Below are 57,671 nucleotides of genomic sequence, written 5' to 3'. Positions count from 1 at the left end.
GAAAAAGAAAACAGCCATTAATCCGTCGTTTATCCAGAGGATTAATGGTTTTTTAAATTCAAAACTATCGGTAACCATTCCTATTTCATATTGCCAAAGTTTTGTATAATATTCTCCGAAAGATGAATTTGCCCAAACCAAGGCTAAAATTGTTGTTAGCAGTAATAAAATACCACTAAAACTTTCAATTTTTACGAATTTTTGAAATGGTGTGAGGAAGACTCTTTTTATCATCTATTTTATTTGTTTATTTCTGTTTAAATTAAAAATTTAAATATAACCTATATTTAAAGAAAAGGCGATAATAACCTCACCAACTTTTCCCATAAATGGATATATTTTGGTCTATTTAACCAAGTTTCTGCATCGATTAATGTAGAGACTTTTAGATCGTTTTTAAAAGCTTCAGTTAATTGTGCTGCAATGTTTTTGCTATATACCATAGCATTGACTTCAAAATTAAGGTCAAAACTTCTGTAATCCATATTTGCAGAGCCTACTATCGCCAAATCATTGTCAATAACCATTGTTTTTGCGTGAACAAATCCTTTGTTATACTTATAGATTTTTGCGCCAACTTGAAGCAACTCTGTATAATAGGCACTTGCTGCTGCATTTACTATTTTAGAATCGGATTCGCCTGGAATAATAATTTTAACATCCAATCCGCCTTGTATAGCTATTAATAAGGCGTCCATTAAACTTTCGTCTGGTATAAAATACGGACTTGTAATGTATATTCTCTCTTTTGCAGAACTTATAGCTTCTAAAAGTGAGTAAAAAATAACAGGTTGCTTACTATCTGGTCCTGAAGCTGCTATTTGTACTATTTCATTTTCTATGCTTTCTTTTTCTGTATTATCTATAAAATAAGTTTCGGAATATTGAAATGGTACTTTACTACAAAAATTCCAATCTCCCATAAATAGATATTGTAAATAGGCTGTGGCTTGACCTTTAATCATTATATGCGTGTCTCGCCAATATAAATGATTGTCCTTTTTTAAATCGTTTCGGTATTTATCACTCATATTTATGCCACCAACAAAACCAACAATACCATCTATAACTATTATTTTTCTATGGTTTCTGTAATTCAATCGGTTTGCAAGAGCATACCATTTTATTTTATAAAAAGGTGCGGTTTGGATGCCAGCATCATTTAATTTTTTAATAAACGTCTTTCCAAGGCTATGGCTTCCAAAATCGTCGTACATAAAACGTACCTCAACACCTTGCTTTGCTTTTTTAATGAGTAGGTCTGCAACTTGGTTACCAGTAATATCATCTTCATAAATATAATATTCTATATGAATATGAGATTTTGCGTTTTCTAAAGCTTTTAATAATTCTGGGAATTTTTCTTCGCCATTAATTAAGAGTTTTACTTCATTATTTCCTGTTAAAGGACTGTAACCAGCACGACGAATAAACTCTATTAAAGTTTTACTTTTTTGTGGAATTAAACCTGAATTGCTTACTGTTTCAGAATAGGTATTTAGTTTGTTTCTGATGCTAGCGCGAAGCGATTCGTCTTCAACAATTTTTTTAGAGTATAATTTTCGTTTTCTATAATTTACACCTACGGAAAAATAGAAAATCATTCCCAAAATAGGTACAAACACAATAAATAATATGTAGGATAGAGTTTTGGTTGTACTCCGAGTATCATAAAGTACTCTAGCAACTATTATAATAACAATGAGTATGTATATGATTTCTCCTAGTAAAATCCAATTCATTAATAATTCTATTTATGGTATTGGTGAAATTTTAAAAACAGTAAACTGAAACGGTTTTACTTTTTGTTAAACGTTGGATAAGGTATGTATTCTTTGTCGTCGCCTTCAATTTTATCAAATTCCTGATCTTTCCATTTTTGTTTTGCTTCGGCAATTAATTCCTTATCTGAAGACACAAAGTTCCAATCAATAAAACGTTCTTCAGGAAAAGGTTCGCCTCCAAAAATATAAATCGTACTATTTTCTTGAATGGTAAATTCGCAAAGCGTACTGTCTTTGGCTACTAACAATTGCTTTGGTTCATAAATATGACCTTCACTCTCAATAGCACCTTTAAGTATATATAAACCAGCTTCTCCATAAAGCGCATTACCAATATTGACAACTTGTTTAGTTTTGCTTTTTATTTCAATCATAAATAACTTACTAAACACTGGTACTGGCGATTTTTTACCAAAAGCTTCACCTGCCACTAATTTGAACTCTAAATCTCCATCAGTCCAACTAGGAATATCTTTTTCTTCAATATGAGAAAATTTTGGATCCATCTGCTCCAAACCCTTTGGTAATGCTACCCAAATTTGTAAACCATGCATAAATAATGGTGAATCTCTAAGATATTCTGGTGTACGCTCAGAATGTACAATGCCTTTTCCTGCAGTCATCCAATTGACTGCTCCTGGCTTTATTTCTACTTTATTACCCAAAGTATCGCGATGCATGATACTACCCTCGAATAAAAAGGTAAGGGTTGAAAGTCCAATATGTGGATGAGGCAACACATCAAAATTTTCGCGTTCATTCATTTTAACTGGTCCCATGTGATCGATGTAAATAAAAGGACCAACCATTCGTTTTTGACGAAAAGGTAATAAACGACCAACCATAAAACTTCCAATGTTGGTAGCTCTTTCTTCTATAATTAATTTAATATTTGACATAATTATTTTCTTTCTGGTCTGTTGAGTTTTTGTACTAATTTAAACGATGCATAATCTGCATAGATTCCGTAGGCGTTTACCAAAAGTCCTTTTATTTTACCATCTTTTGAAGAAATAGCGTATAAAACGCTTTCGTTATCTACATCAGACATTTCTTCGAAACGGTATTTTTCATCTATATTAAATTCGTCTGGTTGTAATTGGCATTGAATTTCTGCACACTCTATGAACTCTTCTTTCATATTAAAATTATAGGTGTAACCTTTTTCTGTAAGGTCATTGATAGCTACAGATAAACTTGAATATTTCCCCATTTTTATAAAAGTATTAATTGTTTTTTATTTAATAGTCCAAATAGAACCATTTTTTGTGTTTAGTTTTTGCAATTTCCCTTTTTCTGAAAGTTCATTCAATAGTGTTTCACTTTCATTTCTTGGTGTTCCTGAAAGTTCAGAATATTCTTTTGCAGTAAGTGAATGGTATTTTGAAAACAATGCTTCCCAATTTTTACTGTATTCACTTTTTGTAGCATTAGGATTTAGTTTTAGAATTGCCATTTCGTAAAACGCATAAGGTCTGGTGCCATAAACGGTTTCTGTATTTCCTGCATCATCTACAAAGAATATGGTAGGAAATCCTCGTACTCCAAGTTCTCTTCCTAATTTTAAATCTTCCGCAAATAACTCTTTTGCTTTGCCTTCAAAATCGGTTTTTAATTGTTCTACATGTAGTCCAACAGTTTTTGCTGCAGTTGCTAAATGTTCCCACTTTGCAATATTTTTCTTTTTCAAGAATACCATTTCTCTAATTTCGCGCATAAACAAATGTGCTTTGTCTTGGTCTTGAATCTGTGCAGCTTTAAACGCTATTGAAGGAGGATAGGACGAATCTAAAGGGTCTTCTAACCAAAGGTCTCCATCAATTGGCATATCGTAATGCACACTGACTTCGTCCCAATGCGAAGCCACATCAGATGGTTTTCCAATACCACCACTGTTGTAACTCCAATCTGGTAATAACCCTCCCATTCTATAGTCTATGTCAATGGCATTGCCATATTCTAGTTTGAGTTTTCGTAATTGTGGTTCAATTCCCCAACACGACGAGCAAATAGGATCTGTATAATAAGTGAGTTTTAGAGATTTCTCTGTGGATTGCACGTTACTTTTAGATGACGTATTTATGGTTTCATCTGTAGTTTCACACATTCCTGTTTCTATATCGCATAACAACGGATTGTTATTTAATTTTTCATTCTCCATAGTTCTATCTTTTTAATTTTTAACAAACTGTATTTTTAGTGTTTCACTTCTTCCGATGAAGCAAATTCTTCCATTTTGGTAATCAAATTATTTTCAACTGTATAAATCTGAACCCAATTTTGTTTTAGTTCTCTTCCTGATCGTTTTACTTTTTGATGCTCGCGTCCTAAAACTACAACTGTATTGCCTTCTGATATATACTGAAGCGGCTCAAAGTTAATAATCTCAGTCCTTTCCATAATATTAGTATAAAAAGCTCTAACACCTGCTTTCTTTTCAAACCGTCCTTTTGGGATAATTTGTGTGCCATGATAAATCCAAACAGTATCGTCTGAAACGGTTGCAACAAATTTATCTGCATCGCCACTGCTAAATGCAGCGAACATATTTTCTACTACTTTTTTTGCTGGATTTTTCATGTATTATTCAATTAAATGTTACTATCTCTTTTGTTTATATTAAAAAGAATGATTGGTCAGTATCTGGTAGTAAATTTTACACTATACACTTGTAATTTGTAAGCAGTAATGGGTCTTAAACAATACAGTTTTGCCACAACCCAAGCAGCTTGTAGTTGGTAGTGTTTTCAGTTTGCCCAGAAAACTACCACAAAAAAGGGCTGATACTCGCTCCAATCATTCCGCCTTTCGGCTTTTTTTTAATTATTTTAATTCTGTAAGCCAATTTAATTCTTGAATCTTACTATCAATTTCTCTAAATTTTCTTCCTGTTTGATCCATTTCAATTTGTAACTTTTTAATATCGATGGTTGTTTTAAGGTTAGATTCGCCACTATTATTTACTTGAGCAGCGAACCTAATGTTTCTTAATTTTTCTGAAAGCATTTTTAAAGTATCTCGTTTTGCAAGAGCTTCCATAAGTGAACCTTCGCCTTTAATAATTGTTTCATTATTGGTTTTATTAATTCTAACAACCAAGACTTCTAAATCTTGAATTGCTATTCTTAATTGCGCCAATATTTTATCTGGATCTTCTTGTGGTTTTTTATTGTCAGATACAATTAAAACTGGTCTTATTCTATTTTGAAGATGTTCTATTTTCTTCATTAAATCTGAACGCAACAAAAGTGCTTCAGCAAGTTTCATTTTTTTATTTTCTTCTAACATTATATTCGCTTGAAAAAGTTATTAAATTAATGTCTTGGACACTTAGATATTGGATTATTATCTGCTTTTGGTGCCCATTTATTATAAGGCGACATATCAAAACTATTAACCTCATCCATTGTTAAGCCTAATGCTTTTGCAACGCCTTGTCCATATTCAGGATCAGCTTTATAACAGTTTCTAATATGACGGATTTGAATAAATTTTTCTGCTCCACCTACTTGTGCTGCAGTATTATCAAACAATAACTGATCTTTTCCATCGGCTTTGATTATACGGAATAAATCACCTGGTTGTGTGTAGTAATCTTCATCATCATCCCTAAAATTATGAGCATAAGCGTCTCCATTTAACTCCAAAGGAGGGTCTTTAAACTCTGGTTGTTCTTGCCATTCGCCATAACTATTTGGCTCGTAATGTAAAGTGCCTCCATGATTTCCATCTACACGCATCGTTCCATCTCTATGGTTAGAATGATAAGGACATGTTGGTTTGTTTACAGGAATCTGATAGTGGTTTACACCCAATCTATAACGTTGCGCATCTCCATAAGAAAACAAACGTCCTTGTAACATTTTATCTGGTGAAAACCCAATTCCTGGAACCACATTTAATGGATTAAAAGCGGCTTGCTCTACATCTTGAAAATAATTTTCCGGATTTCTGTTTAATTCGAATTCGCCAACAGGAATAAGCGGAAAATCTTTTTTAGACCATACTTTGGTTAAATCAAAAGGATGAAAACGGTATGATTTTGCTTCTTCCTCTGTCATTACCTGAACAAATAGTTTCCATTTCGGGAAATCTTTTGCTTCAATAGCATCAAAAAGGTCTCTTTGAGACGATTCTCTATCCACTCCTACAAGCTTTGCAGCTTCTTCATCAGATAAGTTTTCAATGCCTTGTTGCGATACAAAATGAAACTTTACCCAATGTCTAATATTGTCTTTATTAATAAAACTAAAAGTATGACTTCCGAAACCATGCATGTGTCTATAACCTCTTGGAATACCACGATCACTCATAGTTATGGTGACTTGGTGTAAAGATTCTGGAAGTAGCGTCCAGAAATCCCAGTTATTATTGGCACTTCTTAAATTGGTTTTAGGATCGCGTTTTACGGCACGATTTAAGTCGGGAAACTTCATTGGATCGCGAAAGAAAAATACAGGTGTATTGTTTCCTACTAAATCCCAAATCCCTTCTTCTGTATAAAATTTAAGTGCAAAACCTCTAATATCTCTTTCTGCATCTGCAGCACCTCTTTCTCCAGCAACGGTAGAAAAGCGACTAAACATTTCGGTCTTTTTACCAATTTCACTAAAAATTTTAGCTTTTGTGTATTTAGTTATATCGTGTGTTACTGTAAACGTACCAAAAGCACCAGATCCTTTTGCGTGCATGCGTCGCTCTGGAATAACTTCGCGATCAAAATTTGCCATTTTTTCAAGAAACCAAGCATCTTGCATTAGCATTGGTCCTCGTGGTCCTGCAGTTTGTACATTTTGATTATCTCCAACTGGTGCTCCAGTTTGTCTTGTGAGTTTTGATTTGTTATTTTTCATTTTAGTTGGTTTTAAAAGTTTTTTTTAAATAAATAGTGCAGCAAAATTCTACAATCAGCTATTAATTAAGACTTTTTAATTTTACTTTAAAATACTAATATTTAACCATGAATACAAGTTAAAAAATTCATTAATTGGTTAATGTTTGTTAAAACTAAATATCTTCAAATTCGTGATTTAAACACGAGGTACTAGTTTAGGATTTACTTTCTTTTCTCTAATTAAATAAATACCTAATAAAATTAACAAGCCACCAAAAACATACCAAATGGTAAATTTTTCGCCGTCTATTATTCCCCAAATAACAGCAACAATTGGTAATAAATAACTGGCAGTACTTGCAAAAACAGCTGATGTTTTTTGAATTAGCTTATAATATAGTAACATGGCAATTGCAGTTCCAAATAGGGTTAAAAACGATAAATAGCCTAGTGGTTTAATAACTTCTGGCGTTAATTTAAAATTTTGAATAAAACCAGTAAAATATAATATTACAAGTGCTGGTATTGCCCAAATAGTATAAACAGCAGCAGTTAGTTCAACAGCTTTTACCTTTGATGTTCGCTCTGCAATTACAACCGCATTAATTCCATAAGAAGCTCCTGCTAAAACAATGAGCATGGCATAACCAAATTGTGAGCCTTCTGTGTTGGCATCAGAAAAATAGATTAAGCTTGCTGCTCCTACAAAACCAATAAGTGCTCCTACAATTTGTGATAATTTACTCTTAATCCCGAAGAGTAAAAATCCAAATACTAACACAAAAACTGGCACTAAAGAATCTAATATTCCTGCTAACGAGCTACTCACTTGTGTTTGCGCAATAGGAAACAAAAACATAGGTAAAAAATTACCAAAAAAACCAACAACAGTTACCCAAAGTAAAGTTTTTTTAGTCATTTTTTTAATGGCTGGAATCCCAATAAAGGCTAATAATAGTCCAGAACCAATTATTCGTATTGCTCCAATTTCAAAAGGAGAAAAAGCGACTAGCGATTTTTTTATTAACATAAAAGAACTTCCCCAAGTGAGTGTAATTATTAATAATAACATCCAACGATTATTAAGAATTTTGCTCATAATACAAATTATTTTAGTTTATAGTCTTTGACATTACTATTCGTTGTCCATTATCAAAAAAATAATTATCTAAAATGCTATCTCCTTTAAATCCTAAATTTCTATAAATGGTTATTGCAGGTTTATTATCAGGATATACAGTTAACGCAACTTCATTAATATTATAAGGTTTTAAAACTTTAATTAATTGTTCTGTAAGTTTTTTTCCTAAACCTTTACCTCTTGCTTTTTCATGTACTCCAAGCGATAATATCCACCCTCGTTTTTCGTAAGTATTTAAACCTCCAATAATATAGCCTATTATTTCATTTTTGTGTTTTGCAACTAAAAAATAATTGCCAGAGATATCAAACAATTGTCTAACAACAAAAGCTGGATAAGAATCTGTTTTAAATAGTTGCTTTTCAATAACTATAATAGTTTCTAAGTCTGTTAGCTTAGCTTTATTTATTTTTATCATAATTTATTGATTATCCCATTCTCCTTGGATTTCTTCTAAAATATTTTCATAACGCTTTAACAATTCTGCAGAAATGTGTTTAGAAGATTTATGTAAGCTTTTAAGCTGCATTGCCAAGAAAATATTAAACAATCCTGCAAACAAAAAGCTTAAAGCCACTAAAATTATAATACTAAGTCCTGCAAAAAGTGGGTTCCAAATAAGAATAAATGATGCGATAGCACCAATTACTCCAAAAATTAATAGTCCAGTCCAATTTTTACTTCCGTATTTTTTAACATCTAACGCGAATCCTATAGTTGAAATAGAACGAAATAAAATCACAAAACCAATATAAAATGCTAAAGCGGTAATTGATAGCGTTGGTTTTAGCAACAATAAAACACCAACGAATAGTGTAATTATTGCAAATGCTAAGGTCCAAGCATAATTGTCTAATCGGTCTTTGTTAAGTATTGAAAAAATACTTTCTGATAATCCGCTAAACAAAAAAGACAAAGCAAACAATATTGACAACGCTTTTAATGATCCTTCTGGCGAGGATATTACCACTATACCTACAACAACAAAGAAGATACCAACCATTAATGGAATGTACCAATGTTTTATTGTATTTTTAACTGTTTTTAATAACGAAGCTTCCATTATATTATAATTTAAAAAACTCATTTAAACCGCAATTCATTGTTTAAAAGTTTAAATGAGTTTTTGGTTAAAATTATTATTTTAAATATGCAGTGTACATCCAAACAAGTTTTTCTTGTTCACTTATATAATCACTCATTAAAGCATTAGTCCCTTCATCATCTGCATCTGCAGATAAATCGAGAATTTCACGTTGTAGTATGATTATAATTTTTAACGATTCTAGTATGTCTTTAACATCTTTTATTCCGTCTGACACCTCACTACTTTCTTTAATTTTTGCTTCTTTTTGATATACTGAAAATTGGTGATTTGGTGTGTGACCTAATGTTCTAATACGCTCTGCTACATCATCAATTTTAACAAATAGGTTTTCATAAAGTTCTTGGAATTTACCGTGTAGTTCGAAGAATTTCTCTCCTTTAATATTCCAGTGATAGCCTCTTACATTTTGATAAAATATAGAATAATCTGCTAAAAGTTCATTAAGTTTTTCTGCTAGGACTTCTGATTTTTTTATGTTAAGTCCGATTGAATTTAATTGTGTCATTTTTATATTGTTTTAAAAGTTTATTATTTTTAGCTTAAAACCTTGTTTGTTTATTATTTAAGTGCAATTATCCCATTTTTTTGATATTGTGGACTACTCCACCATCTACCAAAATGTCAGTACTATTTATAAAGCGTGAAGCATCTGTTGTTAAAAAACGAATCACTTCTGCTACATCTTCTGGTTGACCATTTCGTTTTAATGGTGTTGCTTGCTTTATCATTTCCATACGCTCTGGATGTTCTTGAGCAGCTTTTAATGCCATTGGTGTTTCAATAACTCCTGGTGAAACAGATACAATTCTTGCTCCTTTTTCTCCCCATTTATTGGCATTTTTAATGGTAAGTAATTGCACACCTCGCTTTGCAAAGTTGTACATCAAATCCGAATTGTTATCTACAAATTTGCTCACAATTTTAAACGAACCTGAATCTTGTGGATTTGCAAGTGCATCATCATACTCTTTATTTGCAGGAACAGTATGTGCCATCATAGACGATAATAAAATGGCTACTGAATCTTTTTCTGCTAATTTGTAAAATGCATCGACCAACAATTCTGTTGCCACTAAATCTATGGTATAAACCTTTTGTAAGTCTTTTACAGTACCACTAACTCCAGCAGTGTGAATAAAGGCTTTTAATGAGCCTTTTTCTGCTACAAATTGTGTTAGTTTATCAATATCACTTTTTGATGTAATGTCACAAGCGATTCCTGACACATCAAATCCTTCTTTTGATAATTTCTGTACAGTATCATCCACTTTTTGTTGCGAATAATCTGTTAATAGTATTGGTTGATTTTTAAAAACTCTTGCACAAGCCTGACCAATGCCTCCTGCTCCACCTGTAATTACTATTAATTTTTTTTGTGCTGTCATTTTATTTCTATTTTACATTTATTAATATCTAGTTATAGCTCCAAAGCCATTAAATTTTGTTAGTTCTCCTTTAGGAAGAAACACAACTTCTCCACCAAAATCCATGTTTAGCTCAATAAGTTCGTCATATATATCATCTATAACCTCTTTATCACTTTTTTGAAAATCTGATACATAAATAATTTCATCATCTTCTATAACAGCTGGTTGAAACAAGTCCTTTTCTATAAAAAGTGTTTGTATTCTTCCTTCTTTTATAGCTTTATAAATATCATTAGTATCACTTAAAAATTTGTTTTGTGTTACTGCTTTAAGTAATTCTGCTTTTCTTTCAGTGTTAATTGTTTTGTAATATGCTTCTATAAGTTTCCATGCTTCGGTTACAATAGCGTGGTCTTTTTCAGCTATTCTGTTATCATTTAAATACATAGGATAAATACTATGTTTTTGATCTGCTACCTTTAAATATTCTGGATAGTTTTCTTCGACTGTAGAAATTAAAACTGGTAATGGATTTTGGTTTCTAATTGTATTAACTTCTTTATCGACTTGATTAAAAAACTCTGCTATTAAATTTCTTTGCCTTGAAGACACCACAGGTTCCATGGTATTTATATTATCAAACTGTGTGTTTTTTATTGGGAATGGCGCTTTAAATTCTTTAACCACCTTATCGTTAAGTGCCTCTATTAAGCGTGCTTCGCTTTGACTTAAAACTAAAATATAATAATTAGATTCAGTATGCATAGCTCTAACCAAATCTCTAGTAGAGAAGGTATTGTCTATAATAACACGATCTGTTACAGGAATTGATAATTTGGTAAATTCTGCAATATCTTTATTTACAAAAAGCACTAAACTGTCTAAATTATGAGCATGATTAATCTTAGTAGCAAGTGTCTTTAACTTTTCAATTAGCACTAGTGCTTCTTTTTTATTTAAACTTGCTAAAAGTCTATTTTCAGTCTCTTTAATTAAATTTTTAAGTACTAATTCGTCTTTTAAAGAATCTGGCTTTGTTCTGTGTGTATTCATTATTATTGTTACACAATTTTCTGAACTTAAGTTTTTAATATTTTTTAATATTGTATTCATTTTTTAAGTTTTTAATTGATTAATAATTTTTTAACTGAACAGTAGAATTTAATTTCTATTTAGATAAGAGTTTTTAAATCCTTTTAATAATGTAGTTGCTAAAGGCATGCCTAATTAATTAACAAAATCAAATAAAAACATAAGTTGCTGGCTAACAATAACTTATATGTATTTACTAAAATAGATAGAAAATCGTGTTGGGTAATTAATACTCTTGACGAGGAGAAAATACCCGATTTTTGTTAGAGTACATCTAATTTTATTAGATGTTTATGCATATATTTATTTTAAAAATAGATAGTATATAAGCTGTAATTTATTTATACTTTAATTGAAAATTGCTAAAAATAGATTCCTTAAATATTTGTGAAATTATAAACAGCATCATTATATTTTATAAATTTGCTGTAATTAAGAAAATGCTTTGAATTATTTAATTTTCTTAAAAAAACTAATGTGATATAGATATGAAAGTTCGCGAATATTTTATTATTATTTCAGTTGTAATTACCGTTTCAATTATTTTACTAGCTCAATTTTGGACTCCAATACTTTGGTTGTTTCTTTTAGTAGGTCCTTTAATTATTTTAGGAATAGTAGATATTTCTCAAACAAAGCATACAATACGTCGCAATTTCCCAGTAATTGGTAGGTTAAGATATGTTTTAGAATCTATTAGACCAGAAATAATGCAGTATTTTGTTGAAACAGATACAGAGGGCAGACCTATAAATAGAATTCTAAGATCTTTAGTATATAGACGAGCAAAAGGACAAAACGATACAGAGCCTTTTGGGACACAGTTAAACATTTATCATTCTGGTTATGAGTGGTTAGAACACTCTATGTATGCTAAAAAAAACCCGCAAAATATAGGCGAGTTCCCTCGTTTACATATTGGTGGTAAAGACTGTAAACAACCTTATTCTTCTAGCTTTTTAAATATTTCGGCAATGAGTTTTGGCTCGCTAAGCGACAATGCAATAATGGCTTTAAATAAAGGAGCAAAAATGGGAAATTTTGCTCATAATACTGGAGAAGGTGGAATAAGTGACTACCATTTAAAACATGGAGGTGATTTAATATGGCAAATAGGAACGGGATATTTTGGTTGCAGAAAAGATGATGGGACATTTAACGAAGTAACCTATAGGGAAAACGCAATAAGGCCAGAAGTTAAAATGATTGAGATTAAATTATCTCAAGGCGCAAAACCAGGTCATGGAGGAATGTTACCAGCAATAAAAAACACAGAAGAAATTGCAAAAATAAGGCATATAAAACCTCACGTAGCTGTGCATTCTCCTCCATCACACTCTGCTTTCGAAGATCCTATACAATTAATGTATTTTATTAAAAAATTACGTGATTTATCCGAAGGTAAACCTGTAGGATTTAAATTATGTTTAGGACGTAAACAAGAGTTTATGGATTTTTGTGAGGCAATGATTGCTACAGATATTCGTCCAGATTTTATTACTGTAGATGGTGGCGAAGGTGGTACAGGTGCAGCTCCTGTAGAATTCTCAAACTCAATGGGAATGCCTCTACGAGAAGGACTTGTTTTTGTACACGATACTTTAGTTGGTTTTGGTTTACGAAAAGATATTAAAGTAATTGTGGCAGGTAAAATCATAACAGGATTCCATATGGCTAGAGCTATTGCCTTAGGAGCAGATGGTTGCAATAGTGCGCGAGCAATCATGTTATCTATTGGTTGCATACAAGCTTTACAGTGTAATAGTAACACATGTCCTGTAGGTGTAGCTACACAAAATAAATCGCTTGTAAAAGGCTTAGTGGTAGATGACAAAGCACCTCGTGCAAAAAGATATCATGATGCCACTATACAAAGTTTCTTAGAGCTTATTGCTGCAGCAGGACTTAATGGACCCAATGAATTAGACCGAAGCCATATAAGTAAACGTGTTGGTAGTTTTGACATAAAAACTTACGATGAAATATATCCTTATGTAGAAGAAGGCTCTTTACTAAACATACATTCTATTCCGGAGGAGTATAAAAAATTCTTTCATTTAACTCGTATAATGAAGTAAAAATATGATTTCTGATTTTTATTTATAAAATCTATTTAGTAGGTCATATAAAATAAATTAAATAACCCACTAAATCTCAATTCATATTTTAAACTATATATCCAATACTATTAATGAGCTAATAGAGTTTTTAAAAAGCACAAGCTTTTCAAAAGCTATTTTAATTGGTGTGTCAATTACTGTGCCTGTAATTTTAGGGATAGCTACAAACCATTTAGATATTGGACTTGCTATTTGTTTTGGTGCGTTTTGGTGCTCGCCAAGCGATGTTAGTGGCAGTTTAAAACATAAACAAATAGGAATACTTTTATCATCACTTCTAGTTGTAATTATAAGTTTTATTGGAGGCTATTTTCATATTTCCAAAGTATTTCTTTTTCCTTTATTAGGTTTTCTTACATTTTGTATTGCATTTATTTCTATTTATGGATTTAGAGCTTCGTTAATAAGTTTTTCTGGATTATTGGCACTAGTATTAAGTTTTGCGCATACTTCAGAAACTTTAGATGTTTATCAATATGCATTACTCATTGGTGCTGGAGGTTTATGGTATTTGCTATTATCTACAATTTGGTTTTATATAAATCCTAAAGCTGAAACCGAGGAAACCCTTAATGAAATAATTTTACTAACAGCAAAATTTTTAGACACAAGAAAAAAACTTATTGGAGAACAACCCAATAGAGCTGGATTGCAAACAGAGCTTATGTCTTTACAAATAGAGCTTACCGAACATCATGAAACGCTACGCGAAATACTACTTTCTTACAGAAAAAGCTCTGGAAAATCAAATTACCAAAGCAGGCGTTTATTGCTTTTTGTTCAACTCGTAGAAATTTTAGAAACTGCAATTGCTAACCCAGTTAATTATGATAAGATGGATGCTTTGTTTGAAATGCATCCTGAATTTAAACAAGATTTTCAGGATTTAATTACTGAGTTATCCAACCAGCTACGCGATATTGCTTCTAATTTCAACACTCCAAAACTTTTTAAATCTAATAAACTATTAGCAACTTTATTTAAAACTTTAGAGAAAAATATTTTAACCTTTAAAGACGATAATAATTTAGACGATTATGAGCGTTACTTAATGCTTCAAAATTATTTAGAATATCAAAAAAAACAATATGAAAAGCTTAAAACAATACAAAGACTTTTAGGGAACCCAGAATTAAATTCAGATAATGGTATTGAAAAAGATAAGCTTAATCGCTTTATAGGCACACAAAACTACAATCCCAAATTAATATTAACCAACCTAAGTTTTAGATCTACTATTTTTAGACATTCTCTTCGTCTGGCTATTACAGTTATGCTAGGTTATGGTTTAGGTTTGTTTTTCGATTTACAAAACCCTTATTGGATTATTCTTACCATTATTATTATAATGAGACCAAGTTATGGACTTACAAAAACACGCTCTAAAGATCGTATTATTGGTACATTTATTGGCGCTATTTTGGCCAGTGGATTAGTGTTTTTAATACACCATCCCTATATCTATGGTGCTTTAGGTGTGCTCTCCTTAGTTCTTGCTTTTTCTATGGTACAGAAAAACTATAAAGCTTCTGCAACGTTTATAACGTTAAGCGTTATTTTTATTTATGCCATTTTACAACCAGATATATTAAAAGTGATACAATTTAGAGTTGTAGATACTGTAATTGGTGCTGCACTTTCTTATTTAGCTATGCGTTTTTTATTACCTGCTTGGTCTTTTATGGAAATTGGAAACACTATAAAAAAAGGTTTAAAAGCTAATACTGCCTTTTTTAAATCTATAAGTAACTACTACCAACACAAAGGTGAAATTCCTACTAGTTTAAAAGTAAATCGTAAAGAAGCTTTTTTACAAATGTCTAATTTAAGTGCAGCGTTTCAGCGTATGGCTCAAGAACCAAAATCGAAACAAAACCACATAGACCATATATACGAGCTTGTAGAAATAAACCAAAGCTTTTTAGCCTCTTTAGCATCTTTAAGTGCCTATATCCAAAACCATAAAACTACAGAGGCTTCAAAAGAGTTTAAATTAGTTTCAGATAAAATAACATCTAATTTAGATGAAGTATGCAACCTATTAAACTTTATTAATTTTGAAACTCCTACGCTAAACACTAATGCTTCTACTGAAAAATACAAAGCATCAACTCTAGGTTTTTCTATAGATAAGCTTACAAATGAAGCTATTTCGAAAACTGATAATGAACGATCTCATAAAGAGGTACATTTAATTTGGGAGCAGTTATACTGGCTATTTAATTTAAGTGAAAACATGTTGAGGTTAACTTCTAAATTTAAAATAAATTAAATTGTAAACACTAATTATACATTAAAACTATTTTCTTAAATCCAAAAAAACCAAAAACAGTGAACATTAAAAAATTCTTACTTTTAGCTGTATTGTTAACTATTTCAGTTCAGTTAAAAGCTCAAAATGATACTATTATCGCAAAAAACAACCACGTTATAATTGGCACTATTAAGGAAATGTATAAAGGTGTTCTCAAAATGAAAACCAGCTATAGTGACAGTGATTTTGCAATAGAATGGTCTAAAGTGAAACGTATATCATCTGTTAATGAATATATTATTTCCTCTACAGATGGCGAAATTTACAATGGTGCTCTACAAAGTAATAAAGACAATGAAGCTGTAATTTACAGTGAAGATAATATAATTACGAGTATTCCTTTAGAGAATATTATCTACCTAAGAACTTTAAAATCTAACTTTATAAGTAGGCTATCTGCATCAATTGCACTAGGTTATAATTTTACAAAATCTAATAATTTAAGCCAAATAAACCTAAGAAGTACATTAGGATATAAAGCTAGAAAATGGACAATAAATGGAAATTTTAATGGCATTTCAACAACCAGAGATAATGTAGATGCTATTAGACGATTAGATGCAGCCTTATCGTATCGATATTTTTTAAGAAAAGATTGGTATCCACTTGCTGAAATTAACCTACTATCCAATACAGAACAAAATATTGAACTAAGAACAGTAACTAGATTTGGTATTGGAAAATATATTAAACGTACTAATAAAATGTATTTAGGGACACAACTAGGAGTCTCTTATAATAACGAAAGTTTTACCGACAGAACAACATCTTCTCAAAACAGTTTAGAAGGGTTTATAGCAACTGAATTAAACCTTTATGATGTTGAAGATTTTAGCCTGCTCACAAGAGTAGTCGCTTATCCAGGCATTACAGAATCTGGGAGATTACGTTTGGATGCCATTTTAGATTTACAATATGATTTACCTTTAGATTTCTTTATTAAGTTAGGGTTTACCGTAAATTACGATAACCAATCTGTGGAATCTTCAAATAATTATGATTATATATTTCAAACCTCATTTGGTTGGGAACTTTAATAAAAAATATAAAAGAACTTAATTTCTGAAATTTATCTTTTAATTCGCTTTCCTTCAGTTACAAAAGAAATACCTTGCTGACCATACGTGGTTATCATTATGGCTTCAAAAATAGGAGCGTTTTTAGTTGTTCTCCAATCAAAAATAAAATTAGCTCCTGTTCCGCCTTCATTATCTATTCCATCAATTATTATTTGAACAGTTTCCATTGGTTCAATAAATATTGGTTTATTAAAATAGGAACGTATAGGTTCTCCATGCGTGTTATAAAAAATCGCTTTTTCAATATAAATCTCTTCATTAAGGTTTGGATTGTGCAAACTAATTGTTGCAGATAAGTCTGAGATTTCTTCAGAATTACGAATAAAAATTTGAGAATATACAGATAGAAAAGTACTACCTGCTTCTAATGAATCTGGAATTGGAGATTTTATAGTTCTTTTTTCCCATAATTCTTTATTTGTAGAACTCAGTTCACGTGGTTTTTCGCAGGATAGAAAAAAAAAGGATATTGATAAAAGAAGTAAAACGTGTTTCATAATAACAAATTAATAACATGAATTGTAAAGTTAGTTAATATCTATTTAATTGAAGAGTTCTAACTACTATCTTATTTTTAGCCCTTGTAAACCTTAACTCCCAAAATAAATTTGGGATAAGTTCGCTTACGAAAATCACAGATTTGCTAGTTAGTAATTAATACTTAATATTATGAGATCCCAAAATAAATTTGGGATAAGTTCGCTTACGCAAATCACAGATTTGATAGTTGGTAATTAATACATAATACTGTGAGATCCCAAAATAAATTTGGGATAAGTTCGCTTACGCAAATCACAGATTTGCTAGCTCACTTACTTACCAATACAATATTTTCCTACTCTTGCTATCATTGGGATAGCCGAATATAGGCAACAAATAGGTAACACGTAAGTTTCAGAAAGGGAAAATGTAAGACAAATATTCGCAAGTAAGTCGTCTTACTTTCATTGTCGTAAATATATAGAATTTTAAATTACGAGCACAAAAAAACCGCTCAGTGAGAGCGGTCTTTAAACTTCAATCCTCAGACTTATTGAGCAGTTCCAGAGCCTAAATAAGTACTGTTTGATACTTGTCTACCGTCAGCAGTAATGAATGCAGCAAATAACTCTACAGTGTCTCCCGAATATGTATTCGGAATTACAATTGTTTGACTTCCTGCGGTTCTCACGTTACCATCCACTACCGAAATAGATTCTTTCTTTGATGGATTGTAAACCAATAGCATTATTCTATCGGTTGCGTTGGCATTTCCTTCATCTGCGTTGTCATTCCATCCGAAAGTTACTTCTCCAGCAGTTGTCAGGTCGGTTGTTCCGTTTAATACACCAGATAATCCGCCTCTACTGACTAAAGCAGCTGTGTAATCTACTGTAAAGTTTGGTGCAACACCTGTGACCGCATTGTTCAAAATGTACGACATAGCAGCATTAAACTCGGTTTTCTTAATCGCAAGCGATTTGTAACCTTGCTTAATAAATGGCTTAATTGCCTGTAAAAATTCTAAAGTCACAGTAAACTTGTTTCTTTGGTTTACTTGACCTTCTGTTCTTGGATTCGCAACACTCGAAGGTTTAATTCTGAGATAATCGATTCCTTTCCAGCTTCCACCGATAACGTTTCCTACTTTACCTGAAAGCCCACCTAATATTCCTTGTGATATTTTACCCATTTTCTTAGTTTTTTGGGGTTAAACAAAATTTGATTCGGACTTGGTACGACTTTGGCCTGAAGCAATACCAGTTCTGCGTAAAGTATGGCAACTTTCGTGCAAATAGGTGTTATTGGTTTCGGTTGCAGACTTCTGCTGTCTTTTGCCTGCCACTAAGAAAATGAATACATTTTTTTAAAAGAAAAAGAGAAAAAAGAAAGCCTTGATGCTGATGGCGTGGCATTCCTGTCAAGCTTTTTGGGAAAAATCGTGCGCTTGGATAGGGTTTAAAAAAAAGTACGCCATTTTTTAGCGTACTATTTTTTTCAAAACCCTTGTGGCTTGAGCTTTATAGGAATATAGTGTTGGCCGTCGGTAGCCAACTATATTTGCAACCTTTTTTTACTTCTACTATCTTTAGGACTAATTTTTATTTTAAAAACTATGGCAAAATTTGAAATGTATCAAGATGCACGTAATGAGTATCGATTTAGATTAAAGGCAGGGAATGGGCAAACTATTCTTGCAAGTGAAGGATATTCGGCTAAAGCTGGATGCTTAAATGGAATCGAATCCGTAAGGACCAATTCACAAGATGATAGTAAATACGACAGAAAGAAATCAAGTAATGGGAAGCATTATTTCAATCTTAAAGCTTCTAATGGACAAGTTATTGGAACAAGTGAAATGTATGAAAGTTCATCTGGTATGGAAAATGGTATTGAATCTGTTAAGACAAATGCACCAAAAGCAACTGTTGAAGAGGGTTAATATTATTTACTTCGTTTAAAATTGACCTTCTTTTCTAAGAGGGTTTTTTAATATTCGGATTTTGTTTGTTAAGCAGGTAATCCAAAAGGCGCGAGCCGCCTGCGAGATGAGCAAGGGTGTTGTGAGTGAAAGCCTGTAGCGAGCCGGTTGTTGAAACTATATAACTTCAAATTTATAACAAATGTTTCTTGAAAATCGTGCGAAAGGCTCTCACGACTATGTTGTAAACACAAGGCTGGCGCTGTTTTTTGATGCGGTGGGAAAAGCAAGTGCAAGGATTGAAGGAAGCAATTTAATTTGGGTGCGTTAGGTTTTCATCTTTTACGATTACGGATGTTTAAGGAATTGAGGATTTTGAGGAAATGGATGATTTCAAATTGTATTCAAAAGTTGAGATAAAAAACCTTCCGCTGTGTGATGGCTTAAATTGCTGACTGAATGAGTTGCTCTTGTGAGCGTTTGCAATATGTAATCATCCGCTGTTTAATTGAGGTTTAAATACTGTTTGAATGATTATTTATCAACTAAACGAGAGGTGTGTTGAAACTGATAGCGGTGATTTCATATTGTGACTTGGGTGCTCTCAAAAACTGTGACAGCCTGATTAGCCCGAAGCGACACGCAGGCTCGCAAAAAATTAAATAGCGGTTGTCCCTTAATAATTATGCCAGCGCATTGCGCTGACTTTATTGGGATTTTAAGGGACAAAAGTAGCTATGGGTGAGGAAGGCGTGAAATGTATGCAATAAAACAAATAAATAGTGCCAACGAGGACGTTGCGCCGCAGTGGTGCTATTTATGGTATATGCAAGGGCATTAATAGTATTGACCTTTAATTGTTAAACAATGGTTGTTATAATAACTGTTTATTAATGATTGCAAAATGACCTTGCAGATATGTTTTATGGAATTAAATGGAACAACTGACGAACTCCTTATTACCTGCCTTCCCGAATGTTTAATGTTATAACTGCTGTTTATTATATGTACTATACCAAAGCGCATAGGCAAAAAGCATAGGCAATAATTTTGCATATACTTTAATTGTTAATTCTAATGCTTATTAAAATAATTGCTTATGCTGCGCGGAACCGTAGGCTCTTGCGATTGAATGAGAGTAGCTTGCGGAACGAAAGAATGAGTAAGTGCCGAAGGTGTGGGCAATGTTTGTAATGTAAAGTATAATCTTGATTAGTTACTGAAAGTTTTTGAATGTTATTAAAGCCAAAAGTATAATTGAAATAAAACCAATAATCCAAATGGACCATTTTAAAGTATTCATAGCTTTTAATTGTAACTCTGAATGCTTAACTATGTTATCGTTAATACTATTTTCTGATTGTTGTATAGTAGATTCAATTATCTGTTTTAATTGCAACCTCTCACTTTCAATTAGTTGTTTGATTTGAGATTTATTGTCATCCAATTTTATCTTTATTGTAGACTCTAAATCACGATAAAATTCCTTATTCTCTTTCCTAATAGTATCAATTTTATCTTCTAATGTACTGTTAAGTTCAATATTAGCTTGATAAATACTCTTATTGATTTTTTTAAAGTTATCCTCAATACTGGTAAGATGTTTATTCTGTTCATCCTTAATTTTGATGAATGTTGTATTGTTTTCCTTTAATTTAGAAATAATGGTTTCATAAGACACTACTAAATCTTCTAATTTTTTATAGGCTTGAGTTACGGCATTCAAACGATTTACTTCCAAATCTAAACTCCCAAGTGTTTCCTCAAATTTTTTCAAGTTGCTCATATAGTCGGCTTGTTATTTTCTTAAGATTATTTACTTTTTCCAGATAAGCATTGTTTAATAAATCCAGTAAACCATAATAGTCTGCTAATTCCTCCAGCTTTTCAGGGTAATATATTATTATTGATTGGCATAAAGCATATTGCCCATCCTCGTTAAGATGATTACCAATTTCTTTTATATATTCTAATATTTCTTCTTGTACAACAATATCTAAATTGTTGTTTTTAATACTCTCGATAGCACTTTCAAAACGATTTTTACCATCAAGGTCATTATAATCATCAAGAAATAATCTAACAATACCACTAATTAAGTTTAATCCTGTGTTATTTTGATTACTTTCCAAAAAACGACTTATGCTATCTCTTAAATTTTCAAAATAGGTTTTACGTATTTCTAAATCTTTTATTGCAGGTAGGTAAATTGTATTAACTATTTCGTTTTGAACATTTCTTTCTACAATCTTTAAAGCTTCAAACCATTGTTTATAGTCCAATGAATTTTCAGATATGTGTTGTAGTATAAAAGTTGATTCCGTAAATTTAAAGTAGTTGTCTATGCGTCTCTTAAATGTTGCACTGTCTTTAAAATCGTCGCTCCAATCTACCAAAGTTTTTAATGATTGCTTACGGTTATATGCAATGTTTTCAAATATCCAATTCAATAAAAACCACACTGATTTTTCTATTAAGGTATCTTTTTCAACTTTAGCAATATCATTTATAACATCACGCTCTGGTTCGTACTTATTGATGTAACCAGATAAATTTTTCAATATTGATTCTTCCTGTTTTGAATTAAATGCAACTTCAAAATGGTTTATAAAGTCTGTTGTCCAATCTGATACTATTCCCAATAAACTTAAGCGGTAAATTGCTTTTTGAAGAGTATCTTTATTAATCCTTAACTTGTTGTATGCATCATTCCAAAATATTCTTAATGTAGTGTTTGGTTTGAAATAATTATTGATTACACCCAAAACAATTTTAAAGTCTTCTTGTATATCATTTTGTCCTTGTAGAAATAAGAATAATTGTTTGAATATATCTTGACCATTCCAACCAGCTTCGTCATTTATTTGACGCATTTCAGCAAAGGTTGTGTTTTTATTAAATAGCCTTTGAACTCTATCATTATTTATGCTCTCTGGCGAATAAAGGACGTAACAATGTCCTTGTTTGTCTTTGTTTTCATCTTTTAACTTATCCCATCTACCAGCTCTTCCCGCTTCTTGATACAATGCTTCAACCGAACTTGGAAGACCATAATGAATGCTGAAATGAATATTACTTTTGTCAATACCCATACCAAAAGCCTTAGTTGCAACTAATACTGCATATTTGTTTTTTTTGTACCCTAACTGAACTTCTGTTTTATGTTGAATGAATTGTTCAGGTTCTAATACAGGAATTCTTCTTCCTGTACGATTGCCTTGATTGTCATATTCGTGGACACGTGGAACTTCTCCAGAATACCAATTTGCCTTACCTGGGAATAAACTATTTACTTGATTTGATATAGCGTAGCAACCAATAGGGCCATTTACGTTAGGTGTAAAAATTATTGCAGCCTTTTCCTCAGTTTCCGTTAAATCCTCATTATCCGCAAGCTCTTTCAAAAGCGAGACTAATTCTTGATTCTTATTAGGGCTTTCTTTAATATGAAAATTCAATTCTGCTCTACTATAATCTAAAAGTGATTTTATATTATCATCTGCAAGTTTTTGTTTTTGTCTTGAAAATTCAATCTTAATGTCTTTTAGGACATTAACAGAAGCGGTGGCTGTAAGACCAATAAACTTAATCATTCCTTCTCCATCAATGTCTTTTGGACTTAAGCTGTCAATTGTTTTTGCCAAATTGAGATAGGATGTTCTAAAATCGTGACCCCATTCTGATAAACAATGTACTTCATCAATAACAGCGTAAGCCATTGAGTATGCAGCTATAATGGCCCTTATTTTATCTCTAAATGTTGGTATCTGGAACTTTTCAGGTGAAATAAACACAAACAGATAATGTCCTTTTTCAAATCCAAGTTCTCTTTTTCGTCGTTCTTCTGTACTTAAATCACTTGTTATAAATGCTATGTTTGTAATTAACATATTTTCCAAATTTTCATTTTGGTCGTACATCAATGACTTTATAGGACAAACAACAAAGTTTATAGCAGGCTGTAATAAGCAAGGTAGTTGGTAGCATAAAGATTTACCACCACCTGTAGGCAATAAGCCTATAGTATCTCTTCGATTAAGAGCGTTTTCAATAATAGGAAATTGTCCTTCTCGAAATTTCTGTTTACCGAAAATATTTTGAAGGAAAAACTCTAAAGTATCTTCATCATCCTTAGTTATCTTGTAATTAATCGGTGAAGTTGTACTTACTCTAAAATGATTACGTTCTCTAATCACATCAAAATAATCTGTTCTTACATAAAGAATATCACTATTTAATGAGGCTTTATCTGTAAATCTTTGAAACAAAGAAAAATCAACGTTGATTGTATTAGCTGATGGCTTAAAATCATTCTCAGTATAAACTTCTATAATTTTAATTGATATTTTTGGAAATGGTATTTTGTGCTTTAATAGCCACAATTTATTTAACCAAATATTTAGGTCCTCCAATGCCAAGGTTGCATAAGGACCAATATTTTCATTTGACAGTAAGTGGATAGTACTGTTTTCTTCAAGTGTTATATAGTTATTTGATAATAATTCTAAAAGTAAAATTTGAAATCGTATGATGGCTGTTGGTAGCAGCTTTGTTCTTTTTTCAAGTTCGCTTATTTCATTATTTTGTAGCTTTTCAAAGGTAACTCTGTAATGTTTTAAGATATTCTCAAACCTCTTTAAATGCTCAGTTATTTGTTGAACCTTAATAATATATGTCCCGTCCCTTAATTCTGAAGTATCAATTCTTATCGTAGTGACCCCTTTTTGAGTTAAGTAGCCATCACGAATAGTATCGTTTACACGTTGAACATCATTAGTTTTATGCTGTTGGCCATCTATTTCAATTACTAATTTTGCAATCGGTATAAAGAAATCAACTTGTTGATTTATAAAATTGGTATTCTCTTCGCCAACTAAGTCATTAATTTGAATTTCAGGAATAATTAGTGAACTAATAAAGGCATACTCCCCAAAATCTTTAGGAATGATGTTTTCGTAAAACTCTAATGCAGGATAATAGTTGCTTTCTGAATCTCCTTTAATAGTATCATACCATTTTTGTTTTTGATTATTTGTAAAAAGAAAACGGTCTTGAAAGTTTTCTTCTTCGTGAATAACGCCTATTTCTTCCTGTAAATACTTGGATAATGTAGTTGGAAAACCACGTTGTAATATGTTCTTGAGTACACAGATTATCTGATACAATTCATTGTCGATTGTACCATCTACTAAATTTTGTATTACAAAATTTGGATTTGTATAGGCGTAATTTGCTGTGTACTTTTTAATCATTTAATCAAATCTTTAAAAAACCCGTATTCTTCATCTATGAGTAATGAGCGGTCTAAGAATGAATTGAACTCTTCGCAAGCATTTTCAGGAATAAGTGTGCAACTGTAACAGGCTGCCATATTTAACCCTCCTATTCCTTGGCCATCATCTGTACTATAGCATATTGGGTCGGATGCACAATCTGTTGCTCTTCTTAATGCTGATTTTAATAAACGTAACATTTTTGTTTCTGGTGCTTGTGATACTAAACCACCGTAACTGCCTTCTGCACCTGCAATAGTATATAATAACACACCTTGCATTTGGTTTGCATCTACAAAGAGTCTTTCATTTAGCGAGGTAGAAGGATAACCACATAGAAACTCTAACTCTTTAATTAAGAGATGTGATAATGTATGTACCAACAGAAAACGTATTAAATGTTCTCTGTTTACAGTCATACCAAACTTTTCTTTTACTGAACGATATGCGTGACTTTCAATATTTATATATAGTTTATTAATCTTGTTCTTAAAGGTTTCATTCTTTTCAGCTTGCGTTATCCAGTTATCGATTTTGTCATTAGATAGTGCTATAAAGATACCTTCGCCAAAGCTTTCTATTGCAGGTAAGTACCTGGTTTTATCTTCCCATTTAGATGTAAATTTCTTCTCTATAAGTACTTGAGTTTCGTCCATTTCTGAGAAAAAATCATCATTTGTTAATGGTTCTTGTCTTGTATAACCTACTTGTACCGTAGTCATCTTAATACGCCTTAAACCTATTAATTGTTCAAAACCGTAATTTGTTAAGTTTTCTAATCTTTCTTTCTTAAAGATTAAGTTTTCATCTTCATCTGTAAAGTCAATCTTAGGATTCTTAACTAAAAAATTATATTCATAAAGGCGATACTCTAATTCAGGTATATATGAGTTGTCATTATCGTTTTCTAATATTTTTTTGATTTGCTCTAAAGGGTATTCTTCTTCTAAAGCTTCAAATATGAACTCTGCATCTTTACCTTTTGCTTTAAATCTATTTATTTTCTCAATGTGTTTGTTTCTTACACCTTTGTCCGTAGGTAGAAAAATACTTGAAACAAGAATGGGATAATAGACACTATTACTACTACGAATGACTGGTTTAAAAAATACTTTGGATTCTTTCCCTTCTTCGTGTCGTTCTAAAAGTTCAGCTTCGGTAAAATATTTTCTTTCGCGTAAGCCAAACAAACCTGATAGATTCATTATTCTACCTTTATGACTACATCCATCATTCATACATTTCACACTAATACCTGCTAAATCCGAAAACTTTGTTGACTTTGTATATCTGAGGTCTGGATTTTCACAACATAATGCTTCGTAATCTAACCTTACAGAACCGTTTTCAGAATCTTCATCTTTGACAGCCTTTTGAGCTTTGTTCCATCTTTCCCAAGGTATTTCTTTTATATCTCCTGTAGGTGCAGACATAATAAAACGTACTTGTTCTAATTCTGGTGCAAATTTGCTTCCTCGTTTTGCATAACAGACACCACATTTTGGTGGTGCAAATTCTTTTTTAGTAGCATTGGGTTTCGCTAATTCCCATTCACGCCACCAATCTTTTATATGTTTAAATCTTTTGCACGAGTTACAGTAAAACCATTTAGGAAAGAATGATGCACTTATTGTATCATTTATATGTTCAGGAATATCTGCTCTACTTGAAGAAGATACATTATCAGGTACATATACAAATGCTTCTAATTTTTCGAAGCCATCTTTATGAGATAAACGCTGTAATAGACGTTCATCGTTGATATGATATGAATTATCAATAAATGTTTTACCATCTTGTTTATTAAAATGGAAAAATGGCCATTCATCAAATCTATCAATCATTAAGGCGCCAAATGGTGTTTCTATAATAGAACCTGAACCACCGTAAGAACTAATGGCTTTGCGTGTTTGTATTTTAACAAACTTATTATCGGCTGCTTTCTTGTTTCTTCTTATTGCCATTCAAAATTAGATTTAATTCTTATAAACGTGTCGGTATCTATTTCCCTCATTGATTGCATTACCGTCCAATCTATTGCACTTTCGTTTTTGTCAGACGGTCTTTTGAGTAATCTCTTATACTTTAAGTCGTTAGAGGCTCTTGCTTTGCTTTCCCAATCTTCAACAACATTTTGAAACCTCCGCTCAAAATAAGCCATCATTTCTTTATTATTTGCACCAAAACGTTGTTCAATAAAGTCTCTATACGCTTTCGCGAAAGCGGATTTAAAATTAGCAGCATCATTATCCTTGTTGAGATTAGGATATGTATTGCGTACAAATGCTACCAACGAAGTTGTAAGCATTTTATCAATAGTACTTTCGGTAAATGGTGTTATGCTTAAAGGTTCTACACATTTGTAGAAGGCTTGATGAAAGTTTATAAAATGTTCAAAATATGACTTTTCTCTTGCTCTGTTAGGGTCTAATAAGGACACCACTAAACCATTTGTCTTACGTCCTACACGACTGGATGCTTGTATGTATTCTGCAATATTCTTAGGCATACCATTGATTAGCATTAGATTTAATCTGCTGATGTCAATACCCACAGAAATCATATTTGTTGCCAAAACAAAATCAACTACGTCATTTAAGTATCTATAACCTTTGTCTGTTGTGACAATATTTTTTTCGTCAAAAGGAAGTTCTAATTCTTTTAGAATCGATTTTATACGTGAACTTTCTACACGACTTGTTAGTTCTTCTGTACGAGAGGATATGCCTGCAAAATTGAATCTATAATCATCAATAGGATTGAATAAATCTTCTAAACGGTATTGTAATGTTGATGTGAAATTTGATACTTCATCGCCTACTTTATTAAAAATTTTACCTACATCTTTTAAGCTGTTATAGTAAGAAACTATTGTCCAGTAATTATTAGCAAAGTCTTTTGTTTCCTTATTTCTATATACTTCAAGACGAGATACAAAAAGATGCGCCAGCAGTTGTAATTGCGTGTCAATAGATGTTTTTCCTGTTGGCATAAAACCAATATATCGCCTTTTACTTTCTGTGCTTTCTCTTGAAAAGAAACTATCGTTATGATTAATACCTGAAGGTGGAAATATATTAACCTTGCGATTACCATATAGTTTTTCTATTTGATACTGTGTGTTTCTTGTGGTTGCAGTAGATGATATAATCTTAGGTGCAATACCGTTTTTAGTACATAATAATTCAATAGTAGATTCATATAATGCTGTAATTGAACCTAAAGGACCATTTAGTAAGTGAAGTTCATCTTGAATGATTAAGTCTGGCGGTAATCCGTTGTCTATATTTGCTTTAAAGAAATTGTGAGCATCTTCTTGCCACGCTAACATTGCAAACTTATCTACGGTTCCAAATAATAGCGTAGGTGGATTTTTATAAAGATTTTCATCAACTACTTGAATAGGTAGTTTTTCGTGAAAATGACATTGTTTATTTATACAAGAAATTTTCAACTCGCCTTTATTTACTTTAAAGCCATATCGCCAGATTGTTATGCCTTTAGAGTTTTTTTCTTTAGATACCGATTTAGTACCACACCAAGGACAACTACTAATCTGAAATACATTTTTGCGTTCAGGATTTCCTTTATCTCCCTTTAATGCTTCTTCGTCCATTTGAGAAACCAAAATACCTGCACCATTATCTCCAGCAACTTTGTTAGGTGTTGACGCTTGTCCAACCCATAAACCAATACTTATAGGTTCTTCTTTTAAGGCGTCTTTAAATTCTGATTGAGAACGCATAAACTCTAAAGTAGCAATTAAGCGAGATGCACGTTCAAATTGTTGTGCTGTTAATAAGCGTAATGTGTAACGCATAATAACACTTGTACCATCATAATCATTTTCATTACTAATTCTTCTAAAAGCTATTGTAAATGCTGCTACCGCTAAATATGCTTCTGTTTTACCACCACCTGTAGGAAACCAAATAAGGTCAACCGTATTGTTTGCTTTACGCTTTTCAGGTTGCGCTATTTCATCTAAACTAAGTAATAAAAAGGCTAACTGAAACGGTCTATATTTAGGAACAAACCCTAAATTTTTAAATGTGTCATAATGTTCAAAGTAAATAAGTCTATTCGCATTGATTGATTTATCAATCTCAAATAAGTCTTTTTCAGTCTTTCCTAATCTTTTGTCATTGGATACAATTAACTGTATGAGCATTGCTGTATTCGCTAATTGGAAGGCTTCGAACACCTTTTCATTATCTAATAAACTGATGTTATCTTTTAGTCGTTTGTAATTTTGCTCCTGTCTTTGTATTACTCTTTCTGCAACTACTTTCTCATTAGGGTTGAGCTTGTTTTTTTCTTGAATTTGTTTATTTATCCATTGCTGATAACTGGCTACAAAATCTACTAAGTTTGCTTTAATTTCATCTTTGGATAGTCCCCAAATAGAGAGATTCCGCATATCTAATGCCTTGTCTAAACTACTATCCTCAAATTCGTTGATTACATCATTAATATTCTGTTCTGGTAAGAATGTAGATTGTACCGTTTTTGTATTCTCATTCCATACTACTGAGCAATTGTGGCCTATACCATAACTTTTGATATTTCGATAAATCAACTCTATCTCTTCCGCTTCTTCATCTCTAATTTCATCATCAGATGCGTACGTATTAAGACTATTATCTTTATACTCAACTAAACCTTTGGATTGTACTTTTATACTTCCTTGAAAAAGGGATTTGAAATTTAGATTTTCTGACCTATTGGAAAAGCGATTCGCCGGATGGTCTTCAGAGCGATTGACTAATTGGATTTTTACAAATCTTGCTCTATTATCTTCGTATACCTTAATGTTGTAGCCTGCATCTGTTAGTTTGTTTATCTCAACAGGGAAATTAAAGGAAATAGGGGATTTAAAGGATTTTTCTATACTGATAGTTTCTTTAAAGTTAAAAGGCGTTCTTTTCCACGCTCTACCTAATAATTTTTCTAATTTACCGATATGATAATATGCAGAAAAGTGACCACCTTCTTCGGTTTGCCTTGTTAAGTTCTTTTTGTTTTTGAATTCATCAAACTGTCCATATTCGCCATTTGCTCTTTCAGGGTTTTTCTGTTCTCCTTTAAGCTCTCTATTTAGAAACATATACCCATCTTCGTACTTGAGTGCATCACGAAATGTTAGCGGATATGGAATACCTTGTTCAAAGAATGAATCGTAACCAGCCTTAGAAATCTTAATTTTTCTTTCTTCGGCTTTTGCTTGAGTATATAAGCCAAAAGAAAATTCTACATCTACCTCTTTAATTGATTTCTCTAATGCGACTGTAATACCTATGTTAGTGGGAAAGAAGCTATTTGTATCTAAATTAAAGTCTTGCCTCTTGATTTTTACTTCTTCCTTCTTTTCTCCTAAATCCTTAGTTTCCTCAATATCTGTTTCTTCATTTTCTAAGATGTTTTCTTCTTCGTTTTCATCAGTGAGTAATGATTCACTTTGTAGTGCTGCATCATCCTCATCTGCCTGTGTTTCTGGTGTTACAGATTTGTTGGGAAACAGTACACCACTGAAATATCTTGGTAAAGGGTAATCTGAAATTATTTCCTCTTCATCAGGAAGTCCCCACATATCAGAGCCTGGACCTATCATTCCTCTTTGAATGCGGTCTTGAAATATTTGCCTTGCTTTTTTATCTATGTCATCAGTTTGATTCTTCATCTTCAGTGATTGCTTTACTTTCTATTGTTCTTATCGGTGCTGCACTTCTTACAAAAGCTTGTATCTCCTCTGTTTGAAATTTGGATAGCATTTTACCTGTATTTTTTCCATCCGAAACGATGTAATCCATCACATCATCACTAAGGTCTCTACCTAAACTTATCATTAAGCCTCTATAAAACCGTTTTACCTTTAATAATTCTACAAATGATTTATTAAGTGCTTCATCTTCAAACAACATTTTCATTGCTCTTAATTCGTTGTCACTATGCGGAAAACGCTCTTTATCCTCTTTATTAAGCCATTTAGAAATTGTTACTACGTTTGTTATTTTACTTCCTTTCGCTTTAAGTGAGCTTAGTAATCGGTCTTTATCGTAATGTCTATCTTTTTCAATCCTGTTAGAAAAATATCTTGATAATGATTCCTTCCAAAGCCTTGACATTTTCTCAACTTCTTGGAATCTTCCATTACTATCTTCTTGTGAAGCAATACTAAATAAGCGTTCTTTAGATAAATTATTATAGACTCTTACGGTGTCTCCTGGTAATACAGTATAGGTCTTTGATTTAATCCATTTACCATTCTTTTTTATCAGTACCGTTTTTGACCCATCGTATACTAAAGATTCTGTACTTCCTTGAAAATTGATACGATAATTAACCTGCTTGTGTGATTCATAATCATAGGTTTGTTCTGAGCGGTCATTTCTTGTATAGAAGCCATCCATTATATCTTCTAAGGACTTATTTTCTATGACTTCTTTAAGTTTTACCTTAAAATCTAATGCTGTGAGTTTTTTTCGGTCTTTAGACTGGTACTCAGTAATAAGACTATTGTCATATTTATCTAAGTACGTCTTTAGGACCTTAGCTTCTTCTGGATAGGATAGGAAATGAAAACGATGTGGCGAATTGATTGCAAAATCAAGGATTTCATCATAGTATTTGCCATTATTGTAAAGACTAAGTACATATACTTTTGCACTTCCTTTCAAACTTTTTTGCAGTAATTTGAACTCTTTAATACTGCAAATTTTGTTATGTTTTATTTTAAATTCTTCTCTCCAATTTTCTACTAATCGTTTAGGAACAATCAAGTAATCGACAAAATTTAATTGCTGTAGATATTTTAATTTATTGTTATTGAAGTTGGCAAAAATAGCATCAATATGTAACCTTAATTGTTCTTGTATAGCGGAATCATCCAGCTCTAAATCATAGAAATCTTGCTCGATAGTTTCTGATGCCACTTTTTTGATTAAATGCTGTACAAATTCTACCTGAGATAAATTGCGACTATCATTAGATTTTGCTAAAACCAATGCATATAAGAATCTGCGTAGGCGTTTTACATTGAGTAAGGACATACTGTTTTCCTTTTCAAGTGTGCTTAGATAGGTCATTAAGACATCTATTTTTTCTTGAAAAACAACATCTTCAATATTGATTACTTTTATTTCGCCAGGTGCTTTATCTTCTAAATATTCAAACTCTGGAAAGGTCCATTTCCATTTTAGGAATTGATTTTGTTCATCATTAAAACCTTCACTACCTAAGATGATACAATTAGGTATATCTTCATTTCTAAGGGCTAAACGTATTTTAGTACTAATATCATCTTTGTATTTATTTTTACCTATGACTACAAGTGTTTCTATATCAATGTTTTTATCTAAAACATAGGTTTGTAACGTATCGTAATCAGGCACACAGTATATCATAGGTTCAACAGGAATATGATTCCAACTCTCTGCTCCAGAACGTGCTATCCAACGCATAGGAATAGCTTTTTTTACATCAATATCAATGTACTTTTGAGTTCTTAATTCTTCGTCAAACTCTTTTTTAGACATTATGATAGCAGACTTATATTTGAACTGCGATGGTAAGTTTTTACTTTCATTAAATATTAAATCGTAAAACTTCTCGTAAGCACCGAAACCTACTTTTACTCTGCGCCCTGTAAAACCTGCATTTACAATTTTGTATTTGCCAATTTGTGAATACTTTACTGTTTTTTTATACTCCTGACCTTTTTTTCCACCAAATACTATATAGCTATCTTCTCTAACAAGTTTAATCTCAAAACGCATCTTGTTGTATTGCAAGACGTCGCCCTTTTTATAAATTGTGTGGTTGTCACAAAAGTTTTTAAAGAACAAAGAAATCGCTACCGATAACACTGCAGGAAATTGAGATAATGCAGGTAACTCTTTATCAAATGATTCTATAAACAAGTTTTCTTCTTTGTTAATGGCCTTATCCATTAAATAGAAGTTTATGGCTTGAAAATCTGAAAGATTTAAAGCCTCTAAGTGGTACTCTTTAGTTAGGTACTCCTTAGCTTTATTTATTAGCTCTTGTGTATAGGTTTTGATTTCTTGCATTAAAAATTAATTAAGGTCTTATAATGATTTTGATTCTTCTTCAATTTCATCATATAAAAAATCAAGAAATAACAATTTTGCTTTTTCTTCTTCATCGTAAAATTTGATATTCCATCGTCTTTCCATAAAGTCTAATAGTTTTAAGCCTCTATCCAAAATATTGTCTGCATTCCAACTATCATAGTTTGATACTTCTATTTCTGAATGCGAACCATCAGAATATCCCATTCTAATTTTTTCATTTTTATCATTGTATTTAGCATCTTTCTTCGCGTCAAAAACATCATTCTGAAGACTTGAATTTATACTTTGCGAAAGTGGAAGAAGATTACCTAAAGTACCTTTAAAGAATTTAAGATTTTTACTTTCTTGCGTTTCAAATGCTTTTATCCAATCTACGTGTGTAGGTGTTTGTGGAAGTATATGTTCTATTGAAACTTTGTCTTTTTCTCCTTTTGAGAATAGTTTCCAATCAATTTTCTGGCTACCTCTTAAACGTACTTTTTCCATCTCGTACTCATAAAGAAAATATCGTAGTCCATTCCAATTGTAGAAACCACCTTGATTACCACTTTTGAATTTCTTATCTATATATTTTTGGAAATGCGTGTAGTCGAAATACCAGAACTCTTCTTCATTATATTGCGTAAAACAGAATCCCATTCTCTCATTTAATGATTGAATAATTTGGTCTATGCTAAGTTCCTTTTTACGAAGCATTCTTGCTGCTTTGTAAAATTCACTATTCCTATATGATGAAAAGGAACGTCCTAATCTAAATGCAATAAATATGAAACGCTCTATAGCCTCAAAGAGTTTAATTCTATCAGTTGAAGAAATGTCTGAATCTAAAAAGGATGCAGTTACTAATGGTCTGAAATAGATTATACCAATCCGATTTAACCTATCAATCCAAAGTTTCTCATCACTTGTTAAGTCTTGACTGGTTGTAGGGTTATAAGTATTGTACCAATGTACAGCTGCAGATTTAAGACTTAAAACATAGTCTTCGATATCTTTGGGTGACAGTTTTGCTCTAAGTAAGATTTCAGTCTCTACATTACCATTTTCAACTTCTTCTTGGTCAGAATCATCTATGTCTCTGATTTCCTCTATTTCTTCTAATGATGATACTTGAATTTCTTGCTTATCATAAATATTTTGAGGTGTAAATTTCTGCTCCAATAGATACCTAATGTAATCGTCTCCTTTTTCTCTTGTGTATTGAAAATACATTATCCAATGCGCCGCTAAAAAGTCATCATCATTTAGTGGCTGCTTTTTATTGCGACCCAATTGAAAGTAAACTTCTTTCCACGATGTATTTATACTTTCTCTGAGCGCATTGCGTTCATCATTTTTTAACTCGTTATCATCATAGAGCGTGGTTAGGTAAATTAATCTGTTTTTTAATAGTTCAAGGTTAGATAACTTTTTACCTCGATTATTCATTGTTTCAAATGCTACAAACACATCAAAATCATCACTTATTTCATAGACATTAAACATTAAGTTTTGAGTTAGTTTTTTGAATAAACTCTCTATTTCAGCTATGCCATATTCTTTATAAAAAGCTTCTAAACTCTCAACAAAGAATATTTTAGCATTTTCTAAATTAAGCGTATAAAAAGTTTCTTGAATTGTTCCGCTGTTTTCTTCATTATATATGCGATAGCGTAGGAATTGAAAACTTGGATTATCTACTTCATAACTAAATTTGTATGTTTTTACTAAGAAGTTAGGTGGGCGCTTTATTAATAGATATTCTTCTTTGATAGCTTTTAGGCTTGTCGTACCTAAATATATTTTATCATCTGGTTTATCTTTATTTTCAGATAATGCTTGAATAAGTTCCGTAATTGCCTGAATAAAAATAACAAATGTGGTTAAACGTTGCTGTCCATCTACCACGTGAAACGGTTTGTAACCTTGGTCTTCAATGAGCCATAAATCATCATTCCAATTTTTATACACAGCATCATTAACTTTTTTTAGAGATAGTAAACCTGTGTAGTGAAATTTGTCTTTTGGCAAATTCACAGTGTCTTCCCAAAAGTCTTTAAGATGCCTTATCGACCAAGCATAACCACGCTGATAATCTGGAATTTTAAATAAACGGTCTTTAAATATACTTTTAAGTGATTGTAGTTCTTGCATTGATTATATTGTAATTAAGCGTTTTCTATTATATCAATTTCATCCTGCGTTAATCCATATAGTTTATACACCATTTGGTCTATTTCTGCTTCGGTTTGTGTGATTTGGGTTTGTAAGCCTTGTGCTTCTTTCTTCTTGGTATTAAAAGCATCCATCCAATCCATCTCATCCAATTTAGTGAGTGTTGCAATAGCTTCTTGTTCTTGTTTTAAACGTTCCTTATTGTTCGCCTTTATGGCTTTGTTGAGTTCTTTAATGAATTCCCCAAAATCAAGTTCGTGCCAGTTTTCGAGTTTGCGAGAAAGTTTAAATAGCTTAAATGATGAAAGTATAAAACGTTGGAAACTATATTTCTGGCTGATAAGTTGCTTCGAGAGTCGTTGAACTTTCAATACATTTTCTAATAAAACTGTATTGGATTTTGTTATAGGGAAATCTTTGAAGTGTTGAAGTTTAACCTTTGGAAATAAGTCATCAAATTCGGAATATTTATATCTAAAATAGAAACTCATTAATTTTGAGTTTATAATCCCTAAGATACTTTTAGAGCAAAATTTAGAATTGCTTTGAAATTTTGCGATAAATACTGATTGGTCAGTAATGAATAATTCATCAATCTCAGTTGCATATAATAGTTTAGATGGTATTTGTCTTAACAATATTCTGCTTCCCTCAAAAAAGTCTATTTCTCTTGGCTCTGCAAGCCATTTACCATAGCTTATAAATCCGTCATTTTGCCAATTAATAGCCCATCTTGTAATGTTCTTACCTTTTATGTAAGGTTTAAAAGTTGAGTCTTTTTCAATGTTTGACTGAAAAGGGTCTTTACTAATAAACTCTTTTGTATGTCCTACACGTTTATGATATAATCCAACACCGCGACCAATTCTTGAAACTTCTGATAGTTTTAGAGCGTTTCTTTCAATTTTCTTTAGACAATTTAATATTGATTTATTTACTGATAGGTTAATAATAAAGTTATCCTCTTTCAACCAATCTTCTTGTGTAGAAGAAAATTTTTCAAAGATTTGAGCATTGTCAAAGTATAAAATATCAGTTTCTTTTTCTCTCTTTTGGAACCCATAATTAACAATGACAGTGTCAACATTAGCATCAATGAAAGTATTAGAGGGCATATCAACAAACTCATAGAGCTTATACTCATCTAATATTTTCTTTCTAACAGGCGATAAAAAAATGTTATTCAACCAAGCGTTAGGTATAATCAATGATATTATTCCTTTACTTTGAATTAAATGTGCACACTTTTCGATAAACAAAATATAGAGGTCTATTTGATAAACTGATGTATCATATATTTTCAAATAATAATCCTTTTCTTTATCTGAAAAATTACCGTCTTTTGAACTGACATAAGGTGGATTCCCAATAATCACATCAAAACCACCTTTTTCAAACACTTTCGCAAAAGCGGTTTCCCAATTAAAAGCTTTATCTCCTGCTACACTTTTATTATCTATAAGGCTGTTACCACACTTAATATTACTGCTTAAATCGTTTAGTTTACGTCGTGGTTGTGCGGTACGTAACCATAAAGACAGTTTTGCAATTTCTACACTTTCTTCATTAAGGTCCACTCCGTAAATGTTATTTTCTAGGATAGTATTTTCTATATCGGGAAACTGCAAGCCACCACCTAAAACCTTAGCTTTTAACTCATCTATGTACGTATGCTCTTTTATTAAAAAGTCTAATGCTTGATTTAAAAATGCACCAGAGCCACAAGCTGGGTCGCATATAGTGATTTGTAGTAACCACTCTCTATAATCATCAAGGATGCTTACCAACTTTTCTATGGTAGCTTTATTACGGTTTTTACGTCCTTTAAAGTATTCTTCTTCCGCAAAACCTAACGCTGCTTTCTTTTCTTCACAGAGTTTACCAACTGTGTTTTCTACGATATATTTAGTGATGTATTTAGGTGTGTAAAAGACACCGTCTTTTTTACGCTTGCTTTTTTGCTTATCAAAATCGCCACCTTCAATTTCTGCGTTTACACTTTCAATTTCGTTTAGTGAGTTTTCAAAAATGTGACCTAATATGTTTACATCAACCTGACTTTCAAAATCATAATTTGCCAGTTTAAGCGTGTATTTATATAGAAGGTCATTGTCTATTTCTAAATTGTCTAAAAGCGCATCAGGCTTAAATAAACCACCATTGTAAGCATAAATCTCTGCACGTTTTTCTGTGCCTTTACGCCCAATGTCTAAGAAATTGAAATATTGCTTAAATAACTGGTACAATGGTCTTTCGTCCCCAAAATCCCAATCATCTTTCCATTTATTTAATATTTGTAGTGTTGAATTAGATGGTAATAGCGTTCTATCTTCTGCAAAGAAGATAAATAAGAAACGGTCTATAAGTTTCTGTGACTTTTTAAAGAGTGTGAGCTTTACATTTTTTTCTAAACGTGCTATTTCTGCTTGTGCATCAATATTATCATCTGATGTACTAATAATTGTACTGGCTTCGCTTTTTAAACGTTTTGCATTACGCTTTACTAAATCCCTAAATAGTTCTCTTTTAAAAACTGAATAATCACTATAAAATGACTTTGTTATTTTTTCTTCCTCTACTATTGATGCCTCTTTTATGGATAATGGTAGGTTAGTAAGTATGTTGTCTCTATATAAACAGAGGTATAAAAGCTGGAAGCGTTCTTGAGATAATTCAAATAGATTAAACTCTTCAAACTCTGTAGCATCATTTATATAAAAGCGAAGCTTTTCAAAATTTGATGTTACAACATACACACAGCCTTTTTGATTTGCTTTATAGTCAAATGCTTGTCTGCGTATGCTTTCTAAATCCTTAGTCTTAGTTCCTTTTAACTCTATAACTCCAATAGCTTGGGTATCTTTAAGAATAGCGCCATCTGCCTTGCGTGCATTCTTTTGATTCTTAAACTCTGTGGTGATATTGTAATTAGGACTTGGGTTAATGGTATAGCCTAATATATTCACAAAAAGTTCTGTTAGAAAAGTGGCTTGAAACTGCTCTTCTTTACTACTCTTTATATTCTCTTGTATCGTAGGATTTAGGAAGTACTTTTGATACTTCCTATATGCTTTTTCTACAACTGCAAGTTCTTGCAGGTTAATGTATTGTTTAAGTACTGATGTTTGAAATAATGCCATTCAATAATAATCGTGTTATACTGTTTATTGGTTTATAGAAACCATAATATTTTTTTCCCGTAAGGTGGAATATCTCCATCAAAATGAGGTGCAATTTCTGCTACCATTTCTGGGTATTTTATTGTTACTGGAACGTTTTGTTGTCTTAGGGATTTCCAATACAATCTGCTAAACTGATATACCTGTTCTATAAGGCTCTGTATTACCTTGAAATCATTCATAGCTTCTGGTGTAGGACTTGTAATATTAAGTTTAACAGGGAATGGGAAACCGTCTTGTTTTGGATATTTATCATCACTATCATAACGACTGTTATTAAATAATAAATATCTGTTATTTTCTTTACTGATGTTTATGAACGTACCACTTTTAGGCAGCAGCTCAGACCATCCTAAATCAAAAGCAACTAAATCTTCTGAACGTGTTTTGTTAATTGCCACGATATATAATGGACAGCTCAACTTTAGTTGATTCATTTTATCCAAAATAGGTTGCATTTCTTCGTCCTTCATTTGCTTATAGAAATGAATGACTACTTTATCAGGATTTTGCTCTTTGTCTACAAATTTATCAATAGCATCGCAAATAGCTCCTGCTAATAAACTGGTATCTGATTTAGTGAAATAATCAAACCCATTGAATTTACCGTTGTTTTCGAAACTAAATGCGCTTGCAACGTATCGTATATTTTCAGCAACATTTTTAAATGCGCCGACACCGATAACTAACTCACGTTTACTTGCCAAATCTAACTGCCACGGTACGCCTTCTAATTTTGCTAATAGTGCGAGAGAAATATTGGTTAGTTCATATACAAAATTGTTTACTCGATTTTCCAACTTACTATAGTCGATGGTTTGAGATACTATTCGTCTTAATAGTAGTTGTTCTTTTACCTTGTAATAGACTTCTCTTTTTGTTTGGTCTTGTTCAAACTTTCCAAAAGGACTTAGGTATAATGCTACATAGGTAACATTTGGTTTTAACTCAAGATTTGTTATTCCTGCTGATATTTCTGGCATTGGATTATCCATATCTTCAAAGACAATACTAAAACCAGGCTCAACGTGATACATTATACCAGCATAGTTGTACAAGCCCTTAAACCATTGATGTTCTTTTTCTAAATACGATTGAAGCAATGTAGCTTCATCTGCAAAGTCTTTGTGCAGAATAAAGAATAAATGTATTGATTTATGAGGTGTTGATTCAAAAGGTTTTAATTTTTTAAAATCGAATTTAGGGACACGTCCATTTCCGTTTTTAAAAACCAATGTGTTGCATTCGTCTTTAACTTTAGAGACACGTTTTGCTTCTACAGGTAAGTAGTCGTCATTATTTATGGGTAAGATTTCTTTAAACTTATCCGTAAAAACAAAATCATTTGTGAACTTATCAACTTGATTTTTATAATTCTTGTATTTGTTAGAGCGGTCTGGTGCATCTACTTCATAACCTAAAGCAGCTCGTAACTCGTGGTTAAGTATAGCGTGTGTTTTTGTAAAATCATCGATTTCATCTGTCAAGTGTTCCCACTTATACCATCTTTTTTTATGCAATACTCCTTTAAAAAGAGACGGTGTTACTTTTTTTATTAATTCTGAAACAGGCTTTTTAAGGATTTTAGTTTGACCGTCGTAAGAAATGATTATCTCTCCATAATCACTTAGCTGTTGAAACTGAATTTTGATAGTGAACCGCTTATAAATAGCAAACGTAGCATTATTGTATTGCCTATCTCTTAACCATATTTGATTGTCCTTAACGAAATTAGTTTTTACAATTTGGCTCTTATCATCAGCAAAATACTTCTTAATTCGCCAGTTATAATAGCGTTTTAAAAGGTCATAATTATCTTCTATAATAGCAACTTCTAAAGGTTGATAACCATTCTTTTCATATATAAAAGAAGTGAATATAAATTCTGTACCATCAGCTAACACTCCTGGAATAATCTCTTCGATATTTACAGGAAATAAGGATTTATGTATTTTCTGAGCGTGCCCAATTTTCTCTTTACTAAAATGAAACATTATAGGTTTTGAGGGTAAGTCGAATGTGATGGCATTGAAGTACAGTTGCTGATTCATAGGCTAATTTTGGTTTTTTTCTTTTGCGAGCTTACGTATTTTTTTTTGAGCAATTTTGAGGATTCCCGTAATGTCATCTTCTTCTTTTATCATATCAACAATTTGGTCTGCCATCCATATTTGTAATAATTGTTTTCGGTCTTGTTTTAGTGCTTTGGCAAAAGCTACTACTTGCTCTTTACGAGCTGTACGATTACCACGTTCAATTTTACTTAGATAAGCAACGTCCATATCTAATGAAGCCGCGAGTTCTCGCAACAACATACTTTGTTCTTCTCGTAGCTCTCTTATATGATTACCAAAATCCATAATAGAATATTTTAGACTTGTCAATAGTTGTCTAATTTAATAAAAGGATAGGAAAAGCTAATCAAAAGATATTAACAGTTATTAACAAGAGGTTGAGGAAGTTGCGTAAACAAAGAAATCGAGGTGTTGCCTCGATTATCAATGTCCTAAACTTTATGTTGGTTTAAGCTATTTAGGTTTTTCATACTTACCGTGAGAATCACGGTGTACTATACCTGTTTTTGCAAATGCAGTTATATAGCCTTCTGTGGTTTTGTGAGGTATTCCTAACTTATCAGCTGTGTTAAGATAATCCTGTCTTGTGAAATTATTAGGCAAGGTATCAAGAAATCGTTCCTTTTTATTCATACGCTTTTGCGCTTTAGGCTCAATAGGTAGGTCGTTAAAAACCTTGCTACTATGCTTGACTAAAACTTCTATCATTGCTATAGCGTTATCAAAATCTGCATCCTCGCATTCTTTTGTTTTATTAACATCTCCATCTTCCATAATACGCAAGGCGGTAAATAGCATCGCGAAGCGAAATGCTATTAAGCCTAAGCGTCGCACGGTTGCAATATATTCTTCTGGTTGCAAGTTGATGTACTTTGTCTGCAACGCAGCAAAGAACGTATTGAATTTTTCTTCTTGCTTTCGCGAAAGCGTAACCTCAATAGGTGGATTGTTTTTTAAGGTTTTATATAGTCCTAAAAAGTCATTACCTAAACGCTCATAATGTTCTTCTAAACCAACTTTATCACGTTTTGCAAACACATTCTTCCAGACAGGTTTAATATTCATATAATAGAACACAAAGCGACTAAACAAGCCATTTTCTGCATTAGGTACTAAGGTTGCTATCTGTTTAGGTGTGCCAGATAAAACGGTTGATAAACACGGTTTTTCAATATCTACATACTCACGGTCTGTTCTGCGGTAGTAACTTATGGTTTCGTGATGAAAGGCTTTACGAAAACCATCGCTGTAATTACCATAATCGCTTTTAAAGGCTTGTGCCAATGTATCGCCTTCGGTTTCAAACATCAATCCACGTCCTTCATTATCAGAAATCAATTGATATACTCCTGTAACGCTATTATTTGCAGGAATAAATAACATTCGCTCTGGTGGCTTGCTGGGTTTTTCTAAATTCTCATTTTTACCTTTATTCATATTGTAGGTTGCCGTTTCAGCATCAAACTGTTGTTTGAGTGTTTTAGCTTGCTCACGATGTAGCTTATGAATAGGTGTAACCAATTGTTTTACTTGGTTGAGTTTTCCTTTACCTGCAGATGCAGGTGCGGTAACAAATAAGTACAGGTTGCTATATACTTTGCGCTCATCATAGATTCCAAATAAGTTAGGGAAGCAGGCGCTGAAAGCGGTAAGCGTACCCAATAACATTATATCTCTTTCTTCATCACTGCTTGCAGGTTCAACCACTTGTTTAAGAAATTCAGGTATGGTATCGTACAAAGCATTTGAAAATGTTGGCATTTCCTCTTTGGTTTCAGTAATTGCAACCGTGGTTGCAACCACTGGTTGCGCACGGTTAAATTTTATACCTGATTGATGCGCATAGTGGTAAAACGTTGCAATACTGATACCGTGCCCTTTTGCCTGTAAACAATTGTTGAATTGTGTATCACATTCTTTTGTATCGTAACCACTATAATTTTTACTTATTCTGTGGTAGTAATCACGTCCTGATTCTCCATACTCTTCGGCTAATGCGAAGCCTATATCACGCCATATTGCATAATCTCCAGTAATATCTGTACCTGATTGCTCTATTGCTGTGATATAAGTTTCTATATCATTATCAACCACAGCAACCGCTTTGGTTGCTGATTTGGTTGGTTTTGGTTGTTTAGCAACCTCTGGTTGCTGCAACCATTCTTTAGGATTGAAGTTCTTTTTCATAGTAGTCTATGTCTTTTATGTAAAAAGGCATTTACATCGTGAGGTAAAAAACACGCTCTGGAAACGTCTTTACCTGATGCATCAACCTCTATGTTGTACGTCTGTTTTATATAATTTGAAATCGCAATGAAGTATTCCGCTTGTGTGGCTTCTTCAAGGTCTATACGAATAATCCATTTGAGGCCATCGCCAGATGGCGAAACAAATAATAGTTCCGTTTCAAAATATGAATCGTTTAGTAATTGTTCTCGCACCTTGTTTATGTCCGCTAAGTGGTCAAAATCAATAGTGATGAGATTAGAGTGTTTTTGTAAATACTTATCATTTCTGCGTTCAAATACTCCTGAGAAGGTGACGTAATCAAAGCGATTAGCTTTGAATTTTCGTCTTTCCTTAATATCCTCAATACTCCTTAATTCCTCTGTTATCGCTTTATACGTATCACTTGTAATTAACTCGTGTATTTTATCTAAACGCAATGTTTGAGAAGGAAACACATTACGAACTGGTGCTTTGAAAAAGCTACAGTCTGTATACCAGGTATCATCTGGACCATCTAACCAATCTAATTCATCAACAACTTCTACTTTGAGATTGAGATGCAACGCATCGTTAATCTTATTTAGAAGTTCTTCTTCTGATTTTGTTTGAAAATAGAGCGTAGCGAAATCGAAAACATCTCCTTCAAAACTTTTCTGTTCCGTATCGGTGTAAATAGCGCAGCTATTTTCTATCCGAATGGATAAGGTTTCCTTATCCTCATTAAAAGGATTGCGTGTTATCCCGCAAGTCCTTCCCGAAAGGGAAAGGACTGTTGTATCAGGATAGAATTGTCTCAGCACGTAGGCATAAATATTTATACCGTAATGCGTTTTGCCTAAAATGTTCTTTCTATTTAACTCCATCGCACTTAAAATTTTGGTTGTAATAATTGCTTTGAAGTAGTTCTTCTATATCAGAAACTTTGTAATAGAATTTGCCTTGTACCTTGCTGTAAGGAAGCGTACCATTCTTGCGAAAGGTCTGTAACGTTCGCTTACTTATGTGCAAGGTTTGTAGCACATCTTGATTGTCAATCCACGTATCTTTTAATCGTTCTGCTCTCGATAGCCTTAACAGCTCGATACGTGCTTTTATGTCTTTTATTTCCTGTGAGAGCGACAGAATTAAGTCGATTATCTCACTCATAGCTGTACCTTTCCTTTCTTTATTAGGTAATCGGCAGCTTGCTGTTCGATTTCGTCTTGAGAAATCATACGGTTGCGTAGTAACCAGTTATCTAACTCTTCACGTTGGAAATAAATTTTTTTGCCGTTAGGCTTGTAATGTGGTACTGCACCAGTACTTGTAAGTTTATACAAGTGTGATTGCGATAATTCTAAATAGGCGCAAGCCTCGTTAAAATTCAATACCTTTTTTTGCATTGTCTGCTGTTCTTTAAGCAGTTTTTCAATGCGGTCTAATTGTTCGATGATATTTGTGTCCATCGTTTATTGATTTAAAATAAAAGTGGACATCTGGCCAAATGTCATCCCTGATTATCAGGAACAGGACAAATATTAGCTTATCTCTTTGGTAGAGAAGAAAAAGGAAAGAATGGTATTTGTAACTAATTGTATATTATATAGTTATATTTATATTGGTATTATAAAGTGGTATTACAGATATATAATACCACTTTAAGAAATCACGATATTTGGTCTAACCAATGGTAAGATGATATGATTTTATCGTATTTGTGTTTCTGACTAAGTTGAAAATTTCTAAATTCTTTGTTAGCATTACTGTTTGCTCCGTAACGGTTAGCGAAAAACTTAGTGATTGCTGGACCTTTGATTTCTTTTGCAGGTTTGTTTTTTGAAAATAGTCGTTGATTTATGTATCCAGTTTTGTAGAGTTTTAAAATGAATGCAGCGAGTATCTGTTTATTTCCTTTGTCTGTAACAAAATTATATTCATTATTAATAATTCCATTATCGTAGAGTTGAGCTTCTAATCTCATAAAATTGTCTGCTTTATTTGACGCTATGATTTGGTCAAAAGCGAGTAACTTTTCATCTGGTTGTCTAAATGATAAATCTCCCTTTATTGGATTAAAACTGTTACCTTTTTTAGTTAATTCTTTAGCGGTTTTTATTGACTCGCCGCTGTAAGCAATAACATCTTTGGTAGTTGGTGGCTTTTCATTAAAATATGCTTCGTAAATATCATCTTCGTTTAAATAATCAATATCTGAATACTTATGAAAGCGTTCTTGAAGTTCAAGGAATAGTAATATCGCATTTGCTTTTAGATAGAACACTATATAAGATTCATCAGCCTTATGTGAGTTAGATGGATTAATAAATTGATTTTCTGAAAGGTCATTTTCCTTTATGTAGTTTGAAATATGCCTTAAATACGTCGTAAAGTCCTTATGATATTTATGGTATAAGTATTTTAGGTGTTCATCTGTAGACAAAACGTCTAACGCATTAATCAATCTATTAAATCTAACTATGGTTTCAGAATTGATAAGTTTGACGTAGAATTTCCTTTTTTCTGAAAATGCTTTTTTCTTAAAAATGATTTCGTAACGAGGCGTAGCTACAGGATACACTTTGTTTATTTTATCGTTATCTAACTTATATTGATTTTCTGTACGATTGTCAACTGATAATTTATCGATATATAGTAGGTCTATGAAAAAGTCTTTACTCATTATAAATCCAATTTAATACGGTTAGATGCTTCACGTTTTTTATCATCAATTACTTTTGCATAAATCTGAGTTGTACGCAATTCTTTATGACCTAATAATTTTGATACCGTATAAATATCCGTGCCTAATGTTAGTTGTAGTGTTGCATACGTATGCCTTGCACAGTGGAACGTAATGGTTTTAGAAATACCTGCGTTCATCATCCATTGTTGTAGTTTTAAGTTTGTCCACGCGCTGTAATGTAGTCCAGGTAAAACTAAATCATCTTCTTCTTTACGTTCTCCTAATAACTGAACTGCTTGTTCTGATATAGGTAAGGTTTCTGCTCCTTTGGTTTTCTTTTGTCTGAAACGAATGTAATAGCCCATTTCATTTGAGTGTTGTATTTCTGACCATTTCATTTTTTCAATATCTGACCAACGTAATCCGGTAAGCGCAGAAAAGATAAAAGCCTTTTTAACTTGTGGTAGTTCACAATCTGTGTTTGCTACTTTCTGTAATTCTTCTAATGTTAGAAACTCTCTTTGTGCTTCTCCTTGCTTAAAATGAGGTACTCCGTTTGCAGGGTTAGTCTTTAATATACCATCAGCAACTGCTTGTTTTAAAGCAGCTTTAAACTTACCGAAATATGAATATTTTGAATTTTGTGATAACAGTTTCTCAGCTTTACCAATTGCTTTTTTATCAAGGTATTCTTTAAAATCTTCTACAAATGCTTTATCTATATTTTGAAAACTAACATCAGTAGGGCGATACTCTTTGAAGTGCTTTAACATACTATACCAATTCCCATAATTGCCAGAGCTTGTATTTTTCTTTTCTGCTAATGCAGTGATATAAGTAGTAAAACTACCTTTAAGCTTTTCTATATCATTAAAGCCATAGTGACCTTGTTGGATTTCTACTTGACGTTGAGCCCAAATAGTTTCTGCAAGTTCTCTCGTTTTCTTATTTAAAACCTTTTCGGTTTTTGTTTTAGGATTGAGCGTGAGGTATAAACTGAGGTACTCAGTTTTACGTTTACCTTTAGTATAGTAATCTAAGTACAAACTTATTTTTCCGTTCTTCTTGCGTTCTCTTAACGTTACTTTCATAATACTACTAATTAAAAAGGTTTTCTATCTGGTGACGTGCAACAATGTGTTTTCTTCCAAACGGTACAGCTTTAAGCTGTCCTCGTTTAATCATTCTTTGAATGGTCCATCTACTAACACCCATTAATTTAGATGCATCTGTAACGCTTAAAAAATCTTTATTAGATAATGAATCGGAATAGGTCGTTGCAACTTGTTGCAATACCAGTTGCTCTTTAGTTTCTTGAAGTGATGCATCAATCTTCTGTTGACGCTTACGTGCCTTATATGCTTTTTTAGCACAGTTGTCTCCGCAGTATTTGGTTACGGTAGTGCGAGCTGTAAAAAGATTACCGCATTGCTGACACGTTTTTGGGATATAAAGATTACTGCTCATAAATGGTGCATTATGTAGCGAAATGGTGCAACGTGGTGCGTTATGGTGCATCATCTCGCCTTGTTTCCTGTTATCTTGAATTGGGCAACAAATCCCAATAGTAGGCAACAGATATACAACAAATATAACCAAAAAAAGGCAATAAGGCAACAAAAAAGAATATGTAAACCCCTGTAAAACAAGGAAGAACTAATAAAAAGAAACTAAATTACTTCCCAATGCAAAAATTAGCAAAAATATTTCCTAACAAATCATCGTTAGTAATCTCGCCAGTAATTTCTCCAAAATGATACAACGCTTGTCTAATATCTATAGCCAATAAATCGCCAGACAATCCTGTTTCTAAACCTTGTTGTACACGATTTATATCTTCAAAAGCTTTTAAAAGCGAGTCGTAATGTCTGGAGTTTGTTACTATGGTTTCGTTATTTCGCAATGCTCCTGTATTTACAAAGCCAATTAATTTTTCTTTTAACTCCTCTACTCCTATTTTATTTTTTGCAGATAATAAATGGATAGCAGGAATTTGCTGTTTAAAATTTTTGATTACTGAGTCTGAAACTTTGTCAATTTTATTAGCAATTATTAATAATGGTTTTAATGGAAATTTATTTTTAATCTTTTCGATTTCAACAATCAAACGCTTGCTTTCATTTATAAATTCTTCCGCAGAAAAAAGCAACACAACAACTTGTGCTTGTTCCATTTTCTCAAACGTTTTTTTAATACCTATACTTTCTACTACATCTTTTGTTTCTCTAATTCCTGCAGTATCTATAAAACGGAAACCTATGCCTTCAATCACCAACTCATCTTCAATAGTATCTCTTGTGGTTCCTGCAATTTCGCTTACTATGGCACGTTCTTCGTTTAAAAGTGCATTAAGCAATGTCGATTTTCCAACATTGGGTTCGCCAACAATGGCTACTGGTATTCCGTTTTTAATAACATTTCCAACTGCAAAACTGTCTATTAATCGTTTTAAAACAAAATTAATACGCTCTACTAACGCTTTAAACTGAGATCTGTCTGCAAATTCAACATCTTCCTCTGCAAAATCTAATTCTAACTCTATTAAAGAAGCAAAATTTAGAAGTTCTTCTCTAAGTTTAGCAATTTCACTAGAGAATCCTCCTCGCATTTGCTGCATCGCTATTTGGTGAGACGCTTCGTTATCACTCGCTATTAAATCGGCTACAGCTTCTGCCTGACTTAAATCTAATTTTCCGTTTAAAAATGCACGTAATGTAAACTCTCCTGCTGTTGCCATTCTGCAACCCTTCCGCAGAAATAATTGTATAATTTCTTGTTGTATATATTGAGAACCATGACAGGAAATTTCTACTACGTTCTCTCCTGTGTAAGAATTTGGGTCTTTAAAAATGGACACCAAAACTTCGTCAATTATTCGATGCTCTTCGACTATATGTCCTAAATGTACTGTATGTGTTTTTTGCTTGGTAAGCGATTTATTTTTTTTAACCGATTTAAAACAACGCTCTGCAATCTCAATAGCAGATGGTCCAGAAAGACGTATCACTGCAATTGCTCCTGCTCCAGAAGGTGTAGCTAAGGCTACTATAGTATCGTTTTTAATCATAATTGTTATATTTTTCCTGCTTTACGCAACACAAATAACAAAACAATTGGTATGGCTAAAAGCCCAATCATTAACAAATTGCTTTGTAATAAATATGGTGCCAATAATAAAGTGATAACGTAACCTCCAATAGCACCTCCAAAATGTGCATCGTGACCAATATTATCAGACTGTTGTTTCATTCCATAAATAGAATACAACAAATATCCTATTCCAAAAACGTAGGCAGGAATTGGGATTGGAATAAAAAACATGTACAAACTCATATCTGGATCAAATAAAATCGAAGAATATAAAACACCTGTTACTGCTCCACTGGCTCCAACTGCACTGTAATGATATTCATCTTTATGAAAATAGAGTGACAATAAACTACCTGCAACTAAACTCACCACATAAATAATTAAAAACTTAAACGAGCCAACTTCTCTAATTACAGCATTTGCAAAAAAATAAAGCGTTAGCATATTAAATAATAAATGCTGAGTATTTACGTGTAAAAACCCAGAACTAAAAAGCCTAAACTGTTCGCCTCGCTTTATGCCACCTATTAAAAATTTATACTTTTCGAAAAAATTATAATCTTGGAAGCCTTTATAAGAAATCAACACATTAGCGGCAATAATGATGATTGTGACTATTTCTAAATTACCCATTAATAGTTCCTGTTTAAAAAAATATTAAAACCTATATTTGTACTCGCAAATTTAAACTTATTCATGCAATTTATTGCCTATATTTTAATCTATCCTTTACTGTGGCTAATTTCTATTTTGCCATTTAGACTACTCTATGCGTTTTCGGATGGATTATATGTTTTAATCTATCATATAATTGGCTACAGAAAACAAACGGTTAAGGAGAATTTAGATCTGGTGTTTCCTAATAAAACTGAAGCTGAAATAATTGAAATTAGAAAAAAATTCTATCATCATTTATGCGATATGGTTGTAGAGGCTATAAAATCGCTCACTATTTCGGAAGCTGAAATGAAAAAACGTTTTACGTTTACTAATGTTGAAGAAATCCACAAGCACGAAAAAAATAATAAGAGCATAGTATTAATGTGTGCGCATTATGGCAGTTGGGAATGGATTTTTATATTACAGAAATATATTAACCACAAAGGATATGCAGTTTATAAACGTTTAGCTAATAAATATTTTGACAGATTAGTTAAACGAATACGTGCAAAATACAATAGTCACCTTATTACTACAAAAGAAACGTTTGAGGTACTCACCAAAGCAAAAGCAAATAACGAATTAACTATTAACGGTTTTGTGTCTGATCAATCACCAAAACCATGGAAAGCACATTATTGGAGACCATTTATGGGAATTAGAGTGCCTTTTCATACAGGAGCAGAATTGCTAGCTAAAAAATTAGATATGGCTGTAGTATTTTTTGCTGTAAAACGTATAAAACGTGGTTATTACCAAACCTCTTTTACTACTATTGCCGAAGATGCTAAGGCTTTTCCTGATTATGAAATTACTGATGTGTTTACAGAATTAGTAGAACAACAGATTAAAGAAGCACCTCAATATTATCTATGGACTCACAAACGCTGGAAACATAGAGATAAATCTCCTGAGGATTATATAAAATAATTTCCTTTAAAAAAAGAGAACTTAAAGTTGTGATGAATAATTTATTAAAATCTCGTCATTATGGTCAACTAAAGCTAATTTACCATCAGATTTAAGTTTAAAACGCCAACCAAATGGTTCTTTTTCAATTTTATAAACTTTAGTATCTCCTTCAGATTTAACTAAAATTAATTTTTGAAGTCTTTCACTTCTCAAATTATACAATGAATTATCAGACATTTTTACAAATTGAAAAAAACCTTCCTCTTTCATGTTTTTAAAAGGCTGTTTTTGCCAACTTCCTAAAGTTTCAATTAGGTTTAATTTTTCTAACTTTTCTTGTTTTAAAAGAATAGTATAAAGACTATTAGAAATCAAATCGTAATTTTCATTCTTAAGTTTTTCTAACAAATTAGTATATCTCAATTGCTGGTTTGACAATGAGTACCCATAAAACGGTAACGAAATACCTTCTAATTCATAATCAGGAAAACTAATACCAATTGTGTTTAGTTTTCTACTAACTTCAGCATATTCCATTAGTAAAGGCCAAAACACAACATTTGCCTCTCCAATATTACTGTGACCAATGTTTAATGTAGGCACAGGGTTATCTTGTTTAAAGTACTTTAGTTTATGAGTTTCAAACATCAAAGCAGTTCTAATCATATTAGTTAATGAAATAGAATCATACTGTTTTACTGTTTTATTACCTTTAAGTAGCTCTTCTTGATCTAAACTATGAAGATTATCCCAATAAGCATCAAATTCTGCTTCTGTTTTTAATGCTGAAATTTCTTTTTTATAAGCATCTAATATTGAAGATTTTGACTCTGAACAAGAAAGTAAAGTTGCCAAACTTAATACAACAACTGTTATTCTTTTCATATTACAAATTAAACCAATTATCCACACGAGTATCTTCCTTAGGAATAAAAGTTTTATGAACAAATTCATTATTTGCTTTGTTATACTCATAATCGTTTGCCCATTCTCTGTGATTGTCTGCTAAAGCCTCTAAACTTTCACAGATATAATCAATCTCTTCGCAAGTGGTTGTTGGATGTATCGATAAACGTATCCAACCTGGTTTATGGGTTAAATTTCCAGAGCTAATTTCGCAAGTCAAAACATTAGATTGTTCTTGATCTACATGAAGTAAATAATGACCATAAGTTCCTGCACAACTGCAACCACCTCTGGTTTGGATGCCAAATCTATCGTTAAGCAATTTTACACCTAAATTAAAATGTAAATCGTCTATATAAAAAGAAATAACTCCCAAACGTTTTTTGTGATTTGGAGCCAAAATTTTAATATTTTCCTTTTTCTCTAAACTGTTAAAAAGGTAGCCTAGTAATTCGTGCTCGCGCTCCAATATATTCTTAACTCCCATTTGGTTTTTAAGATTTATAGCTAAAGCGGTTTTTATAGTTTGAAGAAATCCTGGCGTTCCTCCATCTTCTCTATCTTCAATACTATCTATATATTTATGTTCTCCCCAAGGATTGGTCCAACTTACAGTACCTCCTCCTGGACAATCAGGAATCATATTTTTATATAATTTTTTATTAAACACTAACACGCCAGAAGTGCCTGGTCCTCCTAAAAATTTATGTGGAGAAAAGAAAACAGCATCTAAAGCTTCTTCTTCATCCTCAGGATGCATGTTTATATTTACATAAGGTGCAGAACAGGCAAAATCTACAAAACAAACACCTCCATGTTGATGCATTAATTTTGCGATTTTATGGTGAGGTGTTTCAATTCCTGTAACATTTGAGCCTGCAATAACCGAAGCTATTTTTAACGTACAATCTTTATATTGTTCTAAAAGAATCTCTAAATTTTCTAAACTAAACAAACCATCGTCTCCAGCAGGAATAACTTCAACTTTCGCCATAGTTTCTAACCAAGAGGTGTGGTTGGAGTGATGCTCCATGTGTGTAACAAACACAACAGGTCGTATTTCGTCTGGTATTGTAGCATATTTACGTAAATTTTCAGGGACTTTTAATCCTAAAATACGCTGAAACTTATTCACTACACTCGTCATTCCATTTCCTGCTACAATTAACACATCGTCTGCATTACTGTTAACATGGCCTTTAATTATGTTTCGTGCTTTATGGTAAGCATTAGTCATTGCTGTACCAGAAACAGTAGTTTCGGTATGTGTATTGGCTACAAAAGGACCAAATTGATTGATAATTTTTTCTTCAATGGGCCTGTATAAACGTCCAGAAGCAGTCCAATCTGTATATATTATTTTTTTCTTTCCGTAAGGCGATTCAAATTCCTGATCAATTCCAATAATATGTTTTCTAAATTGCGCAAAATACTGCTCTAATTCCGAACGATGTGATTTTTCAACTGGTGTTAACATAATTATTGTGTTTTAGATAGCCTAAAAATACTAAATATTTGCGACAGCCTCTATTTCTGCTATAATTTTATCTGCAAGTGCATCGGCTTCTTCTTGCGATTTTGCTTCTGTATAGACTCTAATTATTGGCTCTGTATTACTTTTACGTAAGTGTACCCAGTTTTCGGCAAAATCAATTTTTACACCATCAATAGTGGTTAGCTTTTCGTTGGCATACTTTGTTGCCATAGCCTTTAAAATAGCATCTACATCTAAACTTGGCGTTAATTGTATTTTCTTTTTGCTCATAAAATAACTAGTGTAGGTTTTACGCAACTCACTAACACTCATTTTTTTATCTGCTAAAAGACTTAAAAATAAAGCGACACCAACTAATGCATCGCGACCATAGTGAGAGTCTGGATATATAATTCCTCCATTACCTTCACCTCCAATTACAGCATTGTTTTTCTTCATTAAATCTACAACATTTACCTCTCCAACTGCACTTGCTTCGTAAGTTCCTCCATGCTTTTCAGTAACATCTCGCAAAGCTCTTGTAGAACTCATATTACTAACTGTATTGCCTGGATTTTGACTTAACACCCAATCTGCACAGGCTACCAAAGTATATTCTTCACCAAACATATCGCCATTTTCGTCCATAAAAGCCAAACGATCTACATCTGGATCGACTACAATACCAAAATCGGCATGATGCTTTTTAACCTCGTTAGATAAGTCGCCTAAATGCTCTTTTAAAGGTTCTGGATTATGAGGAAAATGGCCTGTTGGCTCGCAGTATAGTTTTACTGCTTCCACTCCTAAACGCTCTAGTAGTAAGGGAATTGCAATTCCTCCTGTACTATTTACACCATCTACGACTACTTTAAAATTAGCAGCTTTAATAGCATCAACATTTACTAAATCAAGTGCTAATACGTCGTCTATATGCAAATCGATATAAGCATCGTTTTTTGTTATTTTTCCTAAATGATCGACTTCTGCAAAACGCATCGCATCAGATTCTGCAATTTCAAGGATTTTTGCACCTTCTACTCCATTTAAAAATTCGCCTTTAGCATTTAAAAGTTTTAAAGCATTCCATTGTTTTGGGTTATGACTTGCAGTTAAAATTATGCCACCATCGGCATGCTCCATTGGGACAGCAACTTCTACAGTTGGTGTTGTCGATAAGCCTAAATCTACAACATCTATTCCTAGGCCTACAAGAGTATTCATTACTAAATTCTGAATCATTTCACCAGAAATCCTTGCATCTCTTCCAACAACAACTTTATAGTTTTCCTTATGGCGTTGTTGTTTTAACCACGTTCCATAAGCCGAAGCAAATTTAACGGCATCAATTGGTGTAAGGTTACCACCAACTTGTCCTCCAATGGTGCCTCGAATTCCTGAAATAGATTTTATTAATGTCATATTTTTATTAAAATTTAGACAAATATAATGGTTATAAATCGTAAATCTAAAAACCTAATTCGTAAATTCGAAAAATGAATTATTTAGCACATATTTATCTGTCTGGAGATAACGATTTAGTTACTGTAGGTAATTTTATTGCAGATGGTATTAGAGGAAAAAAATATCAAAAATATCCTAAAGACATTCAAACTGGCATTTTATTACATCGCCATATTGACACCTTTACAGATGCGCATAAAACAGTGCGTTTGAGTACTAAAAGACTTCATAAAAATTATGGTCATTATTCTGGAGTAATTGTAGATATTTTGTACGATCATTTTTTGGCAAAAAATTGGTCTAAATATTCTGATACACCTTTAAATATTTACGTTGATAATTTTTACAACATTTTAGAAGCTAATTTTGAAATTCTACCATCGCGCATTCAAAAAATGATGCCTTATATGATTGCAGATAACTGGATACTAAGCTATGCCTCTATTGAAGGCATTACGAAAGTATTAGAAGGTATGAATAGACGCACTAAAAACCGCTCTCAAATGAATTTAGCAATAAACGAATTGCAAGAGTTTTATAATGAATTCGAAGATGAATTTACCCGTTTTTTTGATGAATTGATTGCGTTTTCAAACAAAAAATTAATAGAAATTAAATCGCAATTATGATACTATTTTGAACGTAGTCAAGGAATAAACAGTAAAGAATATGAAAAACACAATCTTATATACCTTAATAGTATTAGTTTCCTTTTCTTGTAAAAAAGAAACAAAATCATTAGGCGTTATTGCCGAAAAAGCAATGGTTGTTTCTGCTCGACAAGAAGCCTCAAAAATAGGAAGCGATATTATGAAACAAGGCGGAAACGCTTTTGATGCTATGATGGCAACAGAATTAGCCTTAGCAGTCTCTTATCCTTACGCAGGAAATATTGGAGGTGGTGGTTTTATGGTGTATAGACTAAACGATGGCAAAACAGGAGCTATCGATTATAGAGAAAAAGCACCTTTAGCAGCAACTAAAAACATGTACTTAGATTCGCTAGGTAATGTTATCCCAAACTTAAGTACACGTGGTGCTTTAGCAGTTGGAGTACCAGGAACAATTGCTGGTGTTTTTGAAGTCCATAAAAAATTTGGTTCACTACCTATTAAAACTATATTAAAACCTGTGATTGCTTTAGCGAACAAAGGCTATGTAGTTACTAAAAAAGATGAATTAGTTCTTGCTGAAAAACTTGAAGATTTTAAGGCTGTAAACAAAAACGCTATTTTATTTACCAAAATTTGGAAAGCTGGTGACACTATTAAACAACGCAATTTGGCTAAAACATTAACTAAAATAATGAGTAATGGTAGAGACGAATTTTATAAAGGTGAAAGCGCAACTACATTAGCAAAATTCATACAAGATAATGGAGGTATTATTACAGAAAATGATTTAGCTAATTATGAAGCAAAATGGCGCAAGCCCATAACGTTTACTTACGATGATTTAACAATTATTTCAATGTCTCCTCCATCTAGTGGTGGAATTGCTTTGGCACAAATAATGAAATCCATTGAGCCTTACGATTTAGATATTTATGGTCACAACTCCACTAAATCTATTCAAATTATAACAGAAGCAGAACGAAGAGCTTATGCAGACCGAAGCTTTTATTTAGGCGATCCAGATTTTGTTACAGTGCCTCAAAACGAATTAATTAGTGAAAACTATTTAAGAAATAGAATGAAAGATGTTTCATTTAAAAAAGCGACGCCTTCTAATACAATATCTCATGGAAAAGTTCAGATTATTGAAAGTGACGAAACCACGCACTATTCTATTATAGACCAATTTGGGAATGCGATTTCGGCTACAACGACTCTAAATAGTGGTTTTGGATCTAAATTATATTGTGCAGAATTAGGTTTCTTTTTAAACAATGAAATGGACGACTTTTCTAGTAAACCAGGAGTTCCAAACGTGTATGGATTACTTGGAGCTGAAGCCAATAGTATTCTTCCTGAAAAACGTATGTTAAGCTCAATGACACCAACACTAGTAGAAAAAGACAGAAAACTATTTATGTCACTTGGCACTCCTGGAGGTTCTACTATTATAACTTCGGTTATGCAAACCATTTTAAACGTTCATGAATATAATATGAATATGCAAGAAGCAGTTAATGCGCCACGCTTTCATCACCAATGGCTACCAGACGAAATAAGAATGGAGCCTCACTCCTTTTCTTCTAAAATCATTACCGAATTAAAAATTAAAGGGTACAATATAAATGAAGAAAACGCACCTGTTTTAGGAAAAGTAGATGCTATTTTAGTTTTAGAAAACGGAAAATTAGAAGGTGGAGCAGATAAACGTGGTGACGATACAGCTGTTGGATTCTAAGATTATATAGTTTAAAAATCGTCAAAAATATTCTTACAATTTTTATCTCACTTATATTTAATTTACTTTGTCGTACTTTATACAATTATTAATAAAATTATGCACTTTAAAATACTCCCTAAGTTTTACTTCATATTTATTACACTTAGTATTTTATTCTCTCTTAATAGCGAAGCTCAACTTTCACCTACGTTTATTGGAGATGCCATTGCTACAGGTGACGAATGTTATCAAATAACAGATGCTGTTAACACTCAATTAGGAGGTGTTTGGTATGCCAATACATTAGATTTTTCTGCTGATTTTGATATTTACTTTGATATTAATTTAGGAAATAATGATGCCAATGGTGCAGATGGAATTAATTTTGTAGTTAAAACGACTAATACTGCAGTTCTTGGTGGTAGTGGTGGTGGAGTTGGGTACCAAGGTATAAATAATTCTCTTGCAGTAGAATTTGACACTTGGTTAAATGGAGATCGAAATGATATTGCAGCAGATCATATTGCCTTAGTTTCTAATGGAAATAACAATCATAACTCTACAAATAATTTAGCTGGTCCTGTACAAATGTCTGCAACTTCTGGCAACACAGAAGATGGTAATTTCCATGAAGTAAAAATTTCTTGGAGAGTTGCAACTCAAACCTTCTCTGTTGTTTTTGATTGTGTTGAAAGAATTTCTTATTCAGGAGATTTAGTAAATACTATATTTGGAGGAAACACTGCTAATTATTTTGGGTTTGTTGGCTCAACTGGAGGCGCTAATAATTTACAGCAAGTTTGTTTTAAATATTTGTCTTTTGTAGATCAACTTACACTTCAAGACCAGCAAATTTGTTCAGGAAACAGTGTTACTACAATAGATGCAACTTACGATGGTGCAACAAATTACTTATGGTCTCCTGCAACGAATGTAGATGATGTAACATCTCCAAACCCTACATTTTCACCTACTACAGACACAACCTATACTGTACAAATTACAGATGCTTGTGGAGAAATTATTACAGAATCATTTGACATAACTATTCAACCAGACCTCACTGCAAGTGTTGTTGCTGTAACAAATCCAATTTGTCTTGGCGACGATGCTGAATTTAGTATTTCTGCAGAAGCAAATTCAATCATTACCTACACTATTAATTCTGGTACTAATCAAAATATAACATTAGATGCTACTGGTAATGGATCTGTAAATATTCCTGCAGTCATTGCTGATCAAACAATAAATCTTAATTCTATTTCTACTTCAACTGTTCCTATTACAGGAAACGGACTTAGTGGTTCAGGTGGTTTTAATCCAAATAATGCTACTGGTCCTATAGATCCAATTGGAACGCCTTCTACAGGAGCAAATTGTGCAAGAATTTCTGTAGCAAACACTACTCTAGTTTTAACGCTGGAGCATACAATTCCTGCCGGAACAAATGTAACCATAAGTTCTGCAAAAAGTAATAATGCTGCTGCTATTGAAGTAACTGATGGAACAAACACTATTACAATCGATACTGGCACACTAGATGTTTTACAATACACAAATTTTGTGACAGGTACTCCAACAAATACTTTAACTTTTACTAGAACTTCTGGTCAAACTTGGATAGATGGAGTTGAATATATGACCTCTATTTCTGGTTGTAGTAATACTCTAGATATTACTGAAACAATTACTATTGGCGAAGCAGACCCATCCTTCACCTTATTACCAACCTGTGATGGAGGCGAAGTAGATGCACCTTCAGTAGTCACACCAGGCGGAACCTACAGTTTCACACCACCAGCACCAACAGATGGCGCTATGATAGATGCAACTACAGGAACAATTACAGCAGGATTACCAAACACAACCTATTCAGTAGATTATACAACATCGGGAGCTTGCTCGGCAACAAGCACAGAAACAGTT

At 32.4% G+C, this 57,671-nt stretch carries 46 protein-coding genes (1 of these 46 running past the window's edge); 8 read left to right on the top strand and 38 right to left on the bottom strand.

Features of this window, described 5'->3' with window-relative positions:
• The 14 genes from nhaA to ACVC5O_RS09285 all read right to left on the bottom strand — a co-directional run.
• Positions 1–234: the 5' portion of a Na+/H+ antiporter NhaA gene (nhaA, locus tag ACVC5O_RS09350; RefSeq protein WP_452221216.1), read on the bottom strand. Its footprint begins 1,065 nt before the window's first position; the window shows 234 of its 1,299 coding nt (coding positions 1–234); the start codon lies at positions 232–234; the stop codon falls past the left edge of the window.
• A 53-nt stretch (positions 235–287) separates the two neighbouring features.
• Positions 288–1,742, bottom strand: coding sequence for a cardiolipin synthase (cls, locus tag ACVC5O_RS09345; RefSeq protein ID WP_452221215.1), 1,455 nt, complete (start codon positions 1,740–1,742; stop codon positions 288–290).
• A 56-nt stretch (positions 1,743–1,798) separates the two neighbouring features.
• Positions 1,799–2,683 (bottom strand): pirin family protein, encoded by an 885-nt coding sequence (locus tag ACVC5O_RS09340; protein ID WP_452221214.1) that lies wholly within the window; start codon positions 2,681–2,683, stop codon positions 1,799–1,801.
• A gap of 2 nt (positions 2,684–2,685) precedes the next feature.
• Positions 2,686–2,997, bottom strand: a complete 312-nt coding sequence (locus ACVC5O_RS09335) for a phosphoribosylpyrophosphate synthetase (protein ID WP_452221213.1) — start codon at positions 2,995–2,997, stop codon at positions 2,686–2,688.
• Positions 2,998–3,021: 24 nt separating this feature from the next.
• Entirely contained in the window at positions 3,022–3,945 is a 924-nt protein-coding gene (locus ACVC5O_RS09330; protein ID WP_452221212.1) for a ClpXP adapter SpxH family protein, read from the bottom strand.
• Between the two features lie 35 nt (positions 3,946–3,980).
• Positions 3,981–4,364, bottom strand: a complete 384-nt coding sequence (locus tag ACVC5O_RS09325) for a nuclear transport factor 2 family protein (RefSeq protein ID WP_452221211.1) — start codon at positions 4,362–4,364, stop codon at positions 3,981–3,983.
• Between the two features lie 243 nt (positions 4,365–4,607).
• Positions 4,608–5,051 (bottom strand): DIP1984 family protein, encoded by a 444-nt coding sequence (locus tag ACVC5O_RS09320; protein WP_452221210.1) that lies wholly within the window; start codon positions 5,049–5,051, stop codon positions 4,608–4,610.
• A gap of 47 nt (positions 5,052–5,098) precedes the next feature.
• Complete coding sequence (locus tag ACVC5O_RS09315; RefSeq protein ID WP_452221209.1) at positions 5,099–6,637, bottom strand: catalase; 1,539 nt, start codon at positions 6,635–6,637, stop codon at positions 5,099–5,101.
• Positions 6,638–6,814: 177 nt separating this feature from the next.
• On the bottom strand, positions 6,815–7,717 hold the full coding sequence (locus ACVC5O_RS09310) for a DMT family transporter (protein ID WP_452221208.1): 903 nt from the start codon (positions 7,715–7,717) through the stop codon (positions 6,815–6,817).
• Positions 7,718–7,730: 13 nt separating this feature from the next.
• A complete protein-coding gene (locus tag ACVC5O_RS09305; RefSeq protein WP_452221207.1) occupies positions 7,731–8,177 on the bottom strand; it encodes a GNAT family N-acetyltransferase in 447 nt (148 codons plus the stop codon).
• Positions 8,178–8,180: 3 nt separating this feature from the next.
• Positions 8,181–8,846, bottom strand: a complete 666-nt coding sequence (locus ACVC5O_RS09300) for an HdeD family acid-resistance protein (protein ID WP_452221206.1) — start codon at positions 8,844–8,846, stop codon at positions 8,181–8,183.
• A gap of 52 nt (positions 8,847–8,898) precedes the next feature.
• On the bottom strand, positions 8,899–9,372 hold the full coding sequence (locus ACVC5O_RS09295) for a Dps family protein (protein WP_452221205.1): 474 nt from the start codon (positions 9,370–9,372) through the stop codon (positions 8,899–8,901).
• A gap of 67 nt (positions 9,373–9,439) precedes the next feature.
• A complete protein-coding gene (locus ACVC5O_RS09290; protein WP_452221204.1) occupies positions 9,440–10,252 on the bottom strand; it encodes an SDR family oxidoreductase in 813 nt (270 codons plus the stop codon).
• A gap of 21 nt (positions 10,253–10,273) precedes the next feature.
• Positions 10,274–11,347 carry an AOC03_06830 family ribosome hibernation factor gene (locus tag ACVC5O_RS09285; protein ID WP_452221203.1) on the bottom strand — a complete coding sequence of 358 codons (1,074 nt, stop codon included), beginning with the start codon at positions 11,345–11,347 and terminating at the stop codon, positions 10,274–10,276.
• A gap of 467 nt (positions 11,348–11,814) precedes the next feature.
• On the opposite strand from ACVC5O_RS09285, the gene ACVC5O_RS09280 reads away from it, so the two are divergent.
• The 3 genes from ACVC5O_RS09280 (at position 11,815) to ACVC5O_RS09270 (ending at position 16,797) form a co-directional block, all read left to right on the top strand.
• Complete coding sequence (locus tag ACVC5O_RS09280; protein WP_452221202.1) at positions 11,815–13,404, top strand: FMN-binding glutamate synthase family protein; 1,590 nt, start codon at positions 11,815–11,817, stop codon at positions 13,402–13,404.
• A 169-nt stretch (positions 13,405–13,573) separates the two neighbouring features.
• The gene (locus ACVC5O_RS09275; protein ID WP_452221201.1) at positions 13,574–15,718 is read left to right on the top strand and encodes an FUSC family membrane protein; all 2,145 of its coding nucleotides are present in this window, start codon (positions 13,574–13,576) and stop codon (positions 15,716–15,718) included.
• Positions 15,719–15,777: 59 nt separating this feature from the next.
• Entirely contained in the window at positions 15,778–16,797 is a 1,020-nt protein-coding gene (locus ACVC5O_RS09270) for a DUF481 domain-containing protein (protein ID WP_452221200.1), read from the top strand.
• A gap of 32 nt (positions 16,798–16,829) precedes the next feature.
• On the opposite strand, the gene ACVC5O_RS09265 is transcribed toward ACVC5O_RS09270, so the two are convergent.
• The 3 genes from ACVC5O_RS09265 to ACVC5O_RS09255 all read right to left on the bottom strand — a co-directional run bounded on the left by ACVC5O_RS09265 (position 16,830) and on the right by ACVC5O_RS09255 (position 18,664).
• The gene (locus ACVC5O_RS09265; RefSeq protein ID WP_452221199.1) at positions 16,830–17,336 is read right to left on the bottom strand and encodes a DUF3124 domain-containing protein; all 507 of its coding nucleotides are present in this window, start codon (positions 17,334–17,336) and stop codon (positions 16,830–16,832) included.
• A 533-nt stretch (positions 17,337–17,869) separates the two neighbouring features.
• Entirely contained in the window at positions 17,870–18,511 is a 642-nt protein-coding gene (locus tag ACVC5O_RS09260; protein WP_452221198.1) for a DUF6266 family protein, read from the bottom strand.
• Between the two features lie 18 nt (positions 18,512–18,529).
• A complete protein-coding gene (locus ACVC5O_RS09255) occupies positions 18,530–18,664 on the bottom strand; it encodes a hypothetical protein (RefSeq protein WP_452221197.1) in 135 nt (44 codons plus the stop codon).
• Positions 18,665–18,934: 270 nt separating this feature from the next.
• Between ACVC5O_RS09255 and ACVC5O_RS09250 the strand changes: the two genes are divergently transcribed.
• Entirely contained in the window at positions 18,935–19,261 is a 327-nt protein-coding gene (locus tag ACVC5O_RS09250; RefSeq protein WP_452221196.1) for a YegP family protein, read from the top strand.
• A 1,195-nt stretch (positions 19,262–20,456) separates the two neighbouring features.
• On the opposite strand, the gene ACVC5O_RS09245 is transcribed toward ACVC5O_RS09250, so the two are convergent.
• From ACVC5O_RS09245 to ACVC5O_RS09160, 18 genes are all read right to left on the bottom strand, one after another.
• Positions 20,457–21,026: a hypothetical protein gene (locus tag ACVC5O_RS09245; RefSeq protein ID WP_452221195.1), complete on the bottom strand. Its 570-nt coding sequence runs from the start codon at positions 21,024–21,026 to the stop codon at positions 20,457–20,459.
• Positions 21,004–24,492 carry a DEAD/DEAH box helicase gene (locus tag ACVC5O_RS09240; protein WP_452221194.1) on the bottom strand — a complete coding sequence of 1,163 codons (3,489 nt, stop codon included), beginning with the start codon at positions 24,490–24,492 and terminating at the stop codon, positions 21,004–21,006. The genes ACVC5O_RS09245 and ACVC5O_RS09240 overlap by 23 nt, the downstream gene beginning before the upstream one ends.
• Positions 24,489–26,477: a DrmB family protein gene (drmB, locus tag ACVC5O_RS09235; RefSeq protein ID WP_452221193.1), complete on the bottom strand. Its 1,989-nt coding sequence runs from the start codon at positions 26,475–26,477 to the stop codon at positions 24,489–24,491. Before drmB ends, ACVC5O_RS09240 begins: the two co-directional genes overlap by 4 nt.
• A complete protein-coding gene (locus ACVC5O_RS09230; RefSeq protein WP_452221192.1) occupies positions 26,468–30,193 on the bottom strand; it encodes a helicase-related protein in 3,726 nt (1,241 codons plus the stop codon). The genes drmB and ACVC5O_RS09230 overlap by 10 nt, the downstream gene beginning before the upstream one ends.
• Positions 30,177–32,582: a DrmE family protein gene (locus ACVC5O_RS09225; RefSeq protein ID WP_452221191.1), complete on the bottom strand. Its 2,406-nt coding sequence runs from the start codon at positions 32,580–32,582 to the stop codon at positions 30,177–30,179. Before ACVC5O_RS09225 ends, ACVC5O_RS09230 begins: the two co-directional genes overlap by 17 nt.
• Before the next feature lie 18 nt (positions 32,583–32,600).
• Positions 32,601–34,739 carry a DUF262 domain-containing protein gene (locus tag ACVC5O_RS09220; RefSeq protein ID WP_452221190.1) on the bottom strand — a complete coding sequence of 713 codons (2,139 nt, stop codon included), beginning with the start codon at positions 34,737–34,739 and terminating at the stop codon, positions 32,601–32,603.
• A 14-nt stretch (positions 34,740–34,753) separates the two neighbouring features.
• Positions 34,754–37,900, bottom strand: coding sequence for an Eco57I restriction-modification methylase domain-containing protein (locus ACVC5O_RS09215; RefSeq protein ID WP_452221189.1), 3,147 nt, complete (start codon positions 37,898–37,900; stop codon positions 34,754–34,756).
• 32 nt (positions 37,901–37,932) lie between these two features.
• Positions 37,933–39,990 carry a Piwi domain-containing protein gene (locus ACVC5O_RS09210; protein ID WP_452221188.1) on the bottom strand — a complete coding sequence of 686 codons (2,058 nt, stop codon included), beginning with the start codon at positions 39,988–39,990 and terminating at the stop codon, positions 37,933–37,935.
• A gap of 3 nt (positions 39,991–39,993) precedes the next feature.
• Positions 39,994–40,299, bottom strand: a complete 306-nt coding sequence (locus ACVC5O_RS09205; protein ID WP_452221187.1) for a helix-turn-helix domain-containing protein — start codon at positions 40,297–40,299, stop codon at positions 39,994–39,996.
• Positions 40,300–40,467: 168 nt separating this feature from the next.
• Positions 40,468–42,201: a DUF3987 domain-containing protein gene (locus ACVC5O_RS09200; RefSeq protein ID WP_452221186.1), complete on the bottom strand. Its 1,734-nt coding sequence runs from the start codon at positions 42,199–42,201 to the stop codon at positions 40,468–40,470.
• Positions 42,198–42,806 (bottom strand): BT4734/BF3469 family protein, encoded by a 609-nt coding sequence (locus ACVC5O_RS09195; RefSeq protein WP_452221185.1) that lies wholly within the window; start codon positions 42,804–42,806, stop codon positions 42,198–42,200. The genes ACVC5O_RS09200 and ACVC5O_RS09195 overlap by 4 nt, the downstream gene beginning before the upstream one ends.
• A gap of 286 nt (positions 42,807–43,092) precedes the next feature.
• The gene (locus ACVC5O_RS09190; RefSeq protein ID WP_452221184.1) at positions 43,093–43,389 is read right to left on the bottom strand and encodes a helix-turn-helix domain-containing protein; all 297 of its coding nucleotides are present in this window, start codon (positions 43,387–43,389) and stop codon (positions 43,093–43,095) included.
• Positions 43,386–43,688 (bottom strand): helix-turn-helix domain-containing protein, encoded by a 303-nt coding sequence (locus tag ACVC5O_RS09185; RefSeq protein ID WP_452221183.1) that lies wholly within the window; start codon positions 43,686–43,688, stop codon positions 43,386–43,388. Before ACVC5O_RS09185 ends, ACVC5O_RS09190 begins: the two co-directional genes overlap by 4 nt.
• Positions 43,689–43,888: 200 nt before the next feature.
• On the bottom strand, positions 43,889–44,902 hold the full coding sequence (locus ACVC5O_RS09180; RefSeq protein WP_452221182.1) for a DUF6617 family protein: 1,014 nt from the start codon (positions 44,900–44,902) through the stop codon (positions 43,889–43,891).
• On the bottom strand, positions 44,902–45,996 hold the full coding sequence (locus ACVC5O_RS09175) for a phage integrase SAM-like domain-containing protein (protein ID WP_452221181.1): 1,095 nt from the start codon (positions 45,994–45,996) through the stop codon (positions 44,902–44,904). The genes ACVC5O_RS09180 and ACVC5O_RS09175 overlap by 1 nt, the downstream gene beginning before the upstream one ends.
• Before the next feature lie 7 nt (positions 45,997–46,003).
• On the bottom strand, positions 46,004–46,426 hold the full coding sequence (locus ACVC5O_RS09170; RefSeq protein WP_452221180.1) for a helix-turn-helix domain-containing protein: 423 nt from the start codon (positions 46,424–46,426) through the stop codon (positions 46,004–46,006).
• Between the two features lie 154 nt (positions 46,427–46,580).
• Positions 46,581–47,972, bottom strand: coding sequence for a tRNA uridine-5-carboxymethylaminomethyl(34) synthesis GTPase MnmE (gene mnmE, locus ACVC5O_RS09165; RefSeq protein WP_452221179.1), 1,392 nt, complete (start codon positions 47,970–47,972; stop codon positions 46,581–46,583).
• Positions 47,973–47,977: 5 nt separating this feature from the next.
• Complete coding sequence (locus tag ACVC5O_RS09160; RefSeq protein WP_452221178.1) at positions 47,978–48,628, bottom strand: rhomboid family intramembrane serine protease; 651 nt, start codon at positions 48,626–48,628, stop codon at positions 47,978–47,980.
• Positions 48,629–48,691: 63 nt separating this feature from the next.
• Here ACVC5O_RS09160 and ACVC5O_RS09155 point away from each other — a divergent pair, with 63 nt between their 5' ends.
• Positions 48,692–49,585, top strand: coding sequence for a lysophospholipid acyltransferase family protein (locus tag ACVC5O_RS09155; protein WP_452221177.1), 894 nt, complete (start codon positions 48,692–48,694; stop codon positions 49,583–49,585).
• A 21-nt stretch (positions 49,586–49,606) separates the two neighbouring features.
• On the opposite strand, the gene ACVC5O_RS09150 is transcribed toward ACVC5O_RS09155, so the two are convergent.
• The 3 genes from ACVC5O_RS09150 to glmM are packed head-to-tail and all read right to left on the bottom strand — an operon-like array spanning position 49,607 to position 53,369.
• A complete protein-coding gene (locus ACVC5O_RS09150) occupies positions 49,607–50,452 on the bottom strand; it encodes a hypothetical protein (protein ID WP_452221176.1) in 846 nt (281 codons plus the stop codon).
• 1 nt (position 50,453) lies between these two features.
• On the bottom strand, positions 50,454–51,950 hold the full coding sequence (locus ACVC5O_RS09145; RefSeq protein ID WP_452221175.1) for an aminotransferase class V-fold PLP-dependent enzyme: 1,497 nt from the start codon (positions 51,948–51,950) through the stop codon (positions 50,454–50,456).
• 30 nt (positions 51,951–51,980) lie between these two features.
• Entirely contained in the window at positions 51,981–53,369 is a 1,389-nt protein-coding gene (gene glmM, locus ACVC5O_RS09140; protein WP_452221174.1) for a phosphoglucosamine mutase, read from the bottom strand.
• Positions 53,370–53,443: 74 nt separating this feature from the next.
• Between glmM and ACVC5O_RS09135 the strand changes: the two genes are divergently transcribed.
• The 3 genes from ACVC5O_RS09135 to ACVC5O_RS09125 all read left to right on the top strand — a co-directional run.
• On the top strand, positions 53,444–54,040 hold the full coding sequence (locus ACVC5O_RS09135) for an acyl carrier protein phosphodiesterase (protein WP_452221173.1): 597 nt from the start codon (positions 53,444–53,446) through the stop codon (positions 54,038–54,040).
• A gap of 40 nt (positions 54,041–54,080) precedes the next feature.
• A complete protein-coding gene (gene ggt / locus ACVC5O_RS09130) occupies positions 54,081–55,763 on the top strand; it encodes a gamma-glutamyltransferase (protein WP_452221172.1) in 1,683 nt (560 codons plus the stop codon).
• A gap of 99 nt (positions 55,764–55,862) precedes the next feature.
• Positions 55,863–57,671, top strand: a 1,809-nt coding sequence (locus tag ACVC5O_RS09125; RefSeq protein ID WP_452221171.1) for a lectin-like domain-containing protein, incomplete at its 3' end; no start/stop codon positions are given.

The sequence above is a fragment of the Lacinutrix salivirga genome (genome assembly GCF_053604675.1).
This window is presented reverse-complemented; position numbering and strand designations above follow the sequence as displayed.

Bases quoted from the DNA above. Each gene is read 5' to 3' on its own strand.
- cls (WP_452221215.1), bottom strand. From the start codon at position 1,742: ATGAATTGGATTTTACTAGGAGAAATCATATACATACTCATTGTTATT.
- ACVC5O_RS09340 (WP_452221214.1), bottom strand. From the start codon at position 2,683: ATGTCAAATATTAAATTAATTATAGAAGAAAGAGCTACCAACATTGGA.
- ACVC5O_RS09335 (WP_452221213.1), bottom strand. From the start codon at position 2,997: ATGGGGAAATATTCAAGTTTATCTGTAGCTATCAATGACCTTACAGAA.
- ACVC5O_RS09330 (WP_452221212.1), bottom strand. From the start codon at position 3,945: ATGGAGAATGAAAAATTAAATAACAATCCGTTGTTATGCGATATAGAA.
- ACVC5O_RS09325 (WP_452221211.1), bottom strand. From the start codon at position 4,364: ATGAAAAATCCAGCAAAAAAAGTAGTAGAAAATATGTTCGCTGCATTT.
- ACVC5O_RS09320 (WP_452221210.1), bottom strand. From the start codon at position 5,051: ATGAAACTTGCTGAAGCACTTTTGTTGCGTTCAGATTTAATGAAGAAA.
- ACVC5O_RS09315 (WP_452221209.1), bottom strand. From the start codon at position 6,637: ATGAAAAATAACAAATCAAAACTCACAAGACAAACTGGAGCACCAGTT.
- ACVC5O_RS09310 (WP_452221208.1), bottom strand. From the start codon at position 7,717: ATGAGCAAAATTCTTAATAATCGTTGGATGTTATTATTAATAATTACA.
- ACVC5O_RS09305 (WP_452221207.1), bottom strand. From the start codon at position 8,177: ATGATAAAAATAAATAAAGCTAAGCTAACAGACTTAGAAACTATTATA.
- ACVC5O_RS09300 (WP_452221206.1), bottom strand. From the start codon at position 8,846: ATGAGTTTTTTAAATTATAATATAATGGAAGCTTCGTTATTAAAAACA.
- ACVC5O_RS09295 (WP_452221205.1), bottom strand. From the start codon at position 9,372: ATGACACAATTAAATTCAATCGGACTTAACATAAAAAAATCAGAAGTC.
- ACVC5O_RS09290 (WP_452221204.1), bottom strand. From the start codon at position 10,252: ATGACAGCACAAAAAAAATTAATAGTAATTACAGGTGGAGCAGGAGGC.
- ACVC5O_RS09285 (WP_452221203.1), bottom strand. From the start codon at position 11,347: ATGAATACAATATTAAAAAATATTAAAAACTTAAGTTCAGAAAATTGT.
- ACVC5O_RS09280 (WP_452221202.1), top strand. From the start codon at position 11,815: ATGAAAGTTCGCGAATATTTTATTATTATTTCAGTTGTAATTACCGTT.
- ACVC5O_RS09265 (WP_452221199.1), bottom strand. From the start codon at position 17,336: ATGAAACACGTTTTACTTCTTTTATCAATATCCTTTTTTTTTCTATCC.
- ACVC5O_RS09260 (WP_452221198.1), bottom strand. From the start codon at position 18,511: ATGGGTAAAATATCACAAGGAATATTAGGTGGGCTTTCAGGTAAAGTA.
- ACVC5O_RS09250 (WP_452221196.1), top strand. From the start codon at position 18,935: ATGGCAAAATTTGAAATGTATCAAGATGCACGTAATGAGTATCGATTT.
- ACVC5O_RS09245 (WP_452221195.1), bottom strand. From the start codon at position 21,026: ATGAGCAACTTGAAAAAATTTGAGGAAACACTTGGGAGTTTAGATTTG.
- ACVC5O_RS09240 (WP_452221194.1), bottom strand. From the start codon at position 24,492: ATGATTAAAAAGTACACAGCAAATTACGCCTATACAAATCCAAATTTT.
- drmB (WP_452221193.1), bottom strand. From the start codon at position 26,477: ATGGCAATAAGAAGAAACAAGAAAGCAGCCGATAATAAGTTTGTTAAA.
- ACVC5O_RS09230 (WP_452221192.1), bottom strand. From the start codon at position 30,193: ATGAAGAATCAAACTGATGACATAGATAAAAAAGCAAGGCAAATATTT.
- ACVC5O_RS09225 (WP_452221191.1), bottom strand. From the start codon at position 32,582: ATGCAAGAAATCAAAACCTATACACAAGAGCTAATAAATAAAGCTAAG.
- ACVC5O_RS09220 (WP_452221190.1), bottom strand. From the start codon at position 34,739: ATGCAAGAACTACAATCACTTAAAAGTATATTTAAAGACCGTTTATTT.
- ACVC5O_RS09215 (WP_452221189.1), bottom strand. From the start codon at position 37,900: ATGGCATTATTTCAAACATCAGTACTTAAACAATACATTAACCTGCAA.
- ACVC5O_RS09210 (WP_452221188.1), bottom strand. From the start codon at position 39,990: ATGAATCAGCAACTGTACTTCAATGCCATCACATTCGACTTACCCTCA.
- ACVC5O_RS09205 (WP_452221187.1), bottom strand. From the start codon at position 40,299: ATGGATTTTGGTAATCATATAAGAGAGCTACGAGAAGAACAAAGTATG.
- ACVC5O_RS09200 (WP_452221186.1), bottom strand. From the start codon at position 42,201: ATGAAAAAGAACTTCAATCCTAAAGAATGGTTGCAGCAACCAGAGGTT.
- ACVC5O_RS09190 (WP_452221184.1), bottom strand. From the start codon at position 43,389: ATGAGTGAGATAATCGACTTAATTCTGTCGCTCTCACAGGAAATAAAA.
- ACVC5O_RS09185 (WP_452221183.1), bottom strand. From the start codon at position 43,688: ATGGACACAAATATCATCGAACAATTAGACCGCATTGAAAAACTGCTT.
- ACVC5O_RS09180 (WP_452221182.1), bottom strand. From the start codon at position 44,902: ATGAGTAAAGACTTTTTCATAGACCTACTATATATCGATAAATTATCA.
- ACVC5O_RS09175 (WP_452221181.1), bottom strand. From the start codon at position 45,996: ATGAAAGTAACGTTAAGAGAACGCAAGAAGAACGGAAAAATAAGTTTG.
- ACVC5O_RS09170 (WP_452221180.1), bottom strand. From the start codon at position 46,426: ATGATGCACCATAACGCACCACGTTGCACCATTTCGCTACATAATGCA.
- mnmE (WP_452221179.1), bottom strand. From the start codon at position 47,972: ATGATTAAAAACGATACTATAGTAGCCTTAGCTACACCTTCTGGAGCA.
- ACVC5O_RS09160 (WP_452221178.1), bottom strand. From the start codon at position 48,628: ATGGGTAATTTAGAAATAGTCACAATCATCATTATTGCCGCTAATGTG.
- ACVC5O_RS09155 (WP_452221177.1), top strand. From the start codon at position 48,692: ATGCAATTTATTGCCTATATTTTAATCTATCCTTTACTGTGGCTAATT.
- ACVC5O_RS09150 (WP_452221176.1), bottom strand. From the start codon at position 50,452: ATGAAAAGAATAACAGTTGTTGTATTAAGTTTGGCAACTTTACTTTCT.
- ACVC5O_RS09145 (WP_452221175.1), bottom strand. From the start codon at position 51,950: ATGTTAACACCAGTTGAAAAATCACATCGTTCGGAATTAGAGCAGTAT.
- glmM (WP_452221174.1), bottom strand. From the start codon at position 53,369: ATGACATTAATAAAATCTATTTCAGGAATTCGAGGCACCATTGGAGGA.
- ACVC5O_RS09135 (WP_452221173.1), top strand. From the start codon at position 53,444: ATGAATTATTTAGCACATATTTATCTGTCTGGAGATAACGATTTAGTT.
- ggt (WP_452221172.1), top strand. From the start codon at position 54,081: ATGAAAAACACAATCTTATATACCTTAATAGTATTAGTTTCCTTTTCT.